The organism is uncultured Parasphingorhabdus sp. (genome assembly GCF_963975555.1).
GTDB lineage: Bacteria > Pseudomonadota > Alphaproteobacteria > Sphingomonadales > Sphingomonadaceae > Parasphingorhabdus.
The window spans coordinates 285,533-341,491 of the sequence record NZ_CAXBHH010000003.1; the positions used below are offsets into that span (position 1 = coordinate 285,533).

59 protein-coding genes (2 of these 59 only partly in view) are annotated in these 55,959 nt (G+C 57.0%); 25 read left to right on the forward strand and 34 right to left on the reverse strand.

The window, feature by feature from the left end; translation table 11 throughout:
- Window positions 1-279, forward strand: the final stretch of a protein-coding gene (locus tag AAC060_RS09390) for a M48 family metalloprotease (protein WP_339825362.1). The gene continues 747 nt to the left of window position 1, outside the view; only the last 279 of its 1,026 coding nucleotides appear in the window; the start codon falls outside the window, past its left edge; its stop codon occupies window positions 277-279.
- 13 nt (window positions 280-292) lie between these two features.
- Here AAC060_RS09390 and AAC060_RS09395 read toward each other — a convergent pair whose 3' ends face one another.
- The 7 genes from AAC060_RS09395 to AAC060_RS09425 all read right to left on the reverse strand — a co-directional run bounded on the left by AAC060_RS09395 (window position 293) and on the right by AAC060_RS09425 (window position 8,135).
- On the reverse strand, window positions 293-550 hold the full coding sequence (locus AAC060_RS09395) for a DUF6726 family protein (RefSeq protein WP_339825364.1): 258 nt from the start codon (window positions 548-550) through the stop codon (window positions 293-295).
- A 63-nt stretch (window positions 551-613) separates the two neighbouring features.
- Entirely contained in the window at window positions 614-1,483 is an 870-nt protein-coding gene (locus tag AAC060_RS09400) for a UTP--glucose-1-phosphate uridylyltransferase (RefSeq protein WP_339825366.1), read from the reverse strand.
- A gap of 9 nt (window positions 1,484-1,492) precedes the next feature.
- The gene (msrA, locus tag AAC060_RS09405; RefSeq protein ID WP_339825368.1) at window positions 1,493-2,026 is read right to left on the reverse strand and encodes a peptide-methionine (S)-S-oxide reductase MsrA; all 534 of its coding nucleotides are present in this window, start codon (window positions 2,024-2,026) and stop codon (window positions 1,493-1,495) included.
- Window positions 2,027-2,037: 11 nt separating this feature from the next.
- Window positions 2,038-5,115 carry an efflux RND transporter permease subunit gene (locus AAC060_RS09410; RefSeq protein WP_339825370.1) on the reverse strand — a complete coding sequence of 1,026 codons (3,078 nt, stop codon included), beginning with the start codon at window positions 5,113-5,115 and terminating at the stop codon, window positions 2,038-2,040.
- Window positions 5,116-5,151: 36 nt separating this feature from the next.
- A complete protein-coding gene (locus tag AAC060_RS09415; RefSeq protein WP_339825372.1) occupies window positions 5,152-6,219 on the reverse strand; it encodes an efflux RND transporter periplasmic adaptor subunit in 1,068 nt (355 codons plus the stop codon).
- 117 nt (window positions 6,220-6,336) lie between these two features.
- Window positions 6,337-7,059, reverse strand: coding sequence for an aquaporin Z (aqpZ, locus tag AAC060_RS09420; protein WP_339688963.1), 723 nt, complete (start codon window positions 7,057-7,059; stop codon window positions 6,337-6,339).
- 116 nt (window positions 7,060-7,175) lie between these two features.
- The gene (locus AAC060_RS09425; protein ID WP_339825375.1) at window positions 7,176-8,135 is read right to left on the reverse strand and encodes an L-threonylcarbamoyladenylate synthase; all 960 of its coding nucleotides are present in this window, start codon (window positions 8,133-8,135) and stop codon (window positions 7,176-7,178) included.
- A gap of 52 nt (window positions 8,136-8,187) precedes the next feature.
- On the opposite strand from AAC060_RS09425, the gene AAC060_RS09430 reads away from it, so the two are divergent.
- Both AAC060_RS09430 and AAC060_RS09435 read left to right on the forward strand, forming a co-directional pair.
- Window positions 8,188-9,939 (forward strand): acyl-CoA dehydrogenase, encoded by a 1,752-nt coding sequence (locus AAC060_RS09430; protein ID WP_339825377.1) that lies wholly within the window; start codon window positions 8,188-8,190, stop codon window positions 9,937-9,939.
- Between the two features lie 2 nt (window positions 9,940-9,941).
- Window positions 9,942-10,772 (forward strand): ATP-binding protein, encoded by an 831-nt coding sequence (locus tag AAC060_RS09435; protein WP_339825379.1) that lies wholly within the window; start codon window positions 9,942-9,944, stop codon window positions 10,770-10,772.
- Window positions 10,773-10,774: 2 nt separating this feature from the next.
- Here the strand turns inward: AAC060_RS09435 and AAC060_RS09440 are convergent, their stop codons facing one another.
- Both AAC060_RS09440 and AAC060_RS09445 read right to left on the reverse strand, forming a co-directional pair.
- A complete protein-coding gene (locus AAC060_RS09440) occupies window positions 10,775-12,130 on the reverse strand; it encodes a sorbosone dehydrogenase family protein (RefSeq protein WP_339825381.1) in 1,356 nt (451 codons plus the stop codon).
- A 45-nt stretch (window positions 12,131-12,175) separates the two neighbouring features.
- Window positions 12,176-12,385 (reverse strand): hypothetical protein, encoded by a 210-nt coding sequence (locus AAC060_RS09445; protein ID WP_339825383.1) that lies wholly within the window; start codon window positions 12,383-12,385, stop codon window positions 12,176-12,178.
- Between the two features lie 163 nt (window positions 12,386-12,548).
- Here AAC060_RS09445 and AAC060_RS09450 point away from each other — a divergent pair, with 163 nt between their 5' ends.
- Window positions 12,549-12,758, forward strand: a complete 210-nt coding sequence (locus tag AAC060_RS09450) for a hypothetical protein (protein ID WP_339825385.1) — start codon at window positions 12,549-12,551, stop codon at window positions 12,756-12,758.
- A gap of 21 nt (window positions 12,759-12,779) precedes the next feature.
- Here the strand turns inward: AAC060_RS09450 and AAC060_RS09455 are convergent, their stop codons facing one another.
- The 7 genes from AAC060_RS09455 to AAC060_RS09485 all read right to left on the reverse strand — a co-directional run bounded on the left by AAC060_RS09455 (window position 12,780) and on the right by AAC060_RS09485 (window position 19,429).
- Window positions 12,780-13,487, reverse strand: coding sequence for a DUF2807 domain-containing protein (locus tag AAC060_RS09455; RefSeq protein ID WP_339825387.1), 708 nt, complete (start codon window positions 13,485-13,487; stop codon window positions 12,780-12,782).
- Complete coding sequence (locus AAC060_RS09460) at window positions 13,484-14,107, reverse strand: class I SAM-dependent methyltransferase (protein WP_339825559.1); 624 nt, start codon at window positions 14,105-14,107, stop codon at window positions 13,484-13,486. Before AAC060_RS09460 ends, AAC060_RS09455 begins: the two co-directional genes overlap by 4 nt.
- Before the next feature lie 63 nt (window positions 14,108-14,170).
- On the reverse strand, window positions 14,171-14,917 hold the full coding sequence (locus AAC060_RS09465; RefSeq protein ID WP_339825389.1) for a head GIN domain-containing protein: 747 nt from the start codon (window positions 14,915-14,917) through the stop codon (window positions 14,171-14,173).
- Between the two features lie 150 nt (window positions 14,918-15,067).
- Window positions 15,068-15,598, reverse strand: a complete 531-nt coding sequence (locus AAC060_RS09470) for a CarD family transcriptional regulator (RefSeq protein ID WP_339825391.1) — start codon at window positions 15,596-15,598, stop codon at window positions 15,068-15,070.
- A 282-nt stretch (window positions 15,599-15,880) separates the two neighbouring features.
- The gene (gene fdxA / locus AAC060_RS09475) at window positions 15,881-16,219 is read right to left on the reverse strand and encodes a ferredoxin FdxA (RefSeq protein WP_339689368.1); all 339 of its coding nucleotides are present in this window, start codon (window positions 16,217-16,219) and stop codon (window positions 15,881-15,883) included.
- A 102-nt stretch (window positions 16,220-16,321) separates the two neighbouring features.
- Entirely contained in the window at window positions 16,322-16,624 is a 303-nt protein-coding gene (locus AAC060_RS09480; RefSeq protein ID WP_339825393.1) for a S4 domain-containing protein, read from the reverse strand.
- Between the two features lie 9 nt (window positions 16,625-16,633).
- A complete protein-coding gene (locus AAC060_RS09485; protein WP_339825396.1) occupies window positions 16,634-19,429 on the reverse strand; it encodes a helicase-related protein in 2,796 nt (931 codons plus the stop codon).
- Window positions 19,430-19,634: 205 nt separating this feature from the next.
- On the opposite strand from AAC060_RS09485, the gene AAC060_RS09490 reads away from it, so the two are divergent.
- The 4 genes from AAC060_RS09490 to AAC060_RS09505 all read left to right on the forward strand — a co-directional run bounded on the left by AAC060_RS09490 (window position 19,635) and on the right by AAC060_RS09505 (window position 23,389).
- Window positions 19,635-21,203 (forward strand): M23 family metallopeptidase, encoded by a 1,569-nt coding sequence (locus AAC060_RS09490; RefSeq protein ID WP_339825398.1) that lies wholly within the window; start codon window positions 19,635-19,637, stop codon window positions 21,201-21,203.
- Window positions 21,204-21,274: 71 nt separating this feature from the next.
- Entirely contained in the window at window positions 21,275-22,276 is a 1,002-nt protein-coding gene (gene hemB, locus AAC060_RS09495; protein WP_339825399.1) for a porphobilinogen synthase, read from the forward strand.
- Complete coding sequence (locus AAC060_RS09500; RefSeq protein WP_339825400.1) at window positions 22,269-22,838, forward strand: GNAT family N-acetyltransferase; 570 nt, start codon at window positions 22,269-22,271, stop codon at window positions 22,836-22,838. The genes hemB and AAC060_RS09500 overlap by 8 nt, the downstream gene beginning before the upstream one ends.
- The gene (locus tag AAC060_RS09505; protein ID WP_339825402.1) at window positions 22,835-23,389 is read left to right on the forward strand and encodes a gamma carbonic anhydrase family protein; all 555 of its coding nucleotides are present in this window, start codon (window positions 22,835-22,837) and stop codon (window positions 23,387-23,389) included. The genes AAC060_RS09500 and AAC060_RS09505 overlap by 4 nt, the downstream gene beginning before the upstream one ends.
- Here the strand turns inward: AAC060_RS09505 and AAC060_RS09510 are convergent.
- On the reverse strand, window positions 23,386-23,901 hold the full coding sequence (locus tag AAC060_RS09510; protein WP_339825405.1) for a hypothetical protein: 516 nt from the start codon (window positions 23,899-23,901) through the stop codon (window positions 23,386-23,388). The two genes, AAC060_RS09505 and AAC060_RS09510, sit on opposite strands and share 4 nt — an antisense overlap.
- 217 nt (window positions 23,902-24,118) lie before the next feature.
- On the opposite strand from AAC060_RS09510, the gene rplU reads away from it, so the two are divergent.
- The 3 genes from rplU to AAC060_RS09525 all read left to right on the forward strand — a co-directional run bounded on the left by rplU (window position 24,119) and on the right by AAC060_RS09525 (window position 25,644).
- The gene (gene rplU / locus AAC060_RS09515; RefSeq protein WP_339825407.1) at window positions 24,119-24,619 is read left to right on the forward strand and encodes a 50S ribosomal protein L21; all 501 of its coding nucleotides are present in this window, start codon (window positions 24,119-24,121) and stop codon (window positions 24,617-24,619) included.
- Window positions 24,620-24,622: 3 nt separating this feature from the next.
- Complete coding sequence (rpmA, locus tag AAC060_RS09520) at window positions 24,623-24,892, forward strand: 50S ribosomal protein L27 (protein ID WP_067197476.1); 270 nt, start codon at window positions 24,623-24,625, stop codon at window positions 24,890-24,892.
- A 197-nt stretch (window positions 24,893-25,089) separates the two neighbouring features.
- On the forward strand, window positions 25,090-25,644 hold the full coding sequence (locus tag AAC060_RS09525; RefSeq protein ID WP_339825410.1) for a GNAT family N-acetyltransferase: 555 nt from the start codon (window positions 25,090-25,092) through the stop codon (window positions 25,642-25,644).
- A gap of 8 nt (window positions 25,645-25,652) precedes the next feature.
- Here the strand turns inward: AAC060_RS09525 and AAC060_RS09530 are convergent, their stop codons facing one another.
- The 4 genes from AAC060_RS09530 to lnt all read right to left on the reverse strand — a co-directional run bounded on the left by AAC060_RS09530 (window position 25,653) and on the right by lnt (window position 30,356).
- The gene (locus AAC060_RS09530) at window positions 25,653-26,633 is read right to left on the reverse strand and encodes a metal-dependent hydrolase (protein ID WP_339825411.1); all 981 of its coding nucleotides are present in this window, start codon (window positions 26,631-26,633) and stop codon (window positions 25,653-25,655) included.
- Between the two features lie 186 nt (window positions 26,634-26,819).
- A complete protein-coding gene (locus AAC060_RS09535) occupies window positions 26,820-27,515 on the reverse strand; it encodes a tRNA (guanine(46)-N(7))-methyltransferase TrmB (protein WP_339825412.1) in 696 nt (231 codons plus the stop codon).
- Between the two features lie 31 nt (window positions 27,516-27,546).
- A complete protein-coding gene (gene metK, locus AAC060_RS09540) occupies window positions 27,547-28,758 on the reverse strand; it encodes a methionine adenosyltransferase (RefSeq protein WP_339825413.1) in 1,212 nt (403 codons plus the stop codon).
- Window positions 28,759-28,826: 68 nt separating this feature from the next.
- On the reverse strand, window positions 28,827-30,356 hold the full coding sequence (gene lnt / locus AAC060_RS09545) for an apolipoprotein N-acyltransferase (RefSeq protein WP_339825415.1): 1,530 nt from the start codon (window positions 30,354-30,356) through the stop codon (window positions 28,827-28,829).
- A 96-nt stretch (window positions 30,357-30,452) separates the two neighbouring features.
- Between lnt and AAC060_RS09550 the strand changes: the two genes are divergently transcribed.
- Both AAC060_RS09550 and AAC060_RS09555 read left to right on the forward strand, forming a co-directional pair.
- On the forward strand, window positions 30,453-31,142 hold the full coding sequence (locus tag AAC060_RS09550; protein WP_339825416.1) for a hypothetical protein: 690 nt from the start codon (window positions 30,453-30,455) through the stop codon (window positions 31,140-31,142).
- Window positions 31,132-31,572 (forward strand): VOC family protein, encoded by a 441-nt coding sequence (locus AAC060_RS09555; RefSeq protein ID WP_339825417.1) that lies wholly within the window; start codon window positions 31,132-31,134, stop codon window positions 31,570-31,572. Before AAC060_RS09550 ends, AAC060_RS09555 begins: the two co-directional genes overlap by 11 nt.
- A 15-nt stretch (window positions 31,573-31,587) precedes the next feature.
- Here the strand turns inward: AAC060_RS09555 and AAC060_RS09560 are convergent, their stop codons facing one another.
- The gene (locus AAC060_RS09560) at window positions 31,588-32,184 is read right to left on the reverse strand and encodes a helix-turn-helix domain-containing protein (RefSeq protein ID WP_339825418.1); all 597 of its coding nucleotides are present in this window, start codon (window positions 32,182-32,184) and stop codon (window positions 31,588-31,590) included.
- Window positions 32,185-32,250: 66 nt separating this feature from the next.
- Here AAC060_RS09560 and AAC060_RS09565 point away from each other — a divergent pair, with 66 nt between their 5' ends.
- Window positions 32,251-33,150, forward strand: a complete 900-nt coding sequence (locus AAC060_RS09565; RefSeq protein WP_339825421.1) for a metal-dependent hydrolase — start codon at window positions 32,251-32,253, stop codon at window positions 33,148-33,150.
- Between the two features lie 23 nt (window positions 33,151-33,173).
- Here AAC060_RS09565 and AAC060_RS09570 read toward each other — a convergent pair whose 3' ends face one another.
- A complete protein-coding gene (locus AAC060_RS09570) occupies window positions 33,174-33,725 on the reverse strand; it encodes a hypothetical protein (protein ID WP_339825424.1) in 552 nt (183 codons plus the stop codon).
- Window positions 33,726-33,963: 238 nt separating this feature from the next.
- On the opposite strand from AAC060_RS09570, the gene AAC060_RS09575 reads away from it, so the two are divergent.
- Both AAC060_RS09575 and AAC060_RS09580 read left to right on the forward strand, forming a co-directional pair.
- Complete coding sequence (locus tag AAC060_RS09575; RefSeq protein WP_339825427.1) at window positions 33,964-35,097, forward strand: histidine kinase; 1,134 nt, start codon at window positions 33,964-33,966, stop codon at window positions 35,095-35,097.
- The gene (locus tag AAC060_RS09580) at window positions 35,094-35,843 is read left to right on the forward strand and encodes a LytTR family DNA-binding domain-containing protein (RefSeq protein ID WP_339825430.1); all 750 of its coding nucleotides are present in this window, start codon (window positions 35,094-35,096) and stop codon (window positions 35,841-35,843) included. The genes AAC060_RS09575 and AAC060_RS09580 overlap by 4 nt, the downstream gene beginning before the upstream one ends.
- Window positions 35,844-35,971: 128 nt before the next feature.
- On the opposite strand, the gene AAC060_RS09585 is transcribed toward AAC060_RS09580, so the two are convergent.
- A complete protein-coding gene (locus AAC060_RS09585) occupies window positions 35,972-36,742 on the reverse strand; it encodes a MerR family transcriptional regulator (RefSeq protein ID WP_339825432.1) in 771 nt (256 codons plus the stop codon).
- Between the two features lie 260 nt (window positions 36,743-37,002).
- On the opposite strand from AAC060_RS09585, the gene AAC060_RS09590 reads away from it, so the two are divergent.
- Window positions 37,003-38,214 (forward strand): hypothetical protein, encoded by a 1,212-nt coding sequence (locus AAC060_RS09590; RefSeq protein ID WP_339825434.1) that lies wholly within the window; start codon window positions 37,003-37,005, stop codon window positions 38,212-38,214.
- A 15-nt stretch (window positions 38,215-38,229) separates the two neighbouring features.
- Here AAC060_RS09590 and AAC060_RS09595 read toward each other — a convergent pair whose 3' ends face one another.
- Entirely contained in the window at window positions 38,230-39,120 is an 891-nt protein-coding gene (locus AAC060_RS09595; protein WP_339825563.1) for a prephenate dehydratase, read from the reverse strand.
- A gap of 211 nt (window positions 39,121-39,331) precedes the next feature.
- Here AAC060_RS09595 and AAC060_RS09600 point away from each other — a divergent pair, with 211 nt between their 5' ends.
- Entirely contained in the window at window positions 39,332-39,967 is a 636-nt protein-coding gene (locus tag AAC060_RS09600; protein WP_339825437.1) for a cytochrome c family protein, read from the forward strand.
- Between the two features lie 18 nt (window positions 39,968-39,985).
- Here the strand turns inward: AAC060_RS09600 and AAC060_RS09605 are convergent, their stop codons facing one another.
- Both AAC060_RS09605 and AAC060_RS09610 read right to left on the reverse strand, forming a co-directional pair.
- Window positions 39,986-40,855 carry an LOG family protein gene (locus AAC060_RS09605; RefSeq protein WP_339825439.1) on the reverse strand — a complete coding sequence of 290 codons (870 nt, stop codon included), beginning with the start codon at window positions 40,853-40,855 and terminating at the stop codon, window positions 39,986-39,988.
- Window positions 40,856-40,904: 49 nt separating this feature from the next.
- Window positions 40,905-41,534 carry an extensin family protein gene (locus tag AAC060_RS09610; protein ID WP_339825442.1) on the reverse strand — a complete coding sequence of 210 codons (630 nt, stop codon included), beginning with the start codon at window positions 41,532-41,534 and terminating at the stop codon, window positions 40,905-40,907.
- 198 nt (window positions 41,535-41,732) lie between these two features.
- On the opposite strand from AAC060_RS09610, the gene AAC060_RS09615 reads away from it, so the two are divergent.
- The 7 genes from AAC060_RS09615 (at window position 41,733) to AAC060_RS09645 (ending at window position 49,391) form a co-directional block, all read left to right on the forward strand.
- Complete coding sequence (locus AAC060_RS09615; RefSeq protein ID WP_339825445.1) at window positions 41,733-42,350, forward strand: ferric reductase-like transmembrane domain-containing protein; 618 nt, start codon at window positions 41,733-41,735, stop codon at window positions 42,348-42,350.
- Window positions 42,351-42,366: 16 nt separating this feature from the next.
- Window positions 42,367-42,678: a PepSY domain-containing protein gene (locus AAC060_RS09620; protein ID WP_339825448.1), complete on the forward strand. Its 312-nt coding sequence runs from the start codon at window positions 42,367-42,369 to the stop codon at window positions 42,676-42,678.
- A gap of 115 nt (window positions 42,679-42,793) precedes the next feature.
- Window positions 42,794-43,966: a phosphoserine transaminase gene (locus tag AAC060_RS09625; protein WP_339825451.1), complete on the forward strand. Its 1,173-nt coding sequence runs from the start codon at window positions 42,794-42,796 to the stop codon at window positions 43,964-43,966.
- A gap of 113 nt (window positions 43,967-44,079) precedes the next feature.
- Entirely contained in the window at window positions 44,080-45,663 is a 1,584-nt protein-coding gene (serA, locus tag AAC060_RS09630) for a phosphoglycerate dehydrogenase (RefSeq protein WP_339825453.1), read from the forward strand.
- 65 nt (window positions 45,664-45,728) lie between these two features.
- The gene (locus tag AAC060_RS09635; protein ID WP_339825456.1) at window positions 45,729-46,844 is read left to right on the forward strand and encodes an ATP phosphoribosyltransferase regulatory subunit; all 1,116 of its coding nucleotides are present in this window, start codon (window positions 45,729-45,731) and stop codon (window positions 46,842-46,844) included.
- Window positions 46,845-46,856: 12 nt separating this feature from the next.
- Window positions 46,857-48,146 carry an adenylosuccinate synthase gene (locus tag AAC060_RS09640; RefSeq protein WP_339825458.1) on the forward strand — a complete coding sequence of 430 codons (1,290 nt, stop codon included), beginning with the start codon at window positions 46,857-46,859 and terminating at the stop codon, window positions 48,144-48,146.
- 207 nt (window positions 48,147-48,353) lie between these two features.
- On the forward strand, window positions 48,354-49,391 hold the full coding sequence (locus tag AAC060_RS09645) for a rod shape-determining protein (protein ID WP_339825461.1): 1,038 nt from the start codon (window positions 48,354-48,356) through the stop codon (window positions 49,389-49,391).
- Between the two features lie 65 nt (window positions 49,392-49,456).
- Here AAC060_RS09645 and AAC060_RS09650 read toward each other — a convergent pair whose 3' ends face one another.
- The 7 genes from AAC060_RS09650 to AAC060_RS09680 form a co-directional block, all read right to left on the reverse strand.
- The gene (locus tag AAC060_RS09650; protein WP_339825566.1) at window positions 49,457-50,695 is read right to left on the reverse strand and encodes a dicarboxylate/amino acid:cation symporter; all 1,239 of its coding nucleotides are present in this window, start codon (window positions 50,693-50,695) and stop codon (window positions 49,457-49,459) included.
- A 70-nt stretch (window positions 50,696-50,765) separates the two neighbouring features.
- Window positions 50,766-52,565, reverse strand: coding sequence for an SLC13 family permease (locus tag AAC060_RS09655; protein WP_339825463.1), 1,800 nt, complete (start codon window positions 52,563-52,565; stop codon window positions 50,766-50,768).
- 3 nt (window positions 52,566-52,568) lie between these two features.
- Window positions 52,569-53,162, reverse strand: coding sequence for a hypothetical protein (locus AAC060_RS09660; RefSeq protein WP_339825465.1), 594 nt, complete (start codon window positions 53,160-53,162; stop codon window positions 52,569-52,571).
- A complete protein-coding gene (aroC, locus tag AAC060_RS09665) occupies window positions 53,159-54,226 on the reverse strand; it encodes a chorismate synthase (RefSeq protein ID WP_339825467.1) in 1,068 nt (355 codons plus the stop codon). Before aroC ends, AAC060_RS09660 begins: the two co-directional genes overlap by 4 nt.
- Entirely contained in the window at window positions 54,223-54,591 is a 369-nt protein-coding gene (locus AAC060_RS09670; protein ID WP_339825568.1) for a VOC family protein, read from the reverse strand. The genes aroC and AAC060_RS09670 overlap by 4 nt, the downstream gene beginning before the upstream one ends.
- Window positions 54,591-55,394 carry an enoyl-ACP reductase FabI gene (gene fabI / locus AAC060_RS09675; protein WP_339825469.1) on the reverse strand — a complete coding sequence of 268 codons (804 nt, stop codon included), beginning with the start codon at window positions 55,392-55,394 and terminating at the stop codon, window positions 54,591-54,593. The genes AAC060_RS09670 and fabI overlap by 1 nt, the downstream gene beginning before the upstream one ends.
- 66 nt (window positions 55,395-55,460) lie before the next feature.
- On the reverse strand, window positions 55,461-55,959 hold the 3' portion of the coding sequence (locus tag AAC060_RS09680; RefSeq protein ID WP_339825472.1) for a YihY/virulence factor BrkB family protein. Its footprint extends 452 nt past the window's final position; 499 of the gene's 951 nt are visible here — the last part of the coding sequence; the start codon falls outside the window, past its right edge; its stop codon occupies window positions 55,461-55,463.

The window sequence follows — 55,959 nt, forward strand, 5'->3', positions numbered from 1 at the left end:
GGGCAGTTCGGCAACAGCGCCGAAAAGATCAAGGATTCAGAAATCGAGGCGGACCGGCTATCGGTATGGCTGATGGCCAACGCTGGCTATGATCCACAGGCCGCAATCGGTTTCTGGACCCGCTACGGCAAGGAACATGGCAAGGGCATATTATCAGCCTCGACCCATTACCGCTGGAAAAAGCGGGTGCAATTGTTCGAAGAGGAAATAGCGGAAATGGAAGCAATTCGGCCTGTCGACGGCAAATATGCACCGCCGCTGCTGGCCAAAACGGACTGACTTAATCGTCCCGTTAGTAAGCATCCTTGCAATTGCGGCGCTCTTGCTTGTTTTGCGCCTCGTCCAGACAAAGGTCCCGCTGCTTTTTACGGTCGGCAAGCACTTTACGGCCCAGATCTTCTTCCTTTTCGGATTGGCTCTGGGTGGTCGCATCGACGGCCGTTTCGACGACAGTCCCGGCGGCCCGGAACGGTGCCGTAATAACCTTGGTGACACAGCCCGACAATATCAACGGAGCCAGTGACAGTGACAGGATTGAAAATGCGCGCATGAAACCCTCCTTAAACATCTTGTGCAGCCGATATGATGAAGTCCGGATGAATAGCGGATTCCATCAGCGTTGGGCCAGCAGCTTCTCGGCCATCACCCGAATGTCGCTGCCGATTTCCGGATGGGCCAGCGCCATCGCCAGATTGGCTTCGACATAGCCCAGTTTCGATCCACAATCATAGCGCTTGCCGTTAAAGGTCATGCCGTGAAACGGCTGCTTGCCGATCATCTGCGCCATCGCATCGGTCAACTGGATTTCCCCGCCAGCGCCAGCAGCCTGCGTTTCCAATATCCGCATCACCTCGGGCTGCAGGATATAGCGGCCCGGCAGGATCAGATTGGACGGCGCTGTGCCAGCGGCCGGTTTCTCCACCAGGCCTTTGACCTCGGTGATCGGACCATTCCGATAGCCGGGATCGATCACACCATAAGAGGACGTGTCCTCGATCGGAATTTCCAGCGCACAGACAATATTACCACCAAGCCTTTCATAAGCGCTAACCATCTGCTTCATACATCCGGGCGAACCGACCATGAATTCATCGGGCAGAAAAATCGCGAACGGCTCGTCGCCGATAATGTCCCGCGCGCACCAGATCGCGTGACCGAGACCAAGCGGTTCCTGCTGTCGTACAAAGACGCAATCGCCCGGACGGAAGCGGGTGCCGTCGAGAACCGACCGGTCTTTCGATCGATCGGCCATCGTATGTTCCAACTCATAGGCCATGTCGAAATGATCCTCGATCATGCCCTTGCCGCGGCCGTTGACGAAGATCATCTGCTCGATTCCGGCTTCCAGCGCTTCATCCACAGCATATTGGAGGAGAGGACGATCGACGATCGGGAAAAGTTCCTTGGGCATTACCTTGGTGGCCGGCAGAAAACGGGTTCCCATACCGGCAACAGGAAAGACGGCTTTTCTGATCGGTTTCATAGGTCTGCCCTAGTCCTTCAATTTATCAGCGAAACTGGTCCGCAATTTCTGCAATTTCGGCGGGATAGTGGCCACACAATATGGATTGCCGCGCCCTTCATCCGCCCAATATTGTTGATGATAATCTTCCGCAATATACCAGGTCGCAGGCCCTTCGATTGTCGTCACGATCGGTTCGGCCCTGCCCTCGCCGGCACGCAATATTCCGGCCTCGGCTTCGGCGCGCTGTGCATCGTCGACCGGAAAAATCGCCGACCGGTACTGGGTGCCGACATCATTGCCCTGGCGATTAAGTTGTGTCGGATCGTGGGTCGCAAAGAAGATATCGAGCAGATCGGAATAGCTTACCGCCGCATCGTCAAACCCGATCTTGATCGCTTCGGCGTGACCGGTGGTACCCGAACAAACCTCGCGATAGGTGGGGTCCGGCTTTTGGCCTCCGATATAGCCGCTTTCGACGGAATTCACCCCGGCAATGTCGTTGAACACCGCCTCGGTACACCAAAAGCAACCGCCGGCCAAAATGGCTTCCTGCTGTGCCATATAAACTCCTTTTATGCAGAGGCGGCGATGCCCCCGCTATTTGTGTTTTCGCTCGCTTCATCGCGCATAGCGACAAGTAGATACATGGCGGGTGTAACCACGCGAGACAAGAGGGTCGAACTTATCAATCCCCCGATGATGATGAGCGCCAGCGGGCCGTACAGGGCCCCGCCCCAGAATGCGAGCGGGGTCAGGCCGCCGATTGCGGTTATCGAAGTCAACAACACGGGGAGGAAGCGGACCTCGCCGGCTTTCTCGATCGCTTCCCGCAGGCCCATGCCTTGCGCGCGCAACTGGGTGGTGAAGTCGACCAGCAATATCGAATTCTTGATCTCGATCCCGATCAGTGCGATGAAGCCGATAATCGCCATAACACTCAGCGAATTGCCGGTGACAAAAAGAGCCATAATACCGCCAAAAGTCCCGAGCGGAATGACGCCTGCAACCACGATCGTTTCCCGAAACCGTCGAAACTCGGCCACCAAAATCGCTATGATCAACATGATTGAGGTTATGATCAACGGGCCGAAATTTCCAAAGGTCTCGCCAATAGCTTCTGACTCACCGCCCACGGACCATTGATAGCCTTCGGGAAAATCCATCTGCTCCAGCTTCTCCACCGCGCGGCTATTGATCGTTGACGGGATCTCGCCAAAGTCCACCTGCGCCGTGACCAGCACCGTTCGCTGCAGCTGATAGCGCTGGATTTGCGGAGTCACGTTGGTGAGTTTGGGGTTGGTAATCTGGGACAGCGGCACAGAATCGCCGGTACGCGTAGCAACATATACCTTGTCCAGGACCGAAATCGGAAGATTATTCTCAAACGGATAGCGGACGGTCACCGGATAATTATCCCCCTCCTGATCCCGGAAAGACGCGGCCTGTTCACCGCTGATCGCCAACCGGATGGCGCGACGCGGCTCGCCTGCGGCAATGTTGAGCAACGCAGCTTTCTGTTCATCCAGACCGATATCAAGGTCGATCTTGTCGGTATCCACAGGGTTCACGATATCGCGAGCTCCTGGAGTCTGCCGCAACACATCGGCAACTTTGCCCGACAGTTCCTTCAGCTTGTCCAATTCCGGTCCCGCTACCCGAATGACGATCGGTGCTTCCACCGGCGTGCCATTCTGGAAAAGTTCGATCTTCACGCGGGCGCCGGCAATCTGATCGAGCTGCTTGCGCAACCTGTCGATCATTTCCGGGCCTTCCCGCGTGTCCCAATCATCCATGACCGCCAGCACTTCACCATAGTTGGTGCGCTCGGCCCTCGGCCCGACATTGTAGAATACTTGCGGATTGCCGTTTCCGATATTTTCAGCCCGTACGACTATACTGGGTTCGGTTTCCAGAATCTTTGTAACTTCAGCAACAATCCCGTCGGTCCGGTCAAGGCTGCTGCCCTGTTCCGCTTCGACCGAAACCCGGAAATATGGTGCATCAGCAAAAGGAAAAAGCGAAAAACCCAAAGCCGGAACGAGAGCGAAAGCCGACAGGCACAAAACCATTGCCAGTACGACCGTCTTGACCGGCGCGCCCAGAGCGATGTGCAAAAATGGCCGATAAAACCGCTGGATTTTATCATTAACCCAGCGCAGCGCCGGATTGCCTTCCGGATCTTCATCCCGCCGCAACATACGACTGGCAAGAAACGGAATGACCGACAGGGAAATCAGCAACGAGGCAACCACAGTCGCGATTATGGCGATGAAGAAGGACCGAGTATAGGAACCGGCGCCCCCGGGCAGGAACAGTAGCGGCACAAAGGCCAGCACCAGCACAGCTGTAGAACCAATGACCGCCGCACGGATTTCCAGACTGCCCTCTATAGCTGCCTGAATTCGCGTCTTCCCCATTCGCAAATGCCGTGCGATATTTTCTGTCACCACGATACTGTCGTCGACCAGCAACCCGAGCGAGACAATGAAGCCGGCGATGGAGAGCTGGCTGAGATTATATCCCATCGCATAAAGGACCAGCAGGCCGGAAGCGAGCGAGAGCGGGATCGAGATCATGACGATAGCGGACGACCGAAAACCCAGCGGCAGAAGTGTGAAGATGACCAGGGCAATCGCAATCGAAAAGTCACGAGTCAGTTCGTTTAATCGCCGCTTCACATCACGGCTCTGGTCAAATTGCATGACCAGTTTAATATCCGGCGGCAAGATCGAGCGCTGCCGCTCCAGTTCAATATCAAGTTCGTTTTTCAGGCGGGTAACGTCGACCCCGTCCTTCTGGGTCACGGTGAGGAAGACGGCGCGCTGGCCATTGTGGCGGGTCCGGTAAATCTGTTCCTGCGCGCCCCAGCGGACGTCCGCGACATCATCAACGGTCAGAAGCGATCCGTCGGCAGCCCGCAGCGGCAATCCACGAATGGCATCGAGATTCCGGAATGCACCACCGGCCTCGACATTCAGTCTTCGCTCCCCGCTCTGCACAGCGCCGCCCGGCAAATCTGCACCGCCCTGACGCACGGTATCGGCGACCGCGCTTGCGGGTACGCGCAATTCGGACAGCCTATCCGAATTAACCTCGACGCTGACTTCCGGCTTCGGCAGGCCAAAAATCCGCGACTCCCGGACTCCGCTGTTGCGGGTGAAGACCTCGACCATATCGTCCGCATATTTCTCCATCCGTCGCCACGAAGCGGTTTCGCTGATCAGAGCCACCTGCATGACTGCAGCTTCGGTGGTCCGGATCTTGCGATATTCCAGTTTCTGCAATTCTGCCGGAAGTTCGTCCCGGATTGCGGATACTTCGCGGACCACGTCATCAAAATAGCCATCGACGTCACCCGACCATTCGCTGAATTCGACGTTGATCACTGTTCCGCCATCGGTGCTTGTCGATTGCACCTCTACGATGTCATCCAGCCCCTGAAGGACGTCTTCGATCGGCTTGGCGACCGTCTCTTCCATTTCCTGCGCATCGGCGCCGGGCTGGATCGCAATGATGTTGACGGCCGGAATCGGGAAGTGGGCATCAACGGCTTTGGGAATATTGATGAGCGCACTGATACCCAGCACAACGAGCAGAATGAAAAGGACCAGGCTGAGTTGCCAGCGAGAGATGACGAACCGGGCAAGCATATCAGGCCCGATGATCCTTCTGGGTAAACGCGCTGATCAATTTGCTGCTCTGATGGGTTTGATCACGTCACCGTCGCGCAGCTTCTCGACGCCGCGGGTCACAATGATTTCGCCTTCTTTCAGGCCACCAAGAATTTCAAGATTCTCGTCGGTCAACTTTCCGATATCGACATTGCGTTGCTTGACCCGGTTCTTGGCATCAACGACAAATACCAGACCTTCGCCGGTCCGGATGCCGAAAATCGCATTGGCCGGAATAACGAAAGTTGCCGACGATCCTCGTGATACCTCGATTTCGACCTTGCCCAACTGCCCCGACCGCAAACGGTCATTGCCAGGCAGGAGAAAACTTACTTCGAACGTTCCGGTCCGTTCATCGGCCCGTCCATCTTTCTCGCTGACCACCGCGTCGATCGGGAGGTCGGAAATGGATGAAACAAGGACCTTTGCCGGCATGCCGACGCGTATCCGGGCGGCGTCTGCATCGGTCATCGGAACCCGCAATACGAAACCTTTGTCAATTTCTCCCAGCACCAGCGCCGTCGTTCCGGCCGCCACGATTTGGCCCGCGTCGATATTGCGGGTGAGGATTATTCCATTGCCGGGTGAACGAATATCGGCGGTTCGGCTGGCAAATTCCGTGGACTGGATACGGGCCCGGGCGACCCGCATCGCCGCTTCCGCTTGTTCGAGCCGGGCTTTGGTCACCCAGCCATCTTTGAACAATTTCTCGATGCGACCATATTCGGCTTCTGCACGATCGCGTTCCGCGCGCGCTACGCTCAGGTCTGACGCGACCGTACTATTATCCAGAGAGGCAAGAACCGCACCGCGCTTCACCCTGTCTCCTTCTTCAAAACGGACCGAAGCGATTTTGCCGCCGGTGGTAAAACCCAGTGATGTTTCACGGCGCAATCGGACAGTACCCGCGGCGACAATCAGCTCATTTTCGCTAGCCGGCTGGACCGTGGTCACTGCTGCCGGAACGGGATCGGTTGATTTTGGTTTTGCTTCCGGTTCACTTACACTGCACCCGGTCAAGATAACCAGACCGACGGAAATCGATATTATCGTTCTGCCAAGCGCCATATCGCGAACTACCACCCCTATATTCTTCTTAGGTGGCAATATCGGCATGACCAATAGAAAATTTCGAAATGAAACCAAAAAGAGCCGGATTGTGAAACCCGGCCCCTTGGATGTGCTATTAAAGAGTCAGTATCAGCCTTCTGTGCCGACAATATCCTGACCCGAACCTCCGACAACCTTGTAAACGATACCGGCCAATATCGCACCACCGATCGGCGCGATCCAGAAAACCCAGAGTTGCGATAATGCGATGCCGCCTTCGATCAATGCGGGACCCGTGCTTCTTGCAGGATTAACCGAAGTATTGGTCACCGGAATGCTGATCAGATGGATCAGCGTCAGGCCCAGGCCAATTGCCAGCGGTGCGAAGCCGGCCGGAGCGCGACCATCGGTTGCACCCAATATGATCAGCAGAAAGAAGAAGGTCAGCAAGACCTCGATCGCGATCCCGGCCCCCATGGCGTAGCCACCAGGTGATTTGTCACCGAACCCATTCGCGGCCAGTCCGTTCACGGCGAGATCGAAAGCCGGGTTACCGGATGCAATCATGTAAAGCGCTGCTGCTGCCGCAATCGCACCGAAAACCTGGGCGATAATATAGACCGGGATTTCATTGGCCGGAAAGCGTCCACCCACCCATAGCCCTATGGTTACAGCCGGGTTGAGGTGGCATCCGCTGATATGACCAATGGCATATGCCATTGTGAGAACGGTAAGACCGAAAGCCAGAGCAACGCCGAGCAAACCAATGCCGACTTCAGGGAATGCCGCCGAGATAACCGCGCTCCCGCATCCGCCGAAAACCAGCCAGAATGTCCCCAGAAATTCCGCTAGTGATTTTTGTACTGTCGTCATGATTTTCCTCCCGTTGGCTCCAGAATATGCGGCATGATGAAACGCCGAACCGGGTCACTCTATGGAAAAATGGCAGATTCTCAAGGCTCAGCCTTGTAAACTCATGTATACGAGCGCTATTTCCCGGACGCAGCGCGGGCCAATCGATCATTCAACGCAATGCCGATACCGGTTTCGGGAATAGGTGCTACGGCGATTCTGGCTTTGCCACTCGCGTCGGCATCGTGAAGCGCGGCGAACAACATGCTGGCGGCTTCCGCCAGATCTGCGTGCGGCGACAGGTTCCGGTCCCCCGCTACTAGTCCAAAACCAATATGATATTCGTCCCGGTCCGAAGTCCGGGCATTGAGCCTGAGCAGTTTCGATGGCGCATAATGCGACGCCAACTGCCCCGGTGCCTCGATTATGCCTGCACTGGCAGTCGTCGGCGGCTTGTCAGCAATTTCCTCGAGTTGCTTCAGCGTCACCGGACCCGGCCTCAATATCCGGTAGTTTCCATTTGCGATGCCGATTATGGTGGACTCGATCCCGCGTTCGCACGGTCCGCCATCCAGGATGAGCGGCGCACCCTCGCCAAGACTGAGAGCGACATGATCCGCCGTGGTCGGGCTGATGCCGCCACTGCGATTGGCCGAAGGGGCGGCGAGAAACAGTCCCGACTCCTTCAGCAATTCACGCATCACCGGATGGGCGGGGCAGCGCAACGCGATCGTGTCCAGACCCGCGGTTACCGCGGCAGCGACGGCACAATTTTCGCTCTTGGGAACGACGAGTGTCAACGGTCCCGGCCAGAGCGCCTCGGCAAACCGGCTCGCGAGAGCGCCAAATTTTCCGAGCTTTCTGGCTGCATCCAGATCAGGCACATGGACGATCAGCGGATTGAAGTCAGGGCGGCCCTTGGTCCGGTATATCTCCGCAACGGCGCTTGCATTGGTCGAATCGGCGGCCAGACCATAGACGGTTTCGGTCGGTACAGCGACTAGCCCGCCATCGCGCAACCGTACGGTAGCTTCACCAATTGTTACTGTGCCGTAGCGGCGCGCTTCCTCGCCAATATGATCATTTGAGCCTGACATGACCCTGCGCTATAGCGCTGCGGAAAATCAGGCAACAACGGATAGTCATTTCATGAGTTTTACAGCCCCCGGTCGCGAACAGAATTTTGTCCTCAAACATATCGCCGACATTGGCGAACTGGCTGAGCATGATCGCTTTTCCGGTGCGAGCGACGATATGGTCGAGGCCATTGTCGAAGGCATCGGCCAGTTTGCAGCAGGCGAGTTCGCACCCATCAACCGGATCGGCGACACCGTCGGGGCAAAATGGAATGATGGCAAGGTCACGATGCCCGACGGGTTCAAACAGGCCTATGCGCAATTTATCGAAGGCGGCTGGGCATCGATTGACGGACCGGAAGAATTTGGCGGCCAGGGCCTGCCTTATTCGCTGTCGGCGCTGATTCTCGAGACCTGCGGCGCGGCCAATTATGCCTTCACCTTGTGCCCGATGCTCAGCTTTGGCGCGATCGAGGCGCTCCACGTTCACGGGACCGAAGAGCAAAAGGCACAATATCTGCCCAATCTGATTTCCGGCGCATGGACCGGCACGATGAACCTCACCGAACCGCAAGCGGGATCCGATGTCGGCGCGCTGCGTTCTACCGCCGAACCGATCACCGAAGGCGAACATACTGGGAAATACCGGATCAAGGGACAGAAGATATTCATCACCTTCGGCGAACATGATCTAACCGACAATATCATTCATCTGGTGCTCGCCCGGACACCGGACGCGCCGGAAGGCACCCGCGGGATTTCGCTTTTCATAGTGCCTAAATATCACCTTGATGCCGACGGCAATCCCGGCGCGCCCAATGATGTGACCTGTGTGTCGATCGAACATAAGATCGGCATTCACGCGTCGCCGACCTGCGTCATGGCTTATGGTGAAAAGAATGACTGTATCGGCGAGATGATCGGTGGCGAATATGGCGGCATGAAAGCTATGTTCACGATGATGAACAACGCCCGCATCAACGTCGGTTCGCAAGGCGTGCAAATCGCCGAGCGGGCTACCCAGCAGGCCAGCCGTTTCGCCACAGAACGGGTCCAGTCTGCCCGCGCCGGCAGCGGCGACAAGACACCGGTAGCGATTATCGAACACCCCGACGTACGCCGCATGTTGCTGCGGTCCAAGGCCCTGACACAGGCCGCCCGCGCCTTGCTATATTATGCAACGTCGAGCGTGGACCGCGCGACTTTGGGTATCGAGGGCGCCAAGTCCCGCGCCGAAATCCTGACACCGCTGATCAAGGGCTATGGCACCGACATCGGCAACGAAGTCGCCTCGCTCGGCGTACAGGTTCATGGCGGCATGGGCTTCATCGAGGAAACCGGTGCAGGCCAGCATTTCCGTGATGCGCGAATCGCACCGATTTACGAAGGCACCAACGGCATTCAGGCCGCCGACCTCGTCGGCCGCAAATTGGGTCTCGACGGCGGCGAGGCGATGGCCACGCTGATTTCCGATATCCGCGCGGAGGCTGAAGGCGACGAAAGCCTGCTAGCACTGGCCGACACCTGCGAGCATATCAGGCAGTGGATGGCCAGCGGCGACGCATCGATCGACGACCGGCTGGCCGGCAGCTATGCCTTCATGACCATGCTGGCCACAGCAACCTGCGGCATGCTGATGAAGAAACAGCACCGGATTGCATCCGCCGAACTGGCTGAGGGCGATGATCCGTTCCTCAAGGCCAAGCTGGTCACCACCCGCTATTATCTCGATCATATTGTTCCCGAAGCGCTCGGCCTCAAGGCCGCTGCGATGGGCGGAGCGGATATATTGTACAGCCTGAACAGCGCCGAGCTGGCGGGCTGATCATGCCGGAAAATGGCGACAGGGACATATTGGAACGGATAGCCGGGGCGCTTGAACGCATTGCGCCGCCAGCCGCCAGTCCGGTCGATCTGTCATCGGGCGATGCCTTTCTGTGGGACGGGCGCGACCTCAAGATGATTGCCCCTTTCAACCCGACCGACATTGATCTCCTCACCGGTATTGACCCGCAAAAGTCGCGGGTACTGGACAATAGCAGCCGCCATGCGAAAGGCCATGCCGCGCATGATGTCCTGCTCTGGGGGTCGCGCGGTATGGGCAAATCGGCACTCGCCAAATCGGTGGTGCGGACGTTGCAGGTGCAAGGCGAAGATATTGCTCTGATCGAGGTGCCATCGGATCATCTGGAGACACTGCCAGCGCTGTTCGGGCTACTCGCCTCGACCAAACGCCGATTCATAATATTCATCGACGATATCGGATTTTCCGAAGGCAGCAGCGAACCGCGTACATTGCGCTCAATGCTGGAAGGCGGGGCGAGCCAGCGGCCCGCCAACGTCCGCCTGTATGTCACTTCCAACCGCCGTCACATCGTATCGCGCCAGATGAGCGAGCAGGATGATCCGGTCAACCCGCGCGACGCGGTCGATGACCAGCTGGCTTTGTCCGATCGCTTCGGCTTGCGGCTGGGTTTCCATGCAGCATCACAGGATGATTATCTGACGATCATCACCAGATATGCCGCAGCCCATGGCCTGACGTTCGAGCGCGAAGACGCGCTTCTATGGGCCAAACAGCGTGGCAGCCGTTCGGGCCGAGTGGCGTGGCAATATATTGTTGAACTGGCCGGACGCGCGGACAAGTTTCTGGCTTAGGTCTATTTGTCTGCCGCGGCAGGAGCTTTGGCAGCACCCTTGCGTGAAACACGCCAGATGATTCCACCAACATCGTCGCTGACCAGTAGAGCGCCGGTCTGGTCAAAGGCGACCATTGCCGGACGGCCGCGTGCCAGTTCCTCTTCATCGGTAAATCCGCTGAGGATCGTGACCGGCTTGCCCTCGGGCTCTCCGCGCTGGTTGAAGTTCACATAGACCACATCATAGCCGGACAGCGGCTGGCGGTTCCACGAACCGTGCCGCGCGATCACCGCGCCGGTGGCAAAAGGTTTACCGAGCGCCTGACCATGTGAAAATGCGAGACCCAGCGGTGCGACATGCGCACCAAGCCCATAATCCGGGCGCCGTTCATATTGGCGGTGGTCGAGATTTTTCTCGGTTCGCGGATCGACATAACCGCCCCAGAAATGCCAGGGCCAGCCATAATGCGCGCCCCAGCGCACTTCGGTGAGATAGTCCGGAACCATGTCGCTGCCGAGCATATCGCGCTCGTTGACAACGGTGTAGAATTTGTCGGTTCCCGGAAGATAGGCCATGCCGACCGGATTGCGCATACCGGCAGCGTAGATCGACTTTTTGTTGGTCGCGAGTTCGACCTGCAATATCGAGGCACGCTCTTTTTCCGTCTCCATGCCATTTTCGCCGATATTACTGTTCGAACCGACCGAAATATAGAGATGATTGCCGTCTTTGCTGGCGAGCAGACCACGGGTCCAATGGTTATTGGGCTGTTTGGCATTCAAATTGGCAACCTTGCGGCCTTCAGCCGTAATTTTCGTATCGCCTTCAGCATAGGGATAGGCGTAAACTGCGTCGGTATTGGCGATGTACAGCGTATCGTCGATCAGCTCGATTCCGAATGGCGAGTTGAGATTTTCGAGGAAAGTGAATTTCTCGTCGACCTGGCCATCCTTGTCACTGTCGCGCAACAGCATGATCCGGTTTGCCGATTCGGTACCAGCGCCGGCCTTGCTCATCAGATTGCGCATTACCCAGCCTTCGATTCCCTTGTTCGTCCGCGGCGGGCTATTGGTTTCAGCCACCAGAAGATCGCCATTGGGCAAACGGAACATGCTCCGAGGATGATCAAGGCCTTCGGCGAAGCGCTCAACCACAAACCCCTCGGCTGCAATCGGTCCTTCTCCTGCACCCCATGGCTCGGCTTTCGCGATATTGATTGTCGGAAAACTTTCCGAGCGGACATCCGTCAGCGCCGGTTCCACCCCTGTCGTCGCATCCAGTGGCAAGCGGGCTGTATCGCCACGCATGAAATAATATCCTGCACCTACACCGAGGATGATAAGCAGAATCGCGACATTTCTGATATGTTTCAACATGACGCGATATTAGATGGCGTCAAAGGTCCTGACAAGCGCGCTCTGTTATGCGTCGCGACCTCTCCACCAGATTACCAGCGCGACTAGAGCGCCGAGCCCCAGTCCGGCCAACAGACCGGCTGAAGGCTGTCCCATATAGCCGCCGGCAAACACGCCGACCATGGCACCGATCGCAATGAAGACGCCGCCGCCGTTCCGGTTGACGGGCCGATCATTGGAAGATTTGGAAGCATGTTTTGAGGGGTCAAGGTTCATGCAAAAAGCCCTAACCGACGATACGTCCCATGACCAGAGATTCTCCTCCAACTTATAGTCACCTTGTCGTTAACCCTAGGTTTTGAAGATATTTCCACTGGTCGATTGTAGGACCCGAGGTTCAAACCGGAGGCAGGGTCGCTTCCCGACTAAGGAGCCTTGGATGCAATTGCCCGTGTTTATAGAATCCACTCACTATAATGATGCCGAATTGCTGATCTCCAACTATGGCAGCGAAGCCGGGCTGGAGGCCGCCAACCGCGCGGACAAAAGCCGTTTACTCGGAAACCATCTGCATTATTGCAAATGGCGGCAAGTGGAGCGGCTATGCATTTTACTTTCCATCGACCAGTCGATTGGCACGGTCCATTAAATTAGCGGTCGGGCCATTAAACTAACGATCGGGATCGCAGACGATCTCGGCGGCGCCATCGGTTCGCACAGTACAATTGGGTTTACCGTCGATCATGATTCGACCGGTGCCACTATTGGTAATTATGGCGTTGCGCATGACCTTCATTCTGCTGCTGGCTGGCCCGCGCTGAACCAGCGTTAGCTTTTCGGCGGCAAGGTCCGGGCTTTCAAATATGCTGGCCCCCTGCAGTTCGACCCGGGCATCGCGCACCTTGCCGGCCATGGTTACCTGACCGCCGCCGGTCATCGCCACGTCCAGCCGGTCGGCATCGACCGCATCTATCTGCAATGTGCCAAAACCGCCGAGACGCACGCGAGGGGTGCGACCGGACAATTTATCGAGTGTCACCCGTCCTGATCCCAGATGCGAGATATCGCTGATCGCATAGCTGCTGAGATAAACAGTGACCGGAGCGTCCGCTTCATAATTGTCGCCACTGAGCGATTTGGCCTGCACCGAGACGGTCAGCTGCTTGCCGTTTCTCTGCAGCGAAACCCGGTCCAGAAGCTCTCTGGTCTCCCCTTCCGCCCGGGCCGACGCACCTTTGCCCGACGTCAGCACCACATCGACGCCATTGCCGATGCGGATGTCTTCGAATCCGAAGATGGAAAATTTGCGTTCGGCAGCCTGGGCAGCTGATGAAAGCAGCAGTGTTGCGGATAACAGGAAGATTGAAATCTTTCTCATATCGGTCGGGCCTCGCCAAATTCCATCCAGCCGAGCCAGCGCGGCGTTTTCGGTGCATAATGGCCCCCATTTGCGACCAATTCATACCCATTTGCTGCAATTAGGTCCGAAACCGGTCGATGCAGGTGGCAACCGCCGGCAATATGTTTCCACACCGGCTCGATCCGCCGTTGCCATTTTTCCGGTCCCTTGTCGGGAGCACGGCCATGTTCGAGAAACAGGATTTTCCCGCCAGGCTTCAGCACCCGGCGCATTTCCGAAAGCACCTGCTTGCCATCCTGCACCGAGCAAAGCGTGAAGGTGGTCAGGACAGTGTCGAAGCTAGCATCGGCAAAAGGCATGGCTTCACCGATGCCGTCATGAATCTCCATCTCGAATCCGCGATCACGCGCCTCTTTTCGCGTATAGTCGAGCAATTCCGCCGACGGGTCGAGGCCGGTCAGTTTCGTGACCTTCGACCGGTCGTAAAATTGCAGATTGATCCCGCCACCGCAGCCGAGTTCGAGCACATCGCCATCGGCTTTTGGCACGATTTGGCTGCGATCTTTCATCACCGCAGGTTGCGAACATGCTGTGCGGATCAGTTTCGGAACCGCGTATTTTTCCCAGAGATTTGCCATCACCGGAGAATCTGCCACATGCGCGGCAGAACGCCAAGCGATTTCAGCATGTTGGTCCGGAGCTTAGCCGCAGGTAATATCGCCAGACCCCATTGCCCGCGACTTGCACTTCGCTTTGCCGTGAATGCGGACATCACCGGAGCCCATGACCTTTGCGTCAACCGAACCGTCGGACGACAGTTCGACATCACCGCTGCCCGCCACCGATATGCTGGCGCTGGCGGCCTTCAGATCCTTGCCGCTGATATCGCCCGAACCGGCAATCGATATGTCGACTGATTCGGTTGTACCGGCAAGGGTCAGATTCCCCGATCCGGCAATTTTGGAGCTTAACGACGGCGTTTCGATATTGGCTACCCGGATATTGCCCGAACCGGCGATGCTCAATTGGGTCGAGTCGGTGGTCATCGCGTCGATTTCCATATTGCCCGAACCGGCGAGCTTGGCGCTCTTCAGCGACGGCGCGCTGATATAGATCGTGGCCTCGCCGCTATCGCCCCAGGATTTGCCATCGCTGTCCCGGCCAATTTTGATCTCGTCACCGGATATTTTATAGCGCAACTGCTCGATCGCCTCGGAGTCGCCTTCAGCCCGGATCGAAAATTCCTCACCGGTTGTGAATATAATATTATCGGGACCGGCAAGCGTGACGCCCGCGAAGGTACCCGGGTTGCTGGCGCTGCTCCCGATGGGACTGCCGTCAGAAAAACTGCTTGTGGTGCCGGTTGCCGCTTCGCCGACGGCATCGGCGATCGAGCCCTCGCAAGCCGCGAGCGCCAATAGCGGTACCAAAAATATTATGCTTTTCATCCATGCCTCCATTACTGTATTAATTAACTAATACACTTATATTCGGCAAGGATCAACTGAAAAATTGGTCTCTTCCGGACATGAAAAAAGGGCTGCCACATTGCTGCGGCAGCCCTTTGAGAATTTCGACGAACGCCGGAACCTTATCGATTAATCTTCTTTCACTTCATAATATTGCGGTGCAGCAATATTGAGAATTTCGAGAATCTTGGTCAGAGCCGTCGGCTCATCGGTTTCTTCCATCGCCGCCAGTTCGCGAGCGAGACGGCTCGATGCCGCTTCAAAAATCTGTCGTTCGGAATAGCTTTGCTCCGGCTGGTCATCGGCACGAAACAGATCGCGGGTCACTTCGGCAATCGATACCAGATCGCCCGAGTTGATCTTCGCTTCATATTCCTGTGCCCGGCGCGACCACATCGACCGCTTGACCTTGGGCTTGGCTTTGAGTGTTTCCATGGCTTCGCGGAGCGTCTTGTCCGAAGACAATTTGCGCATTCCTACGCCTTCCGCCTTGTTGGTCGGAACCCGCAAGGTCATTCGTTCCTTTTCAAAGCGCAAAACATATAGCTCGAGTTGCATGCCTGCAATTTCTTCATTTTGCAGTTCGACAACCCGGCCAACGCCATGTTTCGGATAAACAACATAATCGCCCACATCAAAGGACAGCACATTCGCAGCCATAAAAAGCCTTTCTTGAATCAATGGAAAAGAACGCTGGTCACGTTCCAAATTCGTAATTACGAAACAACCCTTTCGTACATATAGTTAACCACTGAAGATCATCCAAGCATCAGATGTTCAGCCGATTATCGCTATTGTGTAGCAGATTCGTATCAAAAAAGCAATTTTTCGTTGCATTGCACAACGTATCATGACCGGAATCGCCGATATCAGGTCACCGATTGCCGGGATTTTATTGCTTCAGCGTGATAATATCGGCTGAATTCAAGATATTATCCGAAGTTAATCGCCCTCGCCCGGTTTCTCGGAGAAGAAGGCTTCAAACTTGCCTTCCATGCCCTTGAACTCGTCGGCATCGGCAGGCGGCTCACGGCTGACCGTGATATTCGGCCATTCTTCGGAATATTTGGTGTTAACCTCAAGCCATTTTTCAAGGCCGTCCTCGGTGTCAGGAAGAATCGCTTCAGCCGGGCATTCGGGTTCACAAACGCCGCAATCGATACATTCGCTGGGGTTGATGACCAGCATATTATCGCCTTCGTAAAAGCAATCCACCGGACAGACTTCGACACAGTCCATATATTTGCATTTGATGCAGGCTTCGGTAACAACATAAGTCATCTGGTCGTGAACTCCCCAATACCAGGCTGCCATTTCAGGGCAATAATTCAACCCTGCTATTGTGCAATTTCTGGCACGTCAACAGTTGGTTTGACGGCTAATTCAATTGCCAGTCTGCAATTTTTCATAGCAGGATTGCGCCAGCGCGAGATTAGCCCGCCGTTCCGGTAGCGATAATATGCGCACCACGTACACTTCGCGGCCCTGCGGTACAGTCAGTATATCGTTTTGCCGCACCTTGACATGACCCCGTTCGATCCGCCGTCCGTTCAACCGGACATGGCCTTTTTCCGCAAGTTTGCGCGCCATCATCCGGTTATGGGCAAAATGCAGGAACCAGAGTAGCTTGTCGATCCGCAACGCCGGAAGCGCTGCGGGGATGCGATCCGCTGGCCTGCCGTTCAAGCCCGCATCCTATTTTTTCATGCTGTCCCGGAGTGCAGCCAGTTCGGCAAAGGCACCGCCAGCAGTAGCGAGAACGGGTTCTGCCTTGCGCTTGGCAGGCGCACCCTTGGTGTGTTTGTTCGGTTTTTCGCGCGTCTTGAACTGGTTTGGATTCTTTTTCCGCGCCATGCCCTTCCAGCGCCAATATTGCGGGGCCACCGCCGGTGTTTCGGGAGCGGGCACATCCTCTGCTGCAGCTGCAGCCGCTTCGCTGGCGACATCAGAAGCACTATCCTCTGGAGCGCTATCCAATGTGATAGGTGCTTCGGATGTAAGCGGTGTTTCGGACACTGGTGCCGGTTCGGCGGCCTGCGATGCCGGGCTATCCTCGGTGACGGGTGGTGCAGCCGGTTCCGTCTTGTCAGCGGTTTTGACGAATCCTGCCAGAGCGAGCAGCGCTTCGTGGCAGTTTTTCGAAAGACCCAGCGATGTCGCCAAGGCCGGATCAATGGCAAATATGGCGCCCTGTTGCCGGGCCTCGTGGGCTTGTTTTATCAACCGTTCGACCATGTCGACACGGACATATTCATCGCCGATCTTGCGGAAGCCGAGTCGCGAGGCGTGACCGGCGGAAGCGAACGTGCCTTGCTTGAGATGGACCGCATTGTCCGGCGCCTGTTCCAGCATCGGCTCGGCGTCATGGGCCGCGAACAAAGCCGTCCGCCAGAGCACTGCCCCAGGTTTCATCAGCGCATGATGGAAAATATCCAGCGCGCCGAATACCAGACCGGCGCGGCGGGCATGACCGCGCATATCATTATCGAGCGCGCGAATCGCCTGGTCGATCTCTCGCCGGGACAATATCCCGCCGGCATCGACAATCTGCGCGAACAGGGCGCGAACCGCCGCAGGCGTTTCCGGCTCATTGGCCAGCGCATCAATTTTCACCAGCCCCTGCAGATGCTTGTCCTTCATCGCATCGACCCAGAGTTTGACACGGTCGATCACCTTCTGGCTGGCTTCGGGTGCCATATCCTTGATCGAGCGGTCGAATTTAATTTCCGGCTGCAAGAGATTCTTGCCCTTGGCGAAGACCGCAAGCCGGCTGTCGCCCCAGAGAATAGCGGGCTGGCCCGCCGCGTCGGGGACCAGCGTCAACACGCTGTCGGGTGCCTTGGCAAGAGCGTCTGCATTTTCCGTCATAATCCGTCCCAAATATCTTTCTGCCGCCGCAAGCAGCATTTTGCGGTCCTCACTCCGGCTATCGGAAGGTACGACAAATTGGAAGCCCTTGAGTGTTCCTATTTCCTGTCCCTCGACCAGCACCATGCCATCATCATCTATCGCAACATCCTGCGACAGCGAATCTTTCAGCAGACCGCGCATCAATATCCGCGTTCTTTTGTCGACAAAACGCTGGGTCAGCTGGCTGTGCATCGCGTCGCTTAAGCGCGATTCCAGCGCGCGGGTGCGCTCGACCATCGCCTCCGGCTGCTCGACCCAGCGGGATTTTTGCGCGATATAGCTCCAGCTGCGAGCCGCCGCGATTCGCGCGCCCAGTGTCGCGATATCACCCTGAAAATTTTCCAGCCGGGATATTTCCTGTGCCATCCGGGCGTGGGGTATTCTGCCCGATCCACTCGCGAGATGCGGCCAGAGCGAGGCGACAAAACGCGCCTGATGGTCTGCGCCGACCTTGCGGAAATCGGGGATGCAGGCGGCCTCCCAGAGCAAGCGCACCATGGCGGGCGAGTCGGCGTAACGGGATACCGCCGGATCTTGCGCCAGCTTTTTCAAAACCGCGAGATCGACGGCTTCCGGCGCGGCATGCAAACGCTGGCGCTGCGGTTTTTCTTCAAGCGAGCGGATCAGGCCGTCGACCGAACCAAAAGTGGGTTCGGCATTGCGCCAGTAAAGCCACTCCAGCTTGGGGAAACGATGCGATTCGAGACGCTCGATATCTTCGGCCTGCAATTCGTCAGACGAGGCCAGTCCGGACAATACGCCGAAGCTTCCGTCCTTCTGATGGCGTCCGGCACGTCCGGCAATCTGCCCGATTTCTGCCAGGGTCAGCCGCCGCCTGCGGCGACCGTCAAATTTCCGCAGCGCCGCAAAGGCGACATGGGTGACATCGAGATTCAGTCCCATGCCGATTGCGTCGGTGGCGACCAGATAATCGACCTCGCCATCCTGATACATTTTGACCTGCGCGTTGCGGGTTTGCGGCGACAGCGATCCCATGACGATCGCAGCGCCACCATGCTGACGCCGGAGCATCTCGGCAATCGCGTAGACATCCTCGAGCGAGAAAGCGACGATCGCCGAACGGCGCGGCAGCCGGGAGAGCTTGCGCGGGCCCGCGTAGCTCAAAGTTGAAAAGCGCGGGCGGGTGACAATCTCGGCGTCGGGAATCAAGGATTCGATCAGCGGCCGCAGGCTTTCCGATCCGAGGATCATGGTTTCCTCGCGGCCACGGGCGTGGAGCATCCGGTCGGTGAATATATGCCCACGCTCGGGATCGATACCGATCTGCCCTTCGTCGATGGCGACAAAAGCAAATTCGCGGTCCATCGGCATGGCCTCGGCCGTGCACAGATACCATTGCGCATCTTTCGGGATGATCTTTTCTTCGCCGGTCACCAGCGCTACCCGGTTGACGCCCTTTAGCGCGACGACACGGTCATAGACTTCCCGCGCCAGCAACCTGAGCGGGAACCCGATCATCCCGCTGGAATGGGCACACATGCGCTCTATGGCAAGATGGGTTTTGCCGGTATTGGTCGGGCCGAGAACGGCGACAAGAGACGACTGGGCTAACCGGGACATTGCCCGTACAACAGCCGATCGGGCACAGAGTTGCAAGGGGCTTGCAACAAAAAGATTCAGCTGCTGACCGGATAGCCGTGATTTTACACGTTTCGCCGCATGTAAACCGCCTGCGCTGCGGGTTAATTTGACTTTAACCAAGTTCCTGCACAGAGGTTGCTCATATATAAGATGCAAGGCTATATTGTATCGCCAAGGGGTTCGTTTGTTCAAGAGTATCGACGATATCGACATGCAAGTTCAGGGGTCTGCGACCATCGCAGCCAATCCTCTTCTGTCGTCATTGCCCCCATTGAATTCTTTCCGGGAAAAAGTCGGCGAATGGCGTGAATCTTTGGCCGAAGTCGACTGGGTGCCAGACCTGGGCGTGGATATCGGCAGCCCGGCATGGTTTCGCGGTCTTGTAACCCTTGTAGCCTTGAGCGGTTTCGCGATCAGCGCCCTTCCCGACTTCGGTCCGATTGCCGGTCATCGCGCCGACCCGCTGAGCGGCTATCGCGCCGACCAGGCCCGTTCACAAATGATTGCGCCACTGGCTTATGGTTCCGATACCGGCATCAGAATGGCCGCAACCGACGCGGTACGCCCGCTGGCGGAAAGCCCCGAACGGCCCTCGATCGAGCTGGTCGCTACGCTAGGCCGCGGCGACAGTCTGCGCCGGGTGCTGCAACGTGCCGGCGTGGCCAGCGATGAAGCCGCCGAAGCCAATGACCTGATCAGCGGTGCGGTTTCGCTCGGCGATATCAAGCCGGGCACCAAGATCGACGTCATACTCGGTCGCCGGCCGGCGAAAAATCAGGCGCGGCCACTGGACCAGCTGGCATTTCGTGCACGCTTTGACCTGAATCTTGAGGTGCTGCGCGACGGAAGCCGGCTGAAGCTCAACCGCAAGCCGATTCTGGTCGACGACACCCCGTTGCGGATCAAGGGCGTTGTCGGCTCCAGCCTTTACCGGTCCGCGCGTGCTGCGGGCGCGCCGTCCGACGCGGTGCAGAAATATCTGCAGATCATTGGTTCGAAAATGTCTGTCTCGCGCGATATTCGCAGCACCGACGAATTTGATATCATTCTGTCCTATCGCCGCGCCGAAACCGGCGAGGTTGAAGTGGGCGACCTGATGTATGCCGGCCTCGAACGCGACGGAAAACCAAAAGCCCAGATGCTGAAATGGCAGAGCGGCGGCCGGACCAACTGGTTTGAAGCATCGGGCGTCGGCCAATCCAATGGTGAACTGGCGCGGCCGACCAACGGACGGATCACATCCAACTACGGCAAACGCCGCCATCCGATCTTGCGCTACACGCGCATGCACAGCGGTACCGATTTCGGTGGCGGCTATGGCGCACCCATATATGCCGTCAGCGACGGCACAGTCGTCCACGCCGGGCGCAAGGGCGGTTTCGGCAATTATGTCCGGATCCAACATAGCGGCGGGCTGGCTTCCGGCTATGGCCATATGAGCCGGATCGCGGTGAGCAACGGACGCCGCGTGCGCAAGGGCCAGATTATCGGCTATATCGGATCGACGGGCCTGTCGACCGGACCGCATCTCCATTATGAACTATATCGTGGCGGCCGCACGATCAATCCGCTGTCGGTCAAATTTGTCGAACGCGCGCAATTGGGCGGGCAGGAACTGCGCCGCTTCAAGGGCGAGCTGGAAAAACTGAAACGTGTCGAGCCGGGTGCCGCATTGGGCACGCTGAAAAGTGTCTCGGCGCAAGCGGAACCCGAACGCGAGATTAACCGGCTCAACAAGCCGCTCACAAGCTAGGGTAGCGCTCAGCCTGCAAACAGTTTCACAGAAGAGTTGAGCGGCGCAGTCGGCTCCGCTAAGCACTGTCCATGACACAACAAGCCGCTTTCCCGCACACCCGTTTGCGCCGCACGCGCACCCATAGCTGGAGCAGGGACATGGTCCGGGAGACGCATCTTGCGCCATCCGATCTGATCTGGCCGCTGTTCATCACCGAAGGCACAGGCGTGGAAGAGCCGATCGCGGCCCTCCCCGGCGTTTCACGCTGGTCGGTCGACGGCATCGTCGAGCGGGCACGCGAAGCGCGTGACCTTGGCATCCCCTGCCTTGCCCTGTTTCCCAACACGCCGGCAGAGAAGCGCAGCGATGACGGGAAAGAATCCCTCAATCCCGACAATCTGATGTGCCGGGCCACCAAAGCGGTGAAAGATGCGCTGGGCAACGATATAGGCATATTGACCGATGTCGCGCTTGATCCATATACCAGCCACGGCCAGGACGGGCTGATCGACGATAATGGCTATGTCGAAAATGACCGCACACTCGATATACTGACCAAACAGGCGCTGAACCAGGCCAATGCCGGAGCCGATATCATAGCGCCGTCCGATATGATGGATGGCCGGATCGGCGCGATCCGCAACGTGCTCGAACTCGCGCATCATCATAATATCCAGATCATGGCGTATTCCGCCAAATATGCGAGCGCCTTTTACGGGCCGTTCCGCGATGCGGTCGGTTCGGGCGGGCTGCTAAAGGGCGACAAGAAAACCTACCAGATGGATCCGGCCAATAGCGATGAAGCGATTCGCGAGATCGCCTTTGATATTGGCGAGGGCGCCGACAGCGTGATGGTCAAGCCGGGCCTCGCCTATCTCGACATCATCTATCGTGCGAAATCGGAATTTAACGTGCCGGTATTCGCCTATCAGGTGTCCGGCGAATATGCGCTGGTCAAGGTCGGCGCGGCGGCGGGAGTCGGCGACCATGACGCGCTGATGATGGAGAAACTGATCGCCTTCAAGCGCGCCGGATGCTCCGGCATACTCACCTATTTTGCGGCCGATGCCGCTCGCTTGCTCCATGGCTGATAAAGCCACCGATATTGTTCTGGAAACCGAACGGCTGTTCCTGCGCAAGTGGCGGCAAAGCGATATCGAGCCGTTTATGCAACATCTCAACACTCGTAATGTGATGCGCTGGCTGGGCGGCGTGCAGGACCGGGAGAAATTCGATGCCGCGATCGAACGACTGGAAGGCTATGACCGCGACTTCGGTCACACATTCTGGATTGTCGAGCGCAAGTCCGATGGAGAAATTCTGGGATTTTGCGGCCTGAAGCGGGTCAACGCACCGCAACCCAAATTGACCGGCGCCCATGAAATAGGCTGGCGGTTGCGCGAAGACGTCTGGGGCAAGGGCTATGCCAAGGAAGCAGCGACGGCCTGTATGGATGCCGCCTTCAGCCGCTGGAATGCGCCCTATGTTGTGGCTCTGACGGTCGCCGGCAACGAACCCAGCTGGGGCCTGATGAAGCGACTCGGGATGCGCCACCATCCCGAACTGGATTTTCACGATCCCAATTATGGCGAAGATCTCAATCCGACCATTGTTTATAAAATCGAAGCTGATGTCTGGAACTCGAAAGCATGACCAATCCTTTAATCCTGCCGTTCAATGGCAAGACACCCAAAATTCACCCCAGCGCCTTCATCGCGCCGGGCTGCAAGATCATCGGCGATGTCGAAATCGGCCCCGAATCGAGCGTCTGGTATAATTGCGTGATTCGCGCCGACGTGAATTTCATCCGGATCGGTGCACGCAGCAACATCCAGGACGGCACCACCATCCACTGCGACAGCGCCACACCGGCGACCCCCAACGGCAATCCGACGATCATCGGCGACGATGTATTGGTCGGTCATATGGTGATGCTGCACGGCGCGACGCTGGAAGACCGGGCCTTTGTCGGCCTGAGCACGACGGTCATGGACGGCTGCGTGATCGAGGGCGACGCGATGCTTGCCGCGGGGGCCACACTGACCCCGAACAAACGCATTCCCTCGGGTCAGCTATGGGCCGGATCGCCGGCCAAATATATGCGCGACCTTACCGAACCGGCGATTGCCGGCATGCGCATGGGCGTCGCTCATTATGTCGAGAATGCCAAGGCGCACAAGGCGGCCATCGACGCCCTGGGCTAGCGCAATCGGCTTGTCATCGCGTCCATGTCGGTCTGCTGACGGGCCACTTGTGCCTGCACGGCGTTCCGCTGCCCGGCAATGATATCGGTTCCGCCGGTTTGCCCTTCGGCCGATTCGCGTTCGAGCTGGGTCCGGTAAAGCGCGTCAATATCCGCCAAGGCTTCGACCGAAGGACTGCGCAGCATTTCGAGCGCAGCCAGCTCCATATGCGCGGCGACCCATGATTCGCTGGACACCGCTGCATTGCGCGCAGCATCCACACGTTTTTTTACGCCCGGAAGTTTCGCCTGAAATTGTTTATGCGCGGCGGCGCTTTTCGTCACGGCTGCATTGAGATTGCTTTGCAGCTCTGCAGGCAGGGAGACCGTTATCGGGGCGGGAACCGCCGATTCGTCCACCACCGCTACGTCTTCATAAGGGCGCTTCTGAAGCGACGGAAAATCGCCCTGCTGCATCGCGCAACCGGACAGCGTAACGGTGACGATAGCCACCAAAGCGGGGAGTTTTTTCATTGCTCAGTCTTTAGGATAGGCTTATCCGGTCTGCAACGGCGAATATCCAAGGATGGAGTGGAGCATTGCCGGGTCTCGTGAATAGCCAAAATCGCCTTAAGCCGGTTGACAGCACCAGCCTCATCGGTTAGCTGGCCACTCTTTCCAGCGTGGGCCGAAAGACTCGCGTTGACGTGCTTGTGCGCTGGAACCATAAATTTGAAACGGAAAAATAGCCATGTTCGCAATTGTGCGCACCGGCGGCAAACAATATCGGGTTGCCGCAGGAGATATTATCGCAGTCGAAAAATTAGCTGGTGAAGCTGGTGATTCGATAACTCTGGACGACGTTTTGCTGGCCGGAGACGGTGGCGACATGAAGGACCTTAAGGGTCTGACCGTTGCGGCTGAAATTATCGCCCAGGAAAAAGGCGAGAAGGTCATCATCTTCAAAAAACGCCGCCGGCATAATTATCGCCGCAAAAACGGCCATCGCCAGCAGCATACAGTGCTGAAGATCAGCGCGATCGGTTCTGAAAAGGCTCCGGCAAAGGCTGCTCCGAAAAAGGAAGCTGCTCCAGCTGCCGAGAAACCAGCCGCTGAAGCGAAAGCTGCTCCGGCCGAAAAAGCACCAGCGAAAAAAGCTGCTGCGAAAACCGAAACAAAACCAGCTGCAGCCAAGAAGGCTCCAGCGAAGAAGCCAGCAGCCAAAAAGCCGGCTGCGAAGAAAGAGGACTAAACCATGGCACATAAAAAAGCAGGTGGTTCATCCCGCAACGGACGCGACTCAGCAGGTCGTCGTCTGGGCGTAAAAAAATTCGGCAGCGAAGCTGTTGTCGCCGGTAATATTATCATCCGCCAGCGCGGAACCCAGACCCATGCGGGTCGCAATGTCGGTATGGGCAAGGATCATACCCTGTTTGCGCTCGTTGATGGTAAAGTGGAATTCCACAAGGGCAAGCTCGGTCGCAAATATGTGTCCGTTGACCTCATGGCGGAAGCCGCAGAATAACCGGATAATCGATAAAGGGTTATCCTCCAGCAGGATGACCCGGCAGGTTCCAAGGAACCACCAATTTCAGGGAGAGGGTCATCCTCTCCCTTTTTTTGTCTCTCCCTGTCATAACGTCACGGTCTTGTAACGGTGACCCGCTAGCGGGCTAATCCATCAAGGCAGGGGCGGCACGTGCATGATGATGGAGAGTCCCGATGTTTTCTGTAACACCAAGATTGCTGTTAAGACCCGGCTGGCCCGAGGATATCGATACGCTGTTCGCAGCGATCAATGATGAATCGCTTGTCCGCAATCTGGCACGCGCGCCTTGGCCCTACACGCGCGATGATGCCGCACAATTTCTCGCCACCCCCCGGCCTATGCTGCAGCCCAATTTCCTGATCTTTCGTCGCGATGGTCAAACACCACGTTTTCTCGGCTGTATCGGCTTCGGAGACGATGGCTATGGACATATCGAACTGGGATACTGGATCGCCCGGGAACATTGGGGTCGTGGCTATGCGACCGAGGCCGGCCGCGCGGTTCTCGACATTGCCAGGACGCTTGGCCATCCGGAAATGCAGGCCGAGCATTTTGCCGACAACCCCGCTTCGGGAAAGGTGCTGAGGAAACTGGGTTTCAGGCCGACCGGCCGGACCACTTCGCGTTTTTCAAAAGGGCGGGGCCAGGAAGCCGATGCCGTACAATTCACACTTTCGCTGTCGGAAGATGATTCTGCGGACGATGTGATGCGAGACCTTGCGGCGTGATGTGATTCTCAGGCAACTTTCTTCAAAGGCTCGGGGTTGCGCCGGTCGTCCAATGCAGAGATCTCGGCCGAATCGGTCTCCGCAACCATGATCGCGGCTTCATATTCGCTCTCCGCGAGCCGGATGAGATCGCGGTCATCAATATCCCACGGGTGAAAGCCCGGTTTGAAAAATTGCATCAAGGGCCAGAGCGTCCGCCGGAAAGGCGCCGGGCCAACCAGCGCATAATGCGCCAGTCCGGTCCACGCGCGGAACCCGGATATGCCATCTTGCCGTAGCAGGTCGATCACACCTTTTGTCCGGTTGATTGTAAAGCCGAGAGTGATTTTGGCCATGAACAGGCTGCGAACAAACCAGCGCTTGAGCGGATTCCACTCTCTGGTCACATAGAGCCAGGTATCATAAGCCACACCCTTATGCTCGACCTCTTCAGAAGCATGCCAGAGCCAGAGGTTGCGCTGATGTTCGTCGGCATTTTCAAAATGCTTCGGGTTGGCGATCACCTCCGCCGCCAATATTGCGGTGATATGCTCGATACACATGGTCGCGACGAGATGGGATATCTCCGGTCTGACCCGGATACCATTCACTACGTCAGCGATGGTTTGTTCCAGCCGTGAAATATCCAGATCACAGTCTGTCAGATGCTGGTTGAAGCAATGATGCTCGCGGCTATGGGTCGCCTCTTGCTGGATGAAAGCGCGGATTTCACCCTGCAATTTTGCCGGCACCCGGTTGCGGAATTTCCTGAGCGACTCGATGAAAAAGGTCTCGCCTTTCGGGAAGGTCACCGACAGGGCATTGAAAAAGGCCGAAGCGAAAGGATCGCCACCAATCCAGCGGCGGCGTTCGATCGATTCGCTGGCAAAATAGCGGTTACGGGATTTGATATGGAGATCGTCAGGCGTCGCGCTCTTATATCCATGATCGGACTTATGCGCATGATCGGGTTCGGTCGCCGCTCCGGCGATGGATAGTTTCCTGCCCATTTTTTTCGTATACCTTCCTGAAATTCAATATCAACGCGACCGCTTTTGGTTAAGCGTTTTGTAGATAAGGAAGGTTAAGGATCCGCGTGGCAACATGCTTAAAATGCTTGGTTTACAATTCGTTATCACGATGAAAACCGGCGGAATTTCGGGTTTTCCGCAAGGTGGCGTTTGAAATATTCTGGTTTATTTGCGCCGGTAGCGGAAATACCAGACATCATGACCCTGACGGCGTGCCTTGGCTTCGTAGCGCGTCTCCGGCCAGCCGCCGGGGCGGATCATCCAGTCTTCCGGACTTTCGCACAGCCAGTCAAATTCGTCGCGCTGGTTCATGATCATGCAGGCCCATTCCAGATAGACCGGATGATCGGTGCCGAAACGGAATTCCCCGCCCGGTTTCAGCTTCTGCGCGATCAGGCCGATCGGGCCATGATTCATGAAACGCCGTTTGGCGTGGCGCGCCTTCGGCCAGGGATCGGGATGCAGTAGATAGACGAAGCTCAGCGAACCGTCGGGGATCCGTTCGAGCACGTCGAGCGCATTGCCCATATGCAGGCGAACATTGCCCAGATGGCCGTCACGGATATGCTGCAATGCGCCAACCACGCCGTTGAGATAGGGCTCGCAGCCGATAAAGCCGTGATCGGGCAGCATGTCGGCGCGCGCGGCAAGATGTTCCCCGGCGCCAAAGCCGATTTCAAAATGCAGCGGACGGTCGCCGCCGAACAGCGACTTGGCCGATACAGGCCCCTCCACCGGCACCGCGATTTGCGGCAGCAGCTTTTCAACCAGTCCGACCTGCTGATCGCGCAGGGCATGGCCCTGCCGCCTGCCGTATAGCTGACGAATGGTGGTGGGATCACCTTCTTTGGAAACGGTCATCCTTTGAAAACTTCTACTGGCAAGATCGTCCTCAGATTGCGGCTTTCAGTGCATCTACCAGATCGGTTTTCTCCCAAGTGAAGAAATCCCCGTCTGCCTTGCGTCCGAAATGGCCATAAGCGGCCGTCGGGCTATATATCGGCTTGTTCAGACCAAGGTGGGTACGAATGCCTTTTGGTGTGAGCCGCACCAGCTGCGGCAATATTTCTTCCAGTCGCTCTTCGCTCACCTTGCCGGTACCATGCAGGTCGACGTTGATCGACAATGGCTCGGCAACACCGATCGCATAAGACAGCTGGATCGCGCAGCGCTTGGCGAGACCGGCGGCGACGATATTTTTCGCCAGATAGCGCGTGATATAGGCTGCCGAGCGATCGACCTTGGTCGGATCCTTGCCGGAGAAAGCACCGCCGCCATGGGGGCTGGCACCGCCATAAGTGTCAACGATGATCTTGCGTCCGGTGAGACCGGCGTCGCCGTCGGGGCCACCAATTTCAAAGCGACCGGTCGGGTTGACGTGAATCACCGTTTTGTCGGTGATAAAGCCCTCGGGTAGCACCTTGTGGAACACGCCCATCACATAGTCGCGCAATTCCTCGTAAAGCGCAGGATTGTCGCTATCCTTGTAATAGCCCGGCGCGTGCTGCGTCGAAACCACCAGAGCAACGGCTTCGACCGGTACTTCGTTGACATAGCGCAGGGTCACCTGGCTCTTGCTGTCAGGCTCGAGGAACGGGGCTGCGCCGCTGTGACGATCCTTGGCCATCTGTTTCAATATCTCGTGCGAATATTGCAGTGTCGCCGGCATCAGATCCGGAGTTTCATCACTGGCATAGCCGAACATGATGCCCTGGTCGCCGGCGCCCTCGTCCTTGTTCCCGCTTTCGTCCACGCCCTGCGCGATATGCGCCGATTGCGGGTGCAGATAATTTTCGAAGGTCAGATTCTGCCAGTGAAACCCGTCCTGCTCATAGCCGATTTTCTTCACGGTCTCGCGGACAACGGTCTGGATTTCCTCCTGCGCGCCCGGCGCCCAGTTGCCGTCGGTATCAATCATCCCCGAACCGCGCACTTCTCCTGCAAGAATGACCCGGTCGGTGGTAGTCATGGTTTCGCAGGCAACCCGTGCTTCAGGGTCTTTCGAAAGAAACAGATCGACGATCGCATCAGAAATCTGGTCCGATACTTTGTCGGGATGGCCTTCAGAGACCGATTCGGAGGTGAAGATAAATTCTGAACGCATGGCAAAATCCTGATTTTGGGCCGAAACAACATCAGCTTTAGGGACATAAGGAAATGTTTATATGTGCTTTAACGACCGCGCACGCGGATAGCAATGGCAGATAGCAGCAAAAGCAGCGCCAGACCGAGCGACAGGATGTTGCCGTACCGCGCAAATAATGTGGGCGCTTTGGCCTGCGGCAAGCGGCTATCGATCCGGCCGGCCTGCCCCATCGGTACGCTGGCTCTGACCGTTCCGTTCGCGTCAATCACTGCCGATATGCCGGTCGGCGTGGAACGGATCACCGGCAGCCCTTCTTCGATCGCCCGCAAACGCGCCTGAGCCAGATGCTGCGGCGGCCCCCAGTTGCCGAACCAGGCATCGTTGGACGGATTAAAAATGAAATCCGGGCGATTGTCGCGGTCAACGACCTGACCGGAAAAAATAATCTCGTAACAGACCTGCAGACCGGCCTTGCCAAACTTGCCAAGATCGAGCGAACGGGCACCGGGGCCCGGCCAGAAGTCAAAATCTCCGGGCGCCAGTCGCGACAGGCCGATAGCGGACAACAGCGGTCGCATCGGAAGATATTCGCCATAAGGTACAAGATGGGACTTGTCGTAGCGCCCGATCAACTCATGCTCGGAATCCATGGCAAAGACACTGTTGCGGGCGCCGATCGCGCGGCCCTCCGCTTCGTCAAATTCGAGCTTGAGCGCACCCAGTACCAGCATATCGCCGGGCTTCATCAATCCGCCGAGCTGCTGACGGACAAATTCCGGCGGACGGCCATAATAATAGCGCGCCGGATAGCCGGTTTCCAGATAGTCCGGGATCGCTGCTTCCGGCCAAAAGATAATCCGCGGGCTATCGTCTTTCCGTAATGTCAGTTCAGCCAGCTTTGCGAGATTCTGCTCTTCATAGCCGGCTTTCCATTTGTCCTGCTGGCCGATATTGGGCTGAACCACGGTAATCAGAGGTTGGTCTGATGAGATTTGCGTCGTCTGATGATGCGGGATCAAAGCAAGCCCCGCAAAGATGGCGATCAACGGAAAGCCGGGTTTCCACCTTTTCTGGCACAGCAGCCAAAGGCCACCGGCCCCGCCAAACAGCAGCGCGGACATACCATAAGATCCGACAAACATGCTGAAATCCGCCATCCGGCCAACCGGCAGAGCAACCGCACCCAGCGGACTCCAGATAAATCCGCTGAAGACCCAGCTTCTGAGCCATTCCGTGATGATCCACATCCCGGCCATAGCCAACACCAGTGTCCCGGGCCTGCCCTTGCCAATCCAATAAGCGCCCAAGGCAGCCAGCGCAGGAAAAACTGCGAGATAGAGCGACAGCAGCACCACAGCGATATAGCCGAGCCATTCGGGCATCGCGGCCTGGAAGGTAAAAGCCTTGGCGATCCAGTTCAGGCCAATGATGAAATGACCCAAGCCGAACAGCCAGCCGGTTAGAAAGGCGGCTTTTCGGCTTTGCGCCTGCATCACTGTCGCCATCCACAAGGCCAGCATCAGAAGCGTTAGCGGCCACAGGTTGAGCGGCGCGAAACCGGTTGCGCTGATCCCGCCAGCGACAAGCGCAATGGCGTAGGGATGGCGAGCTATCATGTGCTGGATTTTTATCACCCGCGGCTTTTGCCGTGTTCGCGTTCACCATTCAATTGCTAATTGCCGCAACCGGCATTTGCTTGCTATTGTCGGCCCATGAATATCATTCCCCTTCTCATGCTCGTCCTGTCGCAACCGGCAGCCGACCCGCCCGAACCGCTCAACGAAAGCCAGCGGCGTGACCTGTCCTGTGTTGCCGTGCTCGCGATCATCGCTTCGGAACAGGAGCGCGGCATGGCGAGCGCATTCGATTATCCGTTGCTGACCGAACGCGGTGCGACCTATGCCGGTCTGGTCGGAAAGCGGATCATGGATGAAACCGGAAGAACGAAGGAGCAGGTCCGCGAGGATATTCTGGCGGCACTGGCGGCCGAGCAAACTCTGGGAAAAAATGCCGCGGATCCCGATGAAGTGGTCCGGCGTGAAATGACAACTTGCCTGCCTTTGCTCGATGCCGCGGTTCCGCCCAAGCCCAAACCCGATTTGAGCCAGTGCGCCGGAATGTTGCAACTGGCCTATGAAGAAGTCCACGACCGGGAGGGTCTGTCCAAGACCGCGCAGGATTTGAAGACTCTGGCTGCTGTTCTGGACAGCCGCGCCCGCGACAAGATGCGCGCCGAAGGCCTGAGCGGTCAGGAAAGCGATATATTGCTCACCCAAAGCCGGGAGGTGCTACTGGCCGACGCCAAGCAAAAAGCAGCATTGGGTCAGGGTTCCGATCTTGACATCGAACATTGCTTCACGCTTGCCGCGCCCGAAGATAAAGGCAAACAATATGAACATTGAAGCGAACACGCCGCTACGGCCATTCCATCTCGCATTTCCGGTACGCGATCTCGAGGAAGCGCGAAAATTTTACGGCGGCCTGCTTGGTTGTGACGAAGGCCGCAGTGACCAGCACTGGATTGATTTCAGCCTGTTCGGGCACCAGATTGTTACCCATCTGGACGAGCATCATGATAACCGTCAGCTGATCAACCCGGTCGATGGCGAACAGGTGCCGGTTCCGCATTTTGGCGTAGTCTTGACGATGTCCGGGTGGCAGGCGCTGGCTGACCGTCTAACCGCAGCTGGTATCGCCTTTGTCATCGCACCGACGATCCGTTTCAAGGGACAGACTGGCGAACAGGCAACAATGTTTTTTCATGATCCCAGCGGCAATGCACTCGAGTTCAAAGCCTTTGCCAGCGACGATCAACTGTTCGCCAAGGATTGACCTGACCCAAGAAAACTAGTCTTCATGCTCGCATTTCCAGCGTTCCAGCGCATCTTCCAGTTGCCGTTCGGCCATGTCACGGGCAGAATCACGGGGTAAACCAAGCGATCCGGACAGCCGGTCGCCGATCAGCGCATCACCCAATGCCATAAGAACCAGCGCCAGCGTGTCATCATGCTTTTCCCGGTCTTCGTGACCGTCTTCGCCAATATCATCGACCAGCGCATGAATGGCATCGACAATCGGGTCGAGCGCGTCTTCGTTGCCGGTCAGCATCATCCAGGACCAGAGCGCCGCCCCGCCCTGCTTGTCAAAAGCGTCGAACGTCAGGTCAACAATATCGCGGACAGTCCCTTCACCGGTACGGGATTTCAGGATCGCCTGCGCGATCATGCCGCAGACTTCGTCCGACAAATAGGCCGCAAGCGCCTTTTGCAGGCCGGATGCGGAACCGAAATGATGCAACAGATTGGCGTGGGTGCGACCGATACGGGCCGCAACCGCCTTTAGCGTGACCGACTGCGGGCCTGTTTCGATCAGCAAATCGCGGGCTGCTGCCAGCGCCATGTTACGGCTTGCTTCGGGGGACAGACGTCGCTTCGCTATTGACATTTATGTTAGTAACCTTATTATGAACATCCTGACTATAGGCCGCATTCCGCAAAATGGAAACATCCGATGAACATGCTTCGTTCCGTCAACGCCGAACCGGAAACCATCCAGACACCAACGCCTGCGGATCATAAAATTACGCCGCGCGACCGTCGTTTCGGACGGGAAGAGGGTTATGATCCCGGGAAATATTGGCAAAATGGCGATGCCGTTGCGACCGCTTTTTACAATTGCCTGTCGCTCACCTTTCCGCGTGGCGAGGCTTTTTTCATTGAAAGCGTAAAAGCATTCCGGGACCATACGCCCGAAAAACTGCAAAACGAGATCCGCGCCTTCGTAAAACAGGAAGTGATCCACAGCCGCGAACATCTGGCGCTCAACCGCAGGGTTGAAGAAAATGGCTATGACACCAGCCGGATAGAAAAGCGGATTACAGAATCTCTGGCGATGACCAAAGACCGGCCCGAGATAACCAATTTGGCGGCGACGATGATCCTCGAGCATTTTACCGCGATCATGGCCCAGCAATTTCTGGCCAATCCGCTGCATTGGAAAAATTCCGACGAGGAAACCGCCGATCTGTGGCGCTGGCATGCACTGGAAGAGATTGAACATAAGGGGGTCGCCTATGACACCTGGCTTTATGCGACCAGGGACTGGAGTCGGCGAAAACGCTGGCAGGTGAAAGCGGTGATGATGATATTGATCACCCGCAATTTCTGGGGCAACCGCTGGCGTGATACGCTCGACCTGCTGGCACAGGACGGCATCACCGGATGGCGGGTGAAAATGAAGCTGCTAAAATTCCTGCTCTTCAAGCCGGGTATCGGCCGGGCAATCATCATTCCCTGGTGCAAATTTTTTCTGCCCGGATTTCATCCGTGGAACGAGGATGACAGGCATCTGATCCATCGGGCCGAAAGCGAATATGAAGCGGCGATAACGGGACGACCAGCGACGGCCTAAAGCCAAGCCTTAAATGGCAGTGATCAATGCGCCGCTTTGCTGACGTCTACCTTGTCGATCCATTCCGGAAAAAAGCTGGGCTCGCGATTAGACCAGCCGGGCGCGGTCGCAGCGGCTTCGCTGATCGATTGCAGCAAACCCTTGCGGGTTTTCGGATGAAGATGGGGAAGCGACGCCGCCGCACAAAATGCGCCGGGTAACCAGGGACGCGATTCCGAACCAAGCAGACGCTCGTACAGGAAGCGAAACGCGGGAAAGCTGTGAATACGGCCTTGCCCCAGATCAAAGGCGGCCAGCACGATCAGTGACGGCATGAACGCTTCGATACTGTCGATGGCACAATCTTCGGGAATGGCTCGGCGGATATCATCAATGCGCCGGTATAGAGCCATTTGAACCTTGATCCCGGCCTCTTCGACCTTGTCGCGCGACCAAGTTTCGATCGCGTCAGACCGCACAAGCCCGACGTCCAGCGAACGCCGGATATAGCGTTGGGTCGCAGAACTAAAGCTCGCGAATTCCTTCATCTCAGCCAGCGTCATGGCGCCGGGAACCGCTTGTATTTCCTTTGGCATGTCCGCTCGTCTCCTTGTGGGTTCATCCCACTCAGGCATTTGAGCCGAACATGGTTAGTATTTGGTTAAACATGTGCGATTTAATCCCGCGCAACAGGCCAGAAATCTGGAAATTTGCGCGTCGGACCTGGAAAGTTTCGACCAACCGCCAGCCTCTTTCGACCGGTCACGATTCACCTAGAGACAATTGATACCATATTGGCCTAAGCTGCCTCGAAACCATGAATTGATTATATATATGAGAAAATTTGAACTGGGAAACCGCAAGCCGTCGGTCGGACATCAGGTTGCAATCCTGTCGATCCTCGGGTTCTGGCTTTTCTATGTCATCATCCTGACCCTGCGTGTTTCTGTCGGTGATTGGCCCGCACAGGGCGAAATGGCGATGCGCCGTATTGTCGTGACGATTTTTGGCATCGGCATCACTTATCTGCTCTATCTTCTGCTCCGGCAGTTCGAGGGCAAAGCCCTTTCGACCCGGATCATCACGGCATTTGCCGCCGCCATTCCCTGCGCGATCATCATCGCTGCGTTCAATCATTATGTCTTCAATGTCTATTATCCGGAAAACCTTTGGGACGATGCGCATGTCGAGGAGATGCGCAAATATATGACCCAGGATAATTTCGCATTCAAAGCGATGTTCGAAGATGCCACCTCGCGCTTTTTCTTCATCGTCAGCTGGACATCTTTATATCTGACCCTGAGCTATGCCGGAGAAGTCCGGCAGATTGAGCGCAAGGCCGCCCGCTTTGCTCAGGCCGCGCAGGATGCCGAGCTGCGATCCCTGCGCTATCAGGTCAATCCGCATTTCCTGTTCAACACGCTCAACAGCCTCAGCACCCTGGTGATGCGCAGCCAGCCGGAAGAAGCGGAGGAAATGATCCTCAATCTTTCGAAATTCTATCGCACCAGCCTGTCGGGCGATCCGCTGGAGGATGTGCCCTTGTCAGAAGAAGTGCATCTGCAAAATCTCTATCTGGATATCGAGGCGGTCCGCTTCCCCGAACGACTCCGGACAAAGGTGAATATCCCCGACGATCTGCTCGGTGTCCTCGTACCCGGGCTGATCCTGCAACCTCTGGTCGAAAACGCGATCAAGCATAGTGTCGCCCATAGTAAACGTCCGGTGACCATATCGATAAGCGCGCGGTCCGATGGCGACAATCTGATCCTGACCGTGGCCGATGACGGCGATCCGCGACCTGTGGATCTGCAGGATGATGGTACGAGCAGCGGTATCGGCCTCGCCAATGTCCGGGACCGGCTGGAAACCCGTTTTGGCCACCAAGCCGGCCTTCAGACTGTACGTCCGGCAGAAGGTGGCTATATTGCGCAACTGACCTTACCGTTGATGCTGGATAATCCATGATCGAAGACATCGAAGCCAAACCGCTCAAGACATTGATCGTCGACGACGAACCGCTTGCAATCGAGCGCCTGCAACTGCTCTGCGCCCGGCAACCGGAGATCGATCTGATCGGCACCGCCAGCGATGGCGAAGCGGCGCTACGCCTTACCGAACAATTGAAACCGGACCTGCTGCTGCTCGACATCGCCATGCCCGGCAAGGACGGGCTGGACGTCGCGCGGGCCTTGTCCGGCAAGCCCGATGCCCCGGCGATCATATTTGTCACCGCCTTTGACCGCTTTGCCGTCGAGGCCTTTGATGTGGCGGCGATCGACTATGTGCTGAAACCGGTCGAGAATGAACGACTGACGCTGGCCATCTCCCGCGTCCGCGAACGCACCGCAGAACCGCGCAGCGATGGCGGGGAAGATTCGCCCTGGGCCGAAGAATTCTGGGTTCCCTACAAATCCGAACTGCGCCGCATCGTCTCCTCCGAAATCGACCGGGTCGAGGCCGAACGCGACTATATGCGCCTGCACGTCGGCGCCGTCAGCTATCTGCTGCACCAGACCATCACCGGCCTGGAAGAAAGGCTCGACCCGGAAGAATTCATCCGTCTGCACCGTTCGCATCTGGTCCGCCGCGACTGGATTGCCGGGCTGCGCCATGACGGCGGCGGCGTGTGGATGGCCTGCCTGAAATGCGGCACCGAAATCCGTATCGGCCGGACCCATCTGGCAGAAGCGAAGAAGCTGGCAGGGCGTTAGCCGGGCATGTGATCAGACAAGCTATCGCGTGAGGCGCGTCGAGGGAACCTGTCTACCAAAAGCAGAGCTTGATCGAAGCAGATCAAAGGGGGTAAGGCGAGCGGCAACGTAGCGCCGCTCGCCTCATTTCATTGTCGGTGAGCCCAGTTCCGCATCGCCGCGGCCAGGAATTCTGCAAAGCCCGCCTGAATTTGTTCGTAGCGTGCGACAAAGTCAGGATGGGCGAGATATATATCCGCAAGACCCGCATAAGAGGATATCGAACCTTCCTGCCCCCAACTCGCTTTGACCCATTCGAAATGCCGCTTGACCAGCGGATCAAGCGAGTCCGCCTCCGGGAGAACGCCATCTCCAAATGCTGTCGCCAGACTTTGCTCAATATCGGCTAGCTCAGCCATTCTGGCCTCTCTCTCGCTCTTTGTCAGCTTCGCCATTTGGCGATTGCTGCTCTCGATATGACCTTCCATTTCGGGGCCATATTTCTCTACGAGCCAGGCTTCATATTCTTTTTGTGTCTTCGGATCGACAATACCCGGGTATAGTTCTGCATCCTGCATCACGCATTCTCCTTCAAGTTCGGCGATCGTGCGGTCGATCGTTTTCAACATTTCGGCGGAACGTGCCGCTTCTTCGGCGATGCGCTCGCGCTGACTTTTAAGCGCAGCAAGGCGATCAAAATCGGGGGCGTCGAGAATTCGACCAATATCACTGAGCAAAATGCCCAGTTCGCGGTGAATCAGGATTTGTTGCAAGCGCAACAATTCGTCGCGGCCATAATAGCGATAACCGTTCGCGCCCACATGCGCGGGATCAAGCAGGCCAATCTCGTGATAGTGATGCAGAGTGCGCACTGACACGCCAGCTATCGCCGCCACTTCTCTAACCGTATGATGTGCCATTTTTATCTCCTGCGAGTGTCCGCCGAACGACTCTATAATTCCTCCCGTCGCGTGAGGGTCAATAGCCTCGATGAAATTATTCGGCTTACGTCTGGTTCCCTATCCTGAAGCTGCAAACAGGACGGCCTCACCCCCATAACCCTGAACAGTCCCGGCAACCGGCAACGCGCATATTCCGAGAAACCCGTCGACAAGCGATCCGCCACGGGGCTATCCTGCCTTTTCATCTTTGCACCCACCTGGAACCATCGGACCTTGTCTTGATATTGAATATTTTCATCATCCTGTCGGTGATAGCGACCGGCTTGATGCTGCTCGCGCCGCGCCTGTCAAAATCGCAGGTCTGGCGGGCGACGGTAACGCCGCTGGCTTCGATCATCGGCAGCGGGTTTCTGGTGCTTGCGCCGATATTGGTGTCGGATTACGGCTATATCGCACCGGCTATCATGGCCGGCCTGTGTCTCGGGGCCTATCTGTTCGGATCGGCGATCCGCTTCAATATTTTTCACCGCAATGTCCGCAAACCGGTTCAGAATGACGGCGTCGACCGGCTGGAAATTGCCGCGTCCTGGGCGCTGGTCTTCGCCTTCACCATTTCGGTCGGCTATTATCTCAATCTGTTCGGCGCCTTCGGGGTCAGCCTGACGTCTTTCGACAGCACGGCCAATGCCAAGCTGCTGACCTCGGCCATCTATATCCTAATCCTGATCGTCGGCTGGACCCGCGGATTCAAGGCATTGGAGAAGATGGAATATAGCGCCGTGACGCTGAAACTGGCGATCATCGTCGGTCTGCTGGTCGGCCTGACCTGGTATTTCTACCAGAAGGCGAGCGCTGCGACCTTGTTCGTCCATCCGCCTTTGCTTTCCGGCTGGCCCGCGATCACCCTCGCCTTCGGATTGATCATCACGGTGCAGGGTTTTGAAACCTCGCGCTATCTTGGCAAGAATTATGATGCTGCGACCCGGATCAAATCAATGCGCCTCGCCCAGATTGTCAGCGCGGTGATATACATGATCTATATCGGGCTGTTCGCCTATAGTTTCGAGCGCGAACAATTCGCCCTGACCGAGACCGCGATTATCGACATGATGGGAATCATCACACCGATATTGCCGCTGCTGTTGGTGGCCGCTGCGCTTGCGGCGCAGTTCAGCGCGGCGATCGCCGATACCAGCGGATCCGGCGGGCTGGTCGAGGAACTGACCAAGGGTCATGTGAAAGCGCGGACCGGCTATGCGATATTGGTCGCTATCGGCCTGTTCCTGACCTGGAGCGTCAATATTTTCCAGATCATCGCTTATGCCAGCCGCGCCTTTGCGCTTTATTACACGCTGCAATCGGTGATCGCAGCACGGCGGGCCTTCCTGATTCCAGGCAACCGCCTCAAGGGATTCGGTTTCATCCTGCTGGCGATGCTCGGGACGATGATCATATTGTTCGGCAATGATGTCGAATCGTCGAACGCCTAGGCATTCGTTACGTCATTATCCTCTTGGCCGCGCCTGCGGATAGGTGCCCAGCACCCGCACGTTGTTGCAGTAGAAGCTCAACTCCTCGAGCGCTCGGTCAACGGCCGGATCACCGGGTGCACCCTCGATATCGGTATAAAATTCGGTGGCGGCAAAGCTGCCGCCCTGCTGGTAGCTTTCCAGCTTGGTCATGTTGACGCCGTTGGTCGCAAAGCCGCCCATCGCCTTATAGAGCGCTGCGGGAACATTTTTGACCTGGAATATGAAGGTCGTCATCAACTGGCCGCTGGTTTCCGGCTTCACCGCTTCAGGTGCCAGGACGACAAAACGCGTGATATTGTGTGGCGCGTCCTCGATTGCATCGGCGACAGGCTGCAGACCATAAAGTTCCGCGGCGAGTTTCGGTGCGATCGCCGCGGCATGCGGATCATCCTGCTGGGCGACGAAGGCGGCGGCGGCGGCGGTATCGGCATAGGCGACCGGGATGATACCGCGTTTGCGCAGATAGTGGCGGCACTGGCCGAGCGCCTGCGGATGGCTCATCGCGGTCCGGATATCGGCATCAGCGGATTTGGCCATCAGACAATGCTCGATCCGCATGAAATATTCGTCGACGATATACAGGCCCGATTCGGGGAGCAGAAAGTGGATGTCGGCGACCCGGCCGTGCAGCGAGTTTTCGATCGGAATAATCGCGCATCCCGCCGAGCCCTGTTTCACAGCGTCAATCGCATCTTCGAATGCAAAGCAGGGAACCGGCAGGCCGTCCGGCGCATAGTCGAGCGCGGCAAGGTGCGAATTGGCCCCGGGGGCGCCTTGGAAGGCAATCGCCTTTGCCGGCATTTCAGCGCCTTTTTCGGTCATTTTCTTGACCATACCCAGTGCGTTTTTTGGAAAGCTGTCCATCATGCCCCTCTTTTGCTGCGTTGCGATAGTCGAACGGAACATGGAGGGGCAAGAAATTAGTGGTGTGTCGGCCGGTGCCCATCACATTTTCCAACTATATTTGCGTCTTTTGCGGCAATTGAGGCCTTGCGTTGGTCCGTTGCCCTCTTTACAGACAGCACAAATTTGGCAGGCCCATGGCCGCCGCTCACTCAGGGGTTTGAGACAGTTTATGAGCAACAATAACACCATCGCAGGCTGGGTACTGGCTGGCGGCATCGCCGCCCTCGGTTTCTCCATCGTCAGTGGCAAATATTTTCACGCCGGCAAGCACGAGCGTCCTGAAGTCATGGGCTATGTGATCGACGGAGTGGAAACCGCCGGTGGCGCTGACGCAGGGCCGTCGATCGAAACATTGTTGCAGACCGCCGATATCGCCGCTGGCGAGAAGGTCTTTGCCAAATGTGCGGCTTGCCACACCATCAATCAGGGCGGAGCCAATGGCATCGGTCCGAATCTATACGCAGCCATGGGCAAACCGCACGGCCATGTCGCAGGCTTTGCCTATAGCGACGCGCTGAAAAGCGTTGCCGGCAACTGGGACTGGGCGGGCATGGACGCCTGGCTGACCTCGCCGCGCAAATATGCCGAAGGCACCAAGATGACCTTTGCCGGCCTGGGCAAGGCGGAAGACCGCGCTAATCTGATGGTCTATCTAAACGCGCAAGGTTCAAACCTGCCTCTGCCGGCTGCTCCCGTGGTCGAAGCACCTACGGAAGAAGATGCTGAAGCGGCTACCGCCGAAGCAGGCGCTGATGCCGAAGCTCCGGAAGCAGTTGCGGCAGACACAGCGGCGGCGGCAGAATAGGCTCGCCGCCCGGATTGCCTAGCCGCAATCCAGATCGTAAAATTGCTGGATAATCGCCCAGGCTTCTTCGCCGGTTTCGACAAATTGAAACAGTTCTAGATCCTTGCGGCTGATTGTGCCCTCGTCGGCCAGCGCATCGAAGTTGATCACGCGATTCCAGAAATCCTTGCCGAATAGCAATATCGGCAGTTTTTCCATCTTGCCGGTCTGCACCAGCGTGACCAGTTCGAGAAATTCGTCCAGCGTCCCGAAGCCGCCCGGAAATACCGCCACCGCTCTTGCCCGCAACAGGAAGTGCATCTTGCGTAGCGCGAAATAGTGGAACTGGAAACTCAGTGACGGTGTGACATATTCATTGGGCGCCTGTTCATGCGGCAGGACAATATTGAGTCCGATCGACTCTTTGCCGACATCCGCAGCACCGCGATTGGCCGCTTCCATGATCGACGGACCACCGCCGGAGCAGACAACAAAATCACGTTTGCCATCGCTGGAAATGCCGCAAGCGCTTGCTAGCCGGGCCAGATGGCGTGCTTCGTCATAATATTTGGCTTTCTCTTTCAACCGCTGTGCGATCTTAAGAGATTCGTCATCGGTCGCCGCCTCGATCAGCGCGTCGGCATGTTCCGGTGCGGGGATACGGGCCGATCCGTACATTACTAACGTCGAGCCGATGCCGGCTTCATCGAGCAGCATCTCCGGCTTCAGCAATTCCAGCTGGAAGCGGACGGGGCGCAATTCTTCACGAAGCAGGAACTCGGTATCCTGAAAGGCCAGCCTATAGGCAGGGTCCCGTGTCTGGGCGGTGCTGATATCGGCCTTTTCGGCAAATTCAGCTTCCTGCTTGGCGTGGTGAAAACGGTTGTCTTTGAGATCTTTGTTGGTCATGCATCCGCCCTAAAGCAAAGATTTATGGCTGACCAGTGACCTTATCCTCCTAGCGGCAATATCCGTTGCCGCTCATATCGAGATGAAAATGGTCCCGGTGCGCCGCATTATAATTGGGGCTGAGCACTGTGCCGAAACGCTTGCAGGCGCTGTCATGGATGGCCGCAAGAAACTGCATTTCCTGACGCCCGCTTTTCCAGTTATTTTCGACGGTTATCCGGCGGCCGTCGGTCAGCACAAAGGCCGAGACATCGATCGCATTGGCATGCGCATGTTCCGACAATTTACCCGATCCGGCGATATTGCGGCAGCTATAGCTACCCATGGTTTCGATACGCTTGAGGTCGCTGCCAAGATATTTGCGCGCCGCGCGTTTCACGGCAAATTCGGTCCAGGCGGCAAATTTGCCCGCCAACTCGCATTTCACCGGGCCCAGGTTGGTCACATCGGCTCCTACATCGAGCAGCTTGATACTGTCGATCTGGCTGCATCCACCACTGAAATGGCGGTTGGGCAAGGGAGAGAAGCGGACATTGGCTTTGCCGAGATCGGTGAAACACTGGCGAGCGGCGGGTGTGGGGTCAAATGAGCCGAGCCCCGCGGAGGGCTGAGGCCGTTGCGATTGGCCGCTGTTGCCCGCGGGTATCGCACCACAAGCGCTGAGTATTAAGGAAGCCAAGGCCAGAAGTCCTGCAGTCCGACCGCGGCGTATAATTTGTGATTTCATTTCCATGCCGGGTTCAATGACAGAATATGGTTAAATCCAAGCTGAAGATCATGGTTAAAAAATGCTTACCAGCGGAGCGAAACGGAGCGTGCGACAAGTTGCGACAAATTTATGCTGGACCAACGGGTCTGCGAATCACATGACAATATCATGTCCATTGTCCGAAAATTGAACAGCCTGCCGGTCTTCTGGCTGGTGCTATCTATCCCTGCCATTCTGCTGGTCAGGGGATATTGGACAGGCGACATAATCGCTATGGACATGCTCCATCCGACCGGCGAATTTTCCGCGCGGTTCATGATCCTGGCCCTGATCATCACACCGCTTTCGGTGATATTCGGAAACCGCCGTTGGATCGGGTGGTTGATGAAACGCCGCCGGTCCTTCGGACTTGCTGCCTTTGGATATGGGATGCTGCATCTGGTCTTCTATGTCATAGATATGGAGGCCCTGAAGCCAATTCTGGCGGAATTCTGGGCACCGGGAATCTGGACCGGATGGGCAGCGTTGATGCTATTTGTACCGCTGGCGATTACCAGCAACAACGCATCCATGCGATGGCTCAAGCAGGGCTGGAAGCGATTGCAGCGACTGGCATATGTTGCTGCCTTGCTGACGCTGGCGCATTGGCTGTTGATACATGATGGCATCGGCGGGGCCCTCGCCCACTTTATTCCGCTTTTGCTACTTGAGCTTTTGCGAGGCATTATCATATATGCCAGAAGAAACAATGATGCGAAGCAGCGCGAATCGCTGCAAACCGAATAGGTCTGGAGAAAATGACATGAAATATTCCGTAATAGCCGTTGCAGCCGCCACGTTTCTTGCCACTGCCGGCTTGTCCGCCCCTGCTCTGGCAACCGGCAAGATGACCTGTGAAGCGGGTCCGCAGTCCGGTTGGAAAACGCGGGCCGAACTGGAAGCCAGTCTGGTCAAACAGGGCTGGACGATCAAGAAGTCGAAAGTCGATGGCGGCTGCTATGAAGTCTATGGCACCACCCCGGAAGGCGATCGGGTAGAAGCCTATTTTCACCCGGTATCGCTAGAAAAATTGCTGGTTTCACGCCGCGGCGAAATCCTGTTCCGGAAGAAATAGCCGGTTTCATTCGCAACCAAGAACGCGCTTGACATGCTGCGCTGCACAAGACAAAGCGGCGCCGGGCCACGCGGTCCCAACGCCGCGCGAGCTCTCTGTAAGGAGAAGCGTTAAAATGACTGATACTAATGTACCGACGCCAGAATTGCGTCCTGACTGCCCGAATTTTTCTTCGGGTCCTACAGCCAAATTCCCCGGCTGGTCCCTCGACAAAATCAACACCATCGCCATGGGTCGCTCGCATCGTTCCGCGACCGGCAAGGCTCGCCTGAAATATGCTATCGACCTCAGTCGTGAGCTATTGGGCATCCCCGACGACTATCTGATCGGCATCGTGCCGGCTTCCGATACCGGAGCTGTCGAACTGGCGATGTGGAATATGCTGGGCGCCCGTCCGGTCACCGTTGCTGCGTGGGAAAGCTTTGGCAATGTCTGGATCCAGGACGCTGTAAAGCAGCTCAAGCCTGCCAATCTGACCGTCCTCGAAGCCGATTATGGCGAAATTCCCGACCTGACCACGATCGACAAGGGTGATGATGTTGTCTTCACCTGGAACGGCACGACCTCGGGCGCAAGAATTCCCGATACTGACTGGATTGCCGCCGACCGTGAAGGTGTCACCATCAACGACGCGACCAGCGCCGTCTTTGCTCAACCTATGGACTGGTCAAAACTCGATGCGACCACCTTTAGCTGGCAGAAGGTCATGGGATCGGAAGCCGCTCATGGCATGCTGATCCTCAGCCCGCGCGCCGTCGAACGGATTGAAAGCTACACACCGTCCTGGCCGCTGCCGAAAATCTTCCGCGTGAAGAAAGGCGACAAGCTCAACACCGCGATTTTTGAAGGGGCTACGATCAATACGCCTTCGATGCTCGCGACCGAAGATTATATCGCTGCGCTCGAATGGGCAAAATCGATCGGTGGCCTGTCCGAACTGCACGCCCGCGCTGACCGCAACGCCAAAACCGTCCATGACTGGCTCGAAGCCACGCCGTGGATGCGCAATATGGTCAGCGATCCGGCCAAATGGACCAACACCGGCGTCTGCATGGTGTTCCAGGGTGACTGGTATGAAGGCCTGAGCGACGATGCCAAAGCCTCCGTGCCGAAGAAAATTGCCGCGATGCTCGAAAAAATGGACATTGCGTATGATTTCAACGGCTATCGCGATGCACCGCCTTCGCTGCGCATCTGGTGCGGTTCGACCGTCGAGCAGGAAGACGTTCGCCGTCTGCTGCTCTGGATCGAATGGGCCTATGCTCAGGTGAAAGCCGAACTTTCCTAATATATGTGTCGCCCCGGCCACGGCCGGGGCCCACGCCAATGTCCGAGATATGCCGACATTGGCTTGGAGGCCGCCCTGCGCTGGCCTGACGATCCCAACAAGGAATCCAAGATATGCCAAAAGTACTTATATCCGATAAAATGGACCCGAAAGCCGCCGAAATTTTCCGCGAACGGGGATGTGAAGTTGACGAAATCACCGGACTGACCCCGGAAGAGCTGATCAAGATCATCGGCGAATATGATGGCCTCGCCATTCGTTCATCGACCACTGTCACGCCCGAAATATTGGCAGCAGCAACCAATTTGAAAGTGGTTGGCCGTGCCGGCATCGGTGTCGACAATGTCGATATCCCGGCCGCTTCCGCCAAGGGTGTTGTGGTCATGAACACGCCATTCGGCAACAGCATCACCACAGCAGAACATGCGATCGCGCTTATGTTCGCTCTCGCTCGCCAGCTTCCTTCCGCCGATGCCTCTACCCAGGCCGGCAAATGGGAAAAATCCAAATTCATGGGCGTGGAGCTGACCAGCAAGACGCTTGGCCTGATCGGTGCCGGCAATATCGGTTCGATTGTTGCCGAGCGCGCGATCGGTTTGCGGATGAAAGTTGTCGCTTATGATCCGTTCCTGACCGAAGAACGTGCCGTTGAAATGGGTGTCGAAAAAGTCTCGCTGGACGATCTTCTCGCCCGCGCCGACTTTATCACCATGCACACGCCGCTCACCGACCAGACACGCAATATTCTGTCGGCTGAAGCGCTTGCCAAGACCAAGCCCGGTGTCCGGATCATCAACTGCGCACGCGGTGGTTTGATCGACGAAGTGGCTTTGAAAGAGACCCTGGAATCCGGCCATGTCGCTGGCGCTGCCCTCGACGTTTATGCACAGGAACCGGCGAAGGAAAACGCCTTATTCGGTACGCCGAACCTGATTTGCACGCCGCATCTGGGCGCTTCGACCAGCGAAGCACAGGTAAATGTCGCGATCCAGGTAGCCGAACAAATGGCCGATTATCTGGTCAATGGCGGCGTCGAAAACGCGCTCAACATGCCGAGTCTTTCGGCTGAACAGGCGCCGAAGCTGAAACCATATATGGCGCTTGCCACCCAGCTCGGCTCTCTCGTCGGCCAACTCGCAGCCGACCAGATCAAGGGCGTTGCGGTTGAAGTCGAAGGCGCCGCAGCCGAACTGGACCAGAAGCCGATTACAGCAGCGGTGCTGGCCGGGCTGATGCGGGCCTATAGCGATACCGTGAACATGGTCAACGCGCCCTATCTGGCGAAAGAGCGCGGCCTTGATGTCCGCGAGATCCGGCATGAACGCGAAGGCGATTACCATACGCTGGTCCGGGTATCGGTAACCACCGACGAAGGCGAAAAATCAGTTGCCGGCACTTTGTTCGGATCTTCCGGTCCGCGGCTGGTCGAGATGTTCGGCATCAAGGTCGAAGCCGATATGGAAGGCGACATGCTCTATATCGTCAACCGTGACGAGCCCGGCTTTATCGGCCGCGTCGGTTCCACACTTGGTGAAGCGGGCGTCAACATTGGCACGTTCCACCTTGGTCGTCGCAGCGATGCACCGGGCGGTGAAGCGGTATTGCTGCTTTCGATCGATTCGCCGGTGGAAGAGCCAGTATTATGGTCCGTTTGCCAGCTGGAAGGCGTGAAGACAGTCAAGGCGCTGAAGTTTTAATCCTATAGCAATGTAGCAAAGAAAAAGGATGGCCTGAGCGGTTGCTTGGGCTATGGAGCAGGGCCATGCAAAAGCCATCCAATCTCTTGCCCGAAGGGTTCCACGACGCGCTGCCGCCTTATGCCGAGGCGGCATCGCGACTGGAACGCGATGTCCTCGATACACTGGCCAGCCATGGCTATGCCCGCGTGACACCACCACTTGCCGAATATGAAGATGGGCTGACCGAACAGATGCATGGCGCATCGCGAAGCGACCTGATGCGCTTTGTCGATCCGATCTCCCAGCGCACATTGGCGTTGCGGCCGGATATGACCATGCAGATCGGCCGTATTGCCAAGACAAGCCTGGCCGACCGTCCACGTCCGCTCCGGCTCAGCTATTCGGGACAGGTTTTGAAACTGCGGTCGGGGCAGTTGCAGCCGGAACGCAGCCGCTTGCAAATTGGCGCCGAGCTGATTGGCAGCGACAGCGTCATCGCCGCAAGCGAAATTGTTTCGGTCGCGATCGAGGCGTTGGAACGCGCGGGCGTAACCGGAATAACCGTGGATTTCACCATGCCCGACCTGATCGACATATTGGCGGCGGGACCATTGCCGCTGAACGAAGCCCAGATCGGCGAAGTCCGCGGCGAGCTGGATATGAAAGATGCCGGTGGCCTGAGCGCCATGGGCGCAACCGGCTATCTGCCGCTGATCGAAGCGACCGGCCCGTTTGACGAGGCGATGGCGAGATTGCGCGAATTTGATACGGACGGTTTGCTCGATTCGCGACTGGATGGCGTTTCCCGGATCGCCGCAAGCATCAAGGGGAAAGCCAGCCTGACACTCGATCCGACCGAACGACACGGCTTTGAATATCAGAACTGGTTCGGCTTCACACTTTATGCCGAGAGTTTTATCGGCGCGCTGGGGCGCGGCGGCAGCTATGAAATTGCTCGTCCCGATGGCGAACCCGAGGCGGCGGTCGGCTTTTCACTTTACCCCAATCCGCTGATCGATGCCGGTTTTGGCGCGAAAACCAGCGAGCAGGTTTTCCTGCCGCTCGGACATGATCAATCCGCCGGCGCGCGGTTGAGAGAAGAAGGCTGGCGCACCGTCGCCGCCCTTTCAGACAAGGACCAGGCCGAGGCGCTTGGTTGTTCCCATATTTTGAACGGCGATCAGCCGGAACCATTATAAGAAAGTGACTCTATGGCCAATGTAACGGTAATCGGCGCACAATGGGGTGATGAGGGCAAAGGCAAGATCGTCGACTGGCTGTCCGAACGCGCCGATGTCGTGGTCCGCTTTCAGGGTGGACATAATGCCGGCCACACGCTGGTTGTCGACGGCGCGGTCTACAAGCTTTCCCTCCTCCCTTCGGGTATCGTTCGCGGCGCTTTGTCGATCATCGGCAATGGCGTGGTTCTCGATCCCTGGCATTTGCGGGACGAAATCGCCAAGCTGGAAAGCCAGGGTGTCGCGATCAACACCGATAATTTCGGCATCGCCGAAACCTGCCCTCTGATTCTGCCGATCCACCGCGATCTCGACGCCATGCGCGAAGATGCCAGCGGCAAAGGCAAGATCGGCACAACCCGGCGCGGTATTGGACCAGCCTATGAAGACAAGGTCGGGCGCCGTGCGATCCGGGTCTGCGATCTGGCCCATCTCGACGATCTGGGACCACAGCTTGACCGGCTTTGCGCCCATCATGACGCGCTGCGTGCCGGCTTTGGCGAACCGCCAGTGGACCGGGAACGGCTGCTCAATGACCTGAAGGAAATCGCCGACAGCGTACTGCAATATGCCCAGCCGGTGTGGAAACGCCTCAACGAGGCACGCCGCGACGGCAAGCGCATCCTGTTCGAAGGCGCGCAGGGCGTGCTGCTCGACGTTGATCACGGCACCTATCCGTTCGTCACCAGCTCAAACACGATTTCCGGCACCGCAGCAGGCGGGTCGGGTATCGGACCTTCCGGCACCGGCTATGTGCTTGGCATAACCAAGGCCTACACAACGCGCGTCGGCTCCGGGCCATTCCCGACCGAGCTCGACGACGAGATCGGCCAGCGACTGGGCGAGCGCGGGCATGAATTCGGTACGGTTACCGGCCGTCAGCGGCGCTGTGGATGGTTCGATGCCGTGCTTGTGCGCCAGGCTCTGGCTGTGTCGGGCGTTGCCGGAATCGCCCTGACCAAACTGGACGTGCTCGATGGTTTCGAGCAATTGAAAATCTGTGTCGGCTATGATCTTGATGGCGTAACCTATGACTATCTGCCGCCGCATCATCAGGATCAGGCCGCGGTCAAACCGATTTACGAAACGATGGCCGGGTGGAACGAAACCACCGCGGGTGCGCGCAGCTGGGCAGACCTGCCGGCGCAGGCGATCAAATATATCAAGCGCGTGGAGGAACTGATCCAATGTCCAGTGGCACTTGTGTCGACGTCGCCCGAGCGTGACGACACGATTTTGGTGACGGATCCGTTTGCGGATTGAGGAGCGGCTTATTCCTAAAGACGGCAGCGGGTTGATGATATTGGGCGCCAGGAGCGTTGCGCAACGGCCATGAATGGCCTGGCAATTTTACAAATTGCCGGCGCTAATTAACTATACATCGCCTGTTCATTCGCTCAGTGTCACCAAGTTCCTGCAATCCTGTCACATTGGCAATGTGGTCGCTCTAATCGAAGTATTTCCTTTTTTATGAAAAGTTTTTTCAAACTCCAGTCACTCGACTTGGCGATCGATCTCGGTACGGCCAACACGCTTATCTATGTGCGGGATCGGGGCATCATGCTCAACGAACCGTCGGTGGTAGCGCTCGAAACCAATGACGGCGTAACGAAGGTCCGTGCGGTTGGCAGCGATGCCAAGCTGATGATGGGGAAGACACCCAGCAATATCACGGTCATCCGGCCGCTCAAGGACGGGGTCATCGCCGATCTGGATGTGGCTGAGCAGATGATCAAACATTTCATCCACAAAGTGCATGAGAAAAAGCCCGGGATATTCCGGCGTTTCGATATTGTAGTCTGTATTCCGTCCGGCTCCACCAACGTCCAGCGGCGCGCGCTGCGTGATGCGGCATCCAATGCCGGCGGCTCCGGTGTCTTTTTTATCGAAGAACCGATGGCCGCGGCGATTGGCGCAGGGATACAGGTCGCCGAACCCAATGGCGCGATGGTAGTCGATATTGGCGGTGGAACAACAGAGGTCGCTATATTGTCTTTGCAGGGACTGGCTTACAGCACTTCCGGACGGATGGGCGGCGACAAGATTGATGATGCCATCTCTTCCCATATACGCCGCAAGCATAATCTGGCGATCGGCGAATCAACCACGGAACTGATCAAACATGGCATTGCCAGCGCTGTGAGCCCGGAGGACGGCAAGGGCCGGACCATGCATATCAAGGGACGCGACCTGGTCAGCGGCATGCCGAAAAAAATTGCTATTACCGAAGCCGAAATTGCTTATGCCATTGCCGAGTCGGTGAGCCAGATAGCCGAATCCGTGCTCAATGCACTGGAGAATACCAAGCCGGAACTGGCGGCCGACATCATGGATCAGGGCATTGTCCTGACCGGTGGTGGCGCATTATTGGGACGAATTGACGAATATATCGCGGACAAAACGGGCTTGCCGGTTACCATTGCGGATGACCCCCTGACCTGCGTCGCCAATGGCGCCGGCCGGGCAATGGAAGACCCGCTTTATCACAATGTGCTGATTCCCGCCTAGGACCAGAAGCCCGACCCTTCCAAAGGGCGAAAGCGATTACGCATTACGACAAGCCATCTTCTGCCTTAAACATCATCTGCCGAGATCATTTCTGCCCGGTCAAGCTCGCCCGTCATCGCCGCCACCGTTACCGCCACAGCGGCATCACCCGACACGTTGGTGGTGGTCCGCATCATGTCCATGATCCGGTCAACGCCAGCGACAAAGGCGATGGTTTCCAATGGCACGCCAACGCTGCCGAACACCAAAGCCATCATGATCAGGCCCGCGCCCGGGATGCCCGCCGCACCGATGGCACCGAGCGTAGAAGTGATCGAGATCAGGACATAGTCACCAAAGCTGAGGTCGACGCCGAATATCTGCGCGCCGAACAATGTGGCAAGCCCGAGATACATCGCGGTGCCATTCATGTTGATCGTGGCACCGAGAGAGACCACGAAGCTGGCTACCGAATTGCTGACACCGAGATTGCGTTCGACGCAACGCAGGGTCACCGGCAGAGTGGCATTAGACGAGGCCGTAGAATAGCTGACCGCCATCGCATCGATGATCCCGCGGAAGAAGTCGAGTACCGGCAGCTTCGCGATGAATTTGATCATCCCCGAATATACGATACCGATGATCAACAGGCAGCCGAGATAATTGAGACCGACCAATTGTGCCAGCGAGAGCAAGGCATCCATGCCGAGTGTGCCGGCAACCCATGCCATCAGCGCAAAGACACCAAATGGTGTCAGTTCCATCACGATCATCGTGACTTTCTGCATCACAATGGCGCCGCTATCGAAGATTTTGGCCAGCGGCTTGCCGTCTTCCTTGGCCATCAAAATGCCTATACCGATCAGCAGCGCAAAGACGATCAGCGGCAGGACCCGTACGTCGGCCATCACCTGAACCGGGCTGTCGGGAACAATCGACAGGATCATGTCAACGGCGCTGGTGTCATTGGGTACCGGCGTCTCGCCCTTTTCGATCGCGCTTGTATTGACACCATTGCCGGGCTGAAAAAACGTCCCGAGCGCGAGACCCAGCCAGGCGGCGATCTGCCCGGTGATGACGAACAATATCATCGCCCGTCCGCCGACGCTGCCCAGTTTCTTCAGATCACCAAGCGCCGCCACACCGGCGACAAGCGAGAAGAAGATCAGCGGGACGACGAGCATCTTGATCGCCTTGATGAAGAAGTCGCCGATCCACTTGATGGTTTCGGATTCGGGGCCCCAGATCAGGCCGGTGATGACACCGAGAATCAGCGCCGCGATAACGCGCTGCCAAAGCGGAATTTTGAACCAGAATGCCAGCATATCATTGTCCCCGTTTTTCTGACCCAAGCCTATCGACTGCAAAAGAAAGCGGCAAGCGTTTCGGTTCGGCCTACATCCAGAAGCTGATCGCCAGACAGGTCGACAGTCCAACGCCAAAGGTCAGCGGGATGCCGGCCTTGAAGAAATCGGTGAAGCGGTAATTGCCGGCCGCGTATACCAGCGTGTTGGTTTGATAGCCGATCGGCGTCGCAAAACTGGCAGAGGCGGCGAACATCACCGCGATCACCAGAGGGCGCGGATCAACACCCAGATCATTGCCCAGCGCGATGGCTATCGGAGTAATGATGATGGCCACCGCATTATTGGTCACGATTTCTGTCATGATCACCGACAGGACGTAGATAGCGAACACAAGCCCCCAGGGTGGTACTTCCCGCAAAAAGGGAGTCAGTTCGGCAACCAGCAGGTCAACGCTGCCCGCTTGCTGCAATCCGAGTCCCACTGCGAGCATACCGAATATCAGGACCAGAACATTGCCGTCGATCGAACCCCAGGCTTCTTCCGCGTCGATACAGCGAGCGAGCAGGATCGCACCGACGGCCAATATGGCCGCAACCGCGAGCGGGATGATGTTGAGCGCGGCAAGAACCACCACTGCAACCAGTGCGCCAATGGCAATCGGCGCACGGTCCCGGCGGAAAGCACGGATTTTGGTCTGCCCGACGCCGAATAGATTAGGATTTTGATACATGCGGCGGATATCTTCGCTGGAACCGGTCACCAGCAACCGGTCTGCCGCGTGGATCCGCGCATTGGTCAGGTCTGATCGCGGCAGGTTGCGATAACGGGTCATTCCCAACACGCGCACGTTAAGCTGTGACAGAAACGGAATATCGTATAGCCGGCTACCAATAGCGGGATGACTGGGGGCGACTGTCGCCTCGACCAGTTCCTCGCCCAAAGCGCCGACATCGCCTTTGTGAACGATTCCAACCTTGAAATCTTCTGATTCTCGCAGAGAAATGAGCTCAGCCAGATCGAGTTGCACGACAATACGGTCGCCCGCCCGCAGTTCGTGAAAATCAAGATCATGGCGGATATAACTGCTCAACCTTTTGACCGCCGTGACCTCCAGGCCAGCCCGGCGCAGTTCGGGAACGGTGTAAAGTTTTTTGTCGATCACCGAGGCTTTGTTTCGAACGGTCAATTCGGTGAGAAAAGCGCTTTCGTCGCTGCTGTCAAACTCACCTTTGACGTCACCGCCGGGAAGCAACCAGCTGCTGAACAGGACCATCATGATCGTACCCGCAACCGCTGCGATCAGACCATAAGGCGTGATTTCAAAAATTCCGAAACCGGCCAGACCTTGTTCCTTGGCCACAGCATCAACGATGAGGTTGGTCGAGGTACCGATCAGCGTCGTCGTGCCGCCCAATATGCAGATGAAACTGAGCGGAATCAGCAATTTCTTGGAAGAGAAGCCGGTTGCCCGCGACAGCCGGAGGATGATCGGAATCAGGACGATCACCACCGGCGTGTTATTCATGAAGGCGGACGCGACAAAAGCACCCAGAAACATCTCGGCTACTGCCAGCTTGGGGCGGCGTTTGGCACGCTTGATAATGAAGCCGGCAATCGCGTCGATCGTGCCGGTTCGCAGCAATGCGCCCGAAAGAATGAACATCGCGGCGATCGTGATCGGCGCGGTGTTGGAGAATACCGAAAACAGGCCGTCGGAATCGATGATCCCGAGAAACAGGAACATACAGGCTCCGAGCACCGCGACGACAGCGGCCGGGAAACGCTCCATGATGAAACCGGCGAACAGGAAGCCAAGGATCACCAGGCCGATGATCGCCTTGTTCGCCTGGATATATTCGTTGATGATGTGAAGAATGAGGTCGATCATGGATCAGGAACAGCCTTCAATATAGTTCGCCGGTCCGGCCAGTCCGGCGCGGAAATCGGTGACTCGTTTATTAGCATTCGGCCCGCCGGAAGGCTTTGACGATAATTGTTCACCGCTGCCGTCGGAAGTCGCCGTCTCGAATATCATCTTGTACCGGCCGTCGCTGGAGTCGAGGATCAAATAGGACCCGGCAGCATCAAGATAGGGATGACGGTCAATTTTTATCCAGTCGCCATAAAGCGACACGATCTCTGTTTCGGTCATTCCGATGCTAGCACCGGATAGAGACTTCAACATGATGCCGGCGTCATTTTCGCCGATATCGATGCGCACCAGTCGACCCTCATTGATCATAAAATGGACACCGGGATATTCGGTCTCGTTGGAAAGATAATGGCAAGCGGCATATTCTTCATCGGCCTGCGAATGTGCCGATCGGTAAGGATCACTGAATCCCCGTTTCTGCAGCACAGCCTCGCTCGTTCCGATCTCTATGGAGCCGAGACCCTGGAAGGCAAGGCGGGGTTTTTCATCTGTAGCCCCCAGCAACAAGAGCGGAGCAAGCAGGAGGGTTGCTGGTCGAAACAGAGCTTTCATCCGCATTGTGCCCTGTGCATCATTTTCTGGTCTGCCAGAACCACGGCCATCATCGCCTCGACAACCGGAACGCCGCGAATCCCGACACAAGGATCATGCCGGCCCTTGGTCGATATTTCGGTCGCCTCGCCCTCCGGCGTGATGGTCGGCACAGGCGTCAATATGGAACTGGTCGGTTTGAATGCCACTCTGCAGAAGACCGGCTGGCCAGTCGAAATCCCGCCAGCCGTTCCGCCTGCGTGATTGGAGTCAAATCGCGGACCGTTGTTACCGGGGTGCATCGCGTCGGCATTTTCTTCGCCGCGCAGACGGGCGGCGGCAAAGCCGTCACCGATTTCCACACCCTTGGTCGCGTTGATTGTCATCATCGCTGCGGCAATTTCGCTGTCCAGCTTGGCATAGATCGGTGCTCCCCATCCGGCGGGTACGCCGACAGCTTCGCAGGCGATAATCGCGCCGATGCTGCTGCCGTCCTTGCGTGCACCATCAACCAGTGCTTCCCAGCGCTTTGCGGCTTCGGCGTCAGGGCAGAAAAACGGGTTATTGCCGATCTCATTGGCATCGAAATTCGCCGGATTGATGGCATCGCCACCGATTTCCGCAACCCAGGCCCGGATCGTCACTTCCGGAATCACCAGCCGTGCAACCGCACCGGCAGCAACCCGCGCCGCTGTTTCGCGGGCGCTTGACCGCCCACCACCGCGATAATCGCGAAAGCCGTATTTCTGGTCATAGGCATAGTCGGCATGACCGGGACGATAGGCTTTGGCGACTTCGCTATAATCCTTGGATCGTTGATCGACATTCTCGATCATCAGCGAAATCGGCGTGCCGGTCGTCTTGCCTTCGAAAATGCCGGAGAGAATTTTGACCTGATCCGGTTCCTGCCGCTGGGTCGTATATTTCGATTGGCCGGGACGCCGCGCATCAAGAAATGGCTGGATGTCTGCTTCGCTCAGCGCCAGTCCGGGAGGGCAGCCGTCAACCAGCGCGCCAAGCGCAGGTCCATGGCTTTCTCCCCAAGTGGAAAAGCGGAAAGCATGGCCAAAGATATTAAAACTCAAAACTCGCTCTCCGCGTTGATAAATTCAATTCTGTTTCCGAAAGGATCATTCACGAAAAAACGGGAATGATGATCAACCGGTTCGGCAGACTGTATCCGATAACCCGCATTTTTGAGCTTTTCCATCAAGTTGTGGAAATCGCTTGCCTGAAAAGCGGGATGTGCTTTCTTTGCCGGGCGAAAATCGCGTTCGATTCCGAGATGCACACGGACTTGCTCCTTCTCAAACCAGCAACCCCCATTCGCCTGCAAAGTTGCAGGCTTTGTGCGTTCGGGGATATCCAGGAGCTCACTATAAAACTCCCTCGCCTGTTCTTCTCCTGCTTCGGGCATGGCCAGTTGGACATGATGCAAACCCGTGATCATCAATCCAGCGCGATATCCGGCGCGTCTTCCTGCTTCATGCCGACCGTATGATAGCCGGCGTCGACATGATGGGTTTCGCCCGTGACGCCTGCGGAAAGATCGGACAGGAAATAGAGAGCCGAAGCGCCCACATCATCGATGGTAACGTTGCGCCGCAGCGGTGAATTCAGCTCGTTCCATTTCAGAATATAGCGGAAGTCGCCAATTCCGGAGGCGGCCAGTGTCTTGATCGGGCCGGCGGAGATTGCGTTCACCCGGATTCCATCAGGACCGACGTCATGCGCCAGATATTTGACAGAGGTTTCCAGCGCGGACTTGGCGACGCCCATAACATTGTAATGCGGGATGACTTTTTCGGCACCATAATAGGATAATGTTAGCATCGAACCACCGGCGCTCATCAGCGCCGCAGCGCGTTTCGCGACAGCGGTAAAGCTGAAGACGCTGATATTCATGGTCATCAGGAAATCGTCGAGGGTCACGTCATAATATTTGCCCCGCAATGCTTCCTTGTTGGTGAAACCGATTGCATGGACGACAAAGTCGATCTTGCCCCAGCGTTTTTCAATCTCGGCAAATGCTGCGTCGAGCTGTTCCATATCGCTGACGTCGCAGTCGATCAGAAAATCGCAGCCCAGTTGTTCGGCCAACGGTTTGACGCGCTTGGCCATCACCTCGCCCTGATAGCTGATCGCCAGTTCGGCACCATCAGCGGCCAGACGCTGGGCAATACCCCAAGCCAGTGACTTGTTATTGGCAAGCCCCATGATCAAGCCGCGCTTGCCCTTCATTAAATCACTCATCGACCTGGTCTCCTGAAATCAGATAATCGTCGCTGATAAACGCTATCAAGATGATTTTCCAGCGGATCATTCGCCAATTCCCCTGCGTGACGGGCGTTCGGCGAGAGCAGCGTTCAATTCCGCGCCGATTACCACGCCCAGACCGACCAGATAGAAAAAGATCAGCGTGATCATAACGCCCGCAAGACTGCCATAGGTCAGCTGGTAATTGGCCGCATATTTGAGAAACACCGGCAGCAGTCCGGTGATCATCAGCCACCAGCCGCTAATGAATACCGCTCCCGGCCATTTGGGATATTGGCGCGGCCGATATTGGCGGGGCGTCAGCAGGCGGAACAATAAGTAGAGCGTGGCAAAAAGAACGAAAAACGGCACGGCGTTGGAAAGCGAGAGCCAAAGCGCGTCGCTCTCGACCGCCGGAAAATAGGTGCCGAGAAAGCCGCTCACGCCGGCCACCACAAATTGCGCGCTCAGCGCCAGCATCGCCAGAAACACCGATAAGAGAATCAGGAAGATAGACGTTAGGCGATATTCCCAGAACGCGCGCTGAGCCTGTACGCCATAG

Excerpts from the sequence above, each read along its gene's own strand:
- AAC060_RS09395 (WP_339825364.1), bottom strand. The coding sequence starts at position 550 with ATGCGCGCATTTTCAATCCTGTCACTGTCACTGGCTCCGTTGATATTG.
- AAC060_RS09400 (WP_339825366.1), bottom strand. The coding sequence starts at position 1,483 with ATGAAACCGATCAGAAAAGCCGTCTTTCCTGTTGCCGGTATGGGAACC.
- msrA (WP_339825368.1), bottom strand. The coding sequence starts at position 2,026 with ATGGCACAGCAGGAAGCCATTTTGGCCGGCGGTTGCTTTTGGTGTACC.
- AAC060_RS09410 (WP_339825370.1), bottom strand. The coding sequence starts at position 5,115 with ATGCTTGCCCGGTTCGTCATCTCTCGCTGGCAACTCAGCCTGGTCCTT.
- aqpZ (WP_339688963.1), bottom strand. The coding sequence starts at position 7,059 with ATGACGACAGTACAAAAATCACTAGCGGAATTTCTGGGGACATTCTGG.
- AAC060_RS09425 (WP_339825375.1), bottom strand. The coding sequence starts at position 8,135 with ATGTCAGGCTCAAATGATCATATTGGCGAGGAAGCGCGCCGCTACGGC.
- AAC060_RS09430 (WP_339825377.1), top strand. The coding sequence starts at position 8,188 with ATGAGTTTTACAGCCCCCGGTCGCGAACAGAATTTTGTCCTCAAACAT.
- AAC060_RS09435 (WP_339825379.1), top strand. The coding sequence starts at position 9,942 with ATGCCGGAAAATGGCGACAGGGACATATTGGAACGGATAGCCGGGGCG.
- AAC060_RS09440 (WP_339825381.1), bottom strand. The coding sequence starts at position 12,130 with ATGTTGAAACATATCAGAAATGTCGCGATTCTGCTTATCATCCTCGGT.
- AAC060_RS09445 (WP_339825383.1), bottom strand. The coding sequence starts at position 12,385 with ATGAACCTTGACCCCTCAAAACATGCTTCCAAATCTTCCAATGATCGG.
- AAC060_RS09450 (WP_339825385.1), top strand. The coding sequence starts at position 12,549 with ATGCAATTGCCCGTGTTTATAGAATCCACTCACTATAATGATGCCGAA.
- AAC060_RS09455 (WP_339825387.1), bottom strand. The coding sequence starts at position 13,487 with ATGAGAAAGATTTCAATCTTCCTGTTATCCGCAACACTGCTGCTTTCA.
- AAC060_RS09460 (WP_339825559.1), bottom strand. The coding sequence starts at position 14,107 with ATGGCAAATCTCTGGGAAAAATACGCGGTTCCGAAACTGATCCGCACA.
- AAC060_RS09465 (WP_339825389.1), bottom strand. The coding sequence starts at position 14,917 with ATGAAAAGCATAATATTTTTGGTACCGCTATTGGCGCTCGCGGCTTGC.
- AAC060_RS09470 (WP_339825391.1), bottom strand. The coding sequence starts at position 15,598 with ATGGCTGCGAATGTGCTGTCCTTTGATGTGGGCGATTATGTTGTTTAT.
- fdxA (WP_339689368.1), bottom strand. The coding sequence starts at position 16,219 with ATGACTTATGTTGTTACCGAAGCCTGCATCAAATGCAAATATATGGAC.
- AAC060_RS09485 (WP_339825396.1), bottom strand. The coding sequence starts at position 19,429 with ATGTCCCGGTTAGCCCAGTCGTCTCTTGTCGCCGTTCTCGGCCCGACC.
- hemB (WP_339825399.1), top strand. The coding sequence starts at position 21,275 with ATGACACAACAAGCCGCTTTCCCGCACACCCGTTTGCGCCGCACGCGC.
- AAC060_RS09500 (WP_339825400.1), top strand. The coding sequence starts at position 22,269 with ATGGCTGATAAAGCCACCGATATTGTTCTGGAAACCGAACGGCTGTTC.
- AAC060_RS09505 (WP_339825402.1), top strand. The coding sequence starts at position 22,835 with ATGACCAATCCTTTAATCCTGCCGTTCAATGGCAAGACACCCAAAATT.
- AAC060_RS09510 (WP_339825405.1), bottom strand. The coding sequence starts at position 23,901 with ATGAAAAAACTCCCCGCTTTGGTGGCTATCGTCACCGTTACGCTGTCC.
- rplU (WP_339825407.1), top strand. The coding sequence starts at position 24,119 with ATGTTCGCAATTGTGCGCACCGGCGGCAAACAATATCGGGTTGCCGCA.
- rpmA (WP_067197476.1), top strand. The coding sequence starts at position 24,623 with ATGGCACATAAAAAAGCAGGTGGTTCATCCCGCAACGGACGCGACTCA.
- AAC060_RS09525 (WP_339825410.1), top strand. The coding sequence starts at position 25,090 with ATGTTTTCTGTAACACCAAGATTGCTGTTAAGACCCGGCTGGCCCGAG.
- AAC060_RS09530 (WP_339825411.1), bottom strand. The coding sequence starts at position 26,633 with ATGGGCAGGAAACTATCCATCGCCGGAGCGGCGACCGAACCCGATCAT.
- AAC060_RS09535 (WP_339825412.1), bottom strand. The coding sequence starts at position 27,515 with ATGACCGTTTCCAAAGAAGGTGATCCCACCACCATTCGTCAGCTATAC.
- metK (WP_339825413.1), bottom strand. The coding sequence starts at position 28,758 with ATGCGTTCAGAATTTATCTTCACCTCCGAATCGGTCTCTGAAGGCCAT.
- lnt (WP_339825415.1), bottom strand. The coding sequence starts at position 30,356 with ATGATAGCTCGCCATCCCTACGCCATTGCGCTTGTCGCTGGCGGGATC.
- AAC060_RS09550 (WP_339825416.1), top strand. The coding sequence starts at position 30,453 with ATGAATATCATTCCCCTTCTCATGCTCGTCCTGTCGCAACCGGCAGCC.
- AAC060_RS09555 (WP_339825417.1), top strand. The coding sequence starts at position 31,132 with ATGAACATTGAAGCGAACACGCCGCTACGGCCATTCCATCTCGCATTT.
- AAC060_RS09560 (WP_339825418.1), bottom strand. The coding sequence starts at position 32,184 with ATGTCAATAGCGAAGCGACGTCTGTCCCCCGAAGCAAGCCGTAACATG.
- AAC060_RS09565 (WP_339825421.1), top strand. The coding sequence starts at position 32,251 with ATGAACATGCTTCGTTCCGTCAACGCCGAACCGGAAACCATCCAGACA.
- AAC060_RS09570 (WP_339825424.1), bottom strand. The coding sequence starts at position 33,725 with ATGCCAAAGGAAATACAAGCGGTTCCCGGCGCCATGACGCTGGCTGAG.
- AAC060_RS09575 (WP_339825427.1), top strand. The coding sequence starts at position 33,964 with ATGAGAAAATTTGAACTGGGAAACCGCAAGCCGTCGGTCGGACATCAG.
- AAC060_RS09580 (WP_339825430.1), top strand. The coding sequence starts at position 35,094 with ATGATCGAAGACATCGAAGCCAAACCGCTCAAGACATTGATCGTCGAC.
- AAC060_RS09585 (WP_339825432.1), bottom strand. The coding sequence starts at position 36,742 with ATGGCACATCATACGGTTAGAGAAGTGGCGGCGATAGCTGGCGTGTCA.
- AAC060_RS09595 (WP_339825563.1), bottom strand. The coding sequence starts at position 39,120 with ATGGACAGCTTTCCAAAAAACGCACTGGGTATGGTCAAGAAAATGACC.
- AAC060_RS09600 (WP_339825437.1), top strand. The coding sequence starts at position 39,332 with ATGAGCAACAATAACACCATCGCAGGCTGGGTACTGGCTGGCGGCATC.
- AAC060_RS09605 (WP_339825439.1), bottom strand. The coding sequence starts at position 40,855 with ATGACCAACAAAGATCTCAAAGACAACCGTTTTCACCACGCCAAGCAG.
- AAC060_RS09615 (WP_339825445.1), top strand. The coding sequence starts at position 41,733 with ATGTCCATTGTCCGAAAATTGAACAGCCTGCCGGTCTTCTGGCTGGTG.
- AAC060_RS09620 (WP_339825448.1), top strand. The coding sequence starts at position 42,367 with ATGAAATATTCCGTAATAGCCGTTGCAGCCGCCACGTTTCTTGCCACT.
- AAC060_RS09625 (WP_339825451.1), top strand. The coding sequence starts at position 42,794 with ATGACTGATACTAATGTACCGACGCCAGAATTGCGTCCTGACTGCCCG.
- serA (WP_339825453.1), top strand. The coding sequence starts at position 44,080 with ATGCCAAAAGTACTTATATCCGATAAAATGGACCCGAAAGCCGCCGAA.
- AAC060_RS09635 (WP_339825456.1), top strand. The coding sequence starts at position 45,729 with ATGCAAAAGCCATCCAATCTCTTGCCCGAAGGGTTCCACGACGCGCTG.
- AAC060_RS09640 (WP_339825458.1), top strand. The coding sequence starts at position 46,857 with ATGGCCAATGTAACGGTAATCGGCGCACAATGGGGTGATGAGGGCAAA.
- AAC060_RS09645 (WP_339825461.1), top strand. The coding sequence starts at position 48,354 with ATGAAAAGTTTTTTCAAACTCCAGTCACTCGACTTGGCGATCGATCTC.
- AAC060_RS09650 (WP_339825566.1), bottom strand. The coding sequence starts at position 50,695 with ATGCTGGCATTCTGGTTCAAAATTCCGCTTTGGCAGCGCGTTATCGCG.
- AAC060_RS09655 (WP_339825463.1), bottom strand. The coding sequence starts at position 52,565 with ATGATCGACCTCATTCTTCACATCATCAACGAATATATCCAGGCGAAC.
- AAC060_RS09660 (WP_339825465.1), bottom strand. The coding sequence starts at position 53,162 with ATGAAAGCTCTGTTTCGACCAGCAACCCTCCTGCTTGCTCCGCTCTTG.
- AAC060_RS09670 (WP_339825568.1), bottom strand. The coding sequence starts at position 54,591 with ATGATCACGGGTTTGCATCATGTCCAACTGGCCATGCCCGAAGCAGGA.
- fabI (WP_339825469.1), bottom strand. The coding sequence starts at position 55,394 with ATGAGTGATTTAATGAAGGGCAAGCGCGGCTTGATCATGGGGCTTGCC.